The organism is Nonomuraea sp. B5E05, assembly GCF_039880665.1.
GTDB lineage: Bacteria > Actinomycetota > Actinomycetes > Streptosporangiales > Streptosporangiaceae > Nonomuraea.
This window is the reverse complement of record NZ_JBDPMJ010000006.1, coordinates 228,092-283,995: the sequence shown is the minus strand read 5'-3', so window position 1 is coordinate 283,995 and position 55,904 is coordinate 228,092. Positions and strand designations below refer to the sequence as shown.

General features: G+C 70.7%; 52 protein-coding genes (2 of these 52 running past the window's edge). 22 read left to right on the top strand and 30 right to left on the bottom strand.

Going from position 1 to position 55,904, the window contains the following annotated elements:
* Positions 1 to 162, top strand: partial view of a hypothetical protein gene (locus tag ABGB01_RS14170; RefSeq protein WP_347773740.1) — the 3' portion only. Its footprint begins 102 nt before the window's first position; the window shows 162 of its 264 coding nt (coding positions 103–264); its start codon lies beyond the left edge, outside the window; it ends in the stop codon at positions 160 to 162.
* 220 nt (positions 163 to 382) lie between these two features.
* Here the strand turns inward: ABGB01_RS14170 and ABGB01_RS14165 are convergent, their stop codons facing one another.
* Positions 383 to 976 (bottom strand): C40 family peptidase, encoded by a 594-nt coding sequence (locus ABGB01_RS14165; RefSeq protein ID WP_347773739.1) that lies wholly within the window; start codon positions 974 to 976, stop codon positions 383 to 385.
* A gap of 360 nt (positions 977 to 1,336) precedes the next feature.
* Here ABGB01_RS14165 and ABGB01_RS14160 point away from each other — a divergent pair, with 360 nt between their 5' ends.
* Positions 1,337 to 1,597 carry a hypothetical protein gene (locus tag ABGB01_RS14160; RefSeq protein WP_347773738.1) on the top strand — a complete coding sequence of 87 codons (261 nt, stop codon included), beginning with the start codon at positions 1,337 to 1,339 and terminating at the stop codon, positions 1,595 to 1,597.
* Positions 1,598 to 1,970: 373 nt separating this feature from the next.
* Positions 1,971 to 2,312 (top strand): STAS domain-containing protein, encoded by a 342-nt coding sequence (locus ABGB01_RS14155; protein ID WP_347773737.1) that lies wholly within the window; start codon positions 1,971 to 1,973, stop codon positions 2,310 to 2,312.
* On the opposite strand, the gene ABGB01_RS14150 is transcribed toward ABGB01_RS14155, so the two are convergent.
* From ABGB01_RS14150 to ABGB01_RS14130, 5 genes are read right to left on the bottom strand one after another with little or no spacing between them, the layout of a single operon-like run.
* A complete protein-coding gene (locus ABGB01_RS14150; protein WP_347773736.1) occupies positions 2,309 to 4,486 on the bottom strand; it encodes a terpene synthase family protein in 2,178 nt (725 codons plus the stop codon). The two genes, ABGB01_RS14155 and ABGB01_RS14150, sit on opposite strands and share 4 nt — an antisense overlap.
* 13 nt (positions 4,487 to 4,499) lie before the next feature.
* Entirely contained in the window at positions 4,500 to 5,861 is a 1,362-nt protein-coding gene (locus ABGB01_RS14145) for a family 2B encapsulin nanocompartment shell protein (RefSeq protein WP_347773832.1), read from the bottom strand.
* 35 nt (positions 5,862 to 5,896) lie between these two features.
* Positions 5,897 to 7,306, bottom strand: coding sequence for a family 2B encapsulin nanocompartment shell protein (locus ABGB01_RS14140; RefSeq protein WP_347773735.1), 1,410 nt, complete (start codon positions 7,304 to 7,306; stop codon positions 5,897 to 5,899).
* A 19-nt stretch (positions 7,307 to 7,325) separates the two neighbouring features.
* Positions 7,326 to 8,264, bottom strand: a complete 939-nt coding sequence (locus tag ABGB01_RS14135) for a 4-hydroxy-3-methylbut-2-enyl diphosphate reductase (RefSeq protein WP_347773734.1) — start codon at positions 8,262 to 8,264, stop codon at positions 7,326 to 7,328.
* Positions 8,265 to 8,284: 20 nt separating this feature from the next.
* Positions 8,285 to 9,334: a polyprenyl synthetase family protein gene (locus tag ABGB01_RS14130; RefSeq protein ID WP_347773733.1), complete on the bottom strand. Its 1,050-nt coding sequence runs from the start codon at positions 9,332 to 9,334 to the stop codon at positions 8,285 to 8,287.
* Positions 9,335 to 9,566: 232 nt separating this feature from the next.
* On the opposite strand from ABGB01_RS14130, the gene ABGB01_RS14125 reads away from it, so the two are divergent.
* From ABGB01_RS14125 to ABGB01_RS14110, 4 genes are all read left to right on the top strand, one after another.
* The gene (locus ABGB01_RS14125) at positions 9,567 to 10,616 is read left to right on the top strand and encodes an NAD-dependent epimerase/dehydratase family protein (protein ID WP_347773732.1); all 1,050 of its coding nucleotides are present in this window, start codon (positions 9,567 to 9,569) and stop codon (positions 10,614 to 10,616) included.
* A gap of 102 nt (positions 10,617 to 10,718) precedes the next feature.
* Positions 10,719 to 11,180: an ATP-binding protein gene (locus ABGB01_RS14120; RefSeq protein WP_347773731.1), complete on the top strand. Its 462-nt coding sequence runs from the start codon at positions 10,719 to 10,721 to the stop codon at positions 11,178 to 11,180.
* Positions 11,181 to 11,254: 74 nt separating this feature from the next.
* Positions 11,255 to 12,154 (top strand): dihydropteroate synthase, encoded by a 900-nt coding sequence (gene folP / locus ABGB01_RS14115; protein ID WP_347773730.1) that lies wholly within the window; start codon positions 11,255 to 11,257, stop codon positions 12,152 to 12,154.
* A gap of 12 nt (positions 12,155 to 12,166) precedes the next feature.
* Positions 12,167 to 12,574 (top strand): DUF1992 domain-containing protein, encoded by a 408-nt coding sequence (locus ABGB01_RS14110; protein ID WP_347773729.1) that lies wholly within the window; start codon positions 12,167 to 12,169, stop codon positions 12,572 to 12,574.
* A 102-nt stretch (positions 12,575 to 12,676) separates the two neighbouring features.
* On the opposite strand, the gene ABGB01_RS14105 is transcribed toward ABGB01_RS14110, so the two are convergent.
* Positions 12,677 to 15,001, bottom strand: a complete 2,325-nt coding sequence (locus tag ABGB01_RS14105; protein WP_347773728.1) for a glycoside hydrolase family 6 protein — start codon at positions 14,999 to 15,001, stop codon at positions 12,677 to 12,679.
* A gap of 319 nt (positions 15,002 to 15,320) precedes the next feature.
* Here ABGB01_RS14105 and ABGB01_RS14100 point away from each other — a divergent pair, with 319 nt between their 5' ends.
* Complete coding sequence (locus ABGB01_RS14100) at positions 15,321 to 18,254, top strand: glycoside hydrolase family 48 protein (protein WP_347773727.1); 2,934 nt, start codon at positions 15,321 to 15,323, stop codon at positions 18,252 to 18,254.
* A 14-nt stretch (positions 18,255 to 18,268) separates the two neighbouring features.
* Positions 18,269 to 20,755 (top strand): glycoside hydrolase family 9 protein, encoded by a 2,487-nt coding sequence (locus ABGB01_RS14095; RefSeq protein ID WP_347773831.1) that lies wholly within the window; start codon positions 18,269 to 18,271, stop codon positions 20,753 to 20,755.
* A gap of 147 nt (positions 20,756 to 20,902) precedes the next feature.
* Here the strand turns inward: ABGB01_RS14095 and ABGB01_RS14090 are convergent, their stop codons facing one another.
* The 5 genes from ABGB01_RS14090 to ABGB01_RS14070 all read right to left on the bottom strand — a co-directional run bounded on the left by ABGB01_RS14090 (position 20,903) and on the right by ABGB01_RS14070 (position 27,371).
* Positions 20,903 to 21,424 carry a hypothetical protein gene (locus ABGB01_RS14090; protein WP_347773726.1) on the bottom strand — a complete coding sequence of 174 codons (522 nt, stop codon included), beginning with the start codon at positions 21,422 to 21,424 and terminating at the stop codon, positions 20,903 to 20,905.
* Entirely contained in the window at positions 21,421 to 22,491 is a 1,071-nt protein-coding gene (locus ABGB01_RS14085) for a lytic polysaccharide monooxygenase (protein ID WP_347773725.1), read from the bottom strand. The genes ABGB01_RS14090 and ABGB01_RS14085 overlap by 4 nt, the downstream gene beginning before the upstream one ends.
* A gap of 327 nt (positions 22,492 to 22,818) precedes the next feature.
* Positions 22,819 to 24,039, bottom strand: coding sequence for a serine/threonine-protein kinase (locus ABGB01_RS14080; RefSeq protein ID WP_347773724.1), 1,221 nt, complete (start codon positions 24,037 to 24,039; stop codon positions 22,819 to 22,821).
* A gap of 10 nt (positions 24,040 to 24,049) precedes the next feature.
* Positions 24,050 to 25,021: a LacI family DNA-binding transcriptional regulator gene (locus ABGB01_RS14075; protein WP_347773723.1), complete on the bottom strand. Its 972-nt coding sequence runs from the start codon at positions 25,019 to 25,021 to the stop codon at positions 24,050 to 24,052.
* Positions 25,022 to 25,223: 202 nt separating this feature from the next.
* Positions 25,224 to 27,371 carry a transglycosylase domain-containing protein gene (locus ABGB01_RS14070; protein ID WP_347773722.1) on the bottom strand — a complete coding sequence of 716 codons (2,148 nt, stop codon included), beginning with the start codon at positions 27,369 to 27,371 and terminating at the stop codon, positions 25,224 to 25,226.
* 318 nt (positions 27,372 to 27,689) lie between these two features.
* Between ABGB01_RS14070 and ABGB01_RS14065 the strand changes: the two genes are divergently transcribed.
* The 3 genes from ABGB01_RS14065 to ABGB01_RS14055 all read left to right on the top strand — a co-directional run bounded on the left by ABGB01_RS14065 (position 27,690) and on the right by ABGB01_RS14055 (position 30,406).
* Positions 27,690 to 28,901 (top strand): hypothetical protein, encoded by a 1,212-nt coding sequence (locus tag ABGB01_RS14065; RefSeq protein WP_347773721.1) that lies wholly within the window; start codon positions 27,690 to 27,692, stop codon positions 28,899 to 28,901.
* Complete coding sequence (locus ABGB01_RS14060) at positions 28,898 to 29,905, top strand: hypothetical protein (protein WP_347773720.1); 1,008 nt, start codon at positions 28,898 to 28,900, stop codon at positions 29,903 to 29,905. The genes ABGB01_RS14065 and ABGB01_RS14060 overlap by 4 nt, the downstream gene beginning before the upstream one ends.
* Positions 29,906 to 29,968: 63 nt before the next feature.
* Complete coding sequence (locus ABGB01_RS14055; protein WP_347773719.1) at positions 29,969 to 30,406, top strand: STAS domain-containing protein; 438 nt, start codon at positions 29,969 to 29,971, stop codon at positions 30,404 to 30,406.
* A gap of 42 nt (positions 30,407 to 30,448) precedes the next feature.
* Here the strand turns inward: ABGB01_RS14055 and ABGB01_RS14050 are convergent, their stop codons facing one another.
* From ABGB01_RS14050 to ABGB01_RS14035, 4 genes are read right to left on the bottom strand one after another with little or no spacing between them, the layout of a single operon-like run.
* On the bottom strand, positions 30,449 to 31,855 hold the full coding sequence (locus tag ABGB01_RS14050) for an NAD(P)/FAD-dependent oxidoreductase (RefSeq protein ID WP_347773718.1): 1,407 nt from the start codon (positions 31,853 to 31,855) through the stop codon (positions 30,449 to 30,451).
* Positions 31,856 to 31,912: 57 nt separating this feature from the next.
* Positions 31,913 to 33,550 (bottom strand): IucA/IucC family protein, encoded by a 1,638-nt coding sequence (locus tag ABGB01_RS14045; RefSeq protein WP_347773717.1) that lies wholly within the window; start codon positions 33,548 to 33,550, stop codon positions 31,913 to 31,915.
* A 6-nt stretch (positions 33,551 to 33,556) separates the two neighbouring features.
* Entirely contained in the window at positions 33,557 to 33,835 is a 279-nt protein-coding gene (locus ABGB01_RS14040) for a hypothetical protein (protein ID WP_347773716.1), read from the bottom strand.
* Entirely contained in the window at positions 33,828 to 34,898 is a 1,071-nt protein-coding gene (locus ABGB01_RS14035) for a glycosyltransferase family 9 protein (RefSeq protein ID WP_347773715.1), read from the bottom strand. The genes ABGB01_RS14040 and ABGB01_RS14035 overlap by 8 nt, the downstream gene beginning before the upstream one ends.
* A gap of 145 nt (positions 34,899 to 35,043) precedes the next feature.
* On the opposite strand from ABGB01_RS14035, the gene rfaE2 reads away from it, so the two are divergent.
* Both rfaE2 and ABGB01_RS14025 read left to right on the top strand, forming a co-directional pair.
* Positions 35,044 to 36,459, top strand: a complete 1,416-nt coding sequence (gene rfaE2 / locus ABGB01_RS14030; RefSeq protein WP_347773714.1) for a D-glycero-beta-D-manno-heptose 1-phosphate adenylyltransferase — start codon at positions 35,044 to 35,046, stop codon at positions 36,457 to 36,459.
* A 36-nt stretch (positions 36,460 to 36,495) separates the two neighbouring features.
* Positions 36,496 to 37,011: a hypothetical protein gene (locus tag ABGB01_RS14025; RefSeq protein WP_347773713.1), complete on the top strand. Its 516-nt coding sequence runs from the start codon at positions 36,496 to 36,498 to the stop codon at positions 37,009 to 37,011.
* Here the strand turns inward: ABGB01_RS14025 and ABGB01_RS14020 are convergent.
* Positions 37,002 to 37,865, bottom strand: a complete 864-nt coding sequence (locus ABGB01_RS14020) for an alpha/beta hydrolase (RefSeq protein WP_347773712.1) — start codon at positions 37,863 to 37,865, stop codon at positions 37,002 to 37,004. The two genes, ABGB01_RS14025 and ABGB01_RS14020, sit on opposite strands and share 10 nt — an antisense overlap.
* 55 nt (positions 37,866 to 37,920) lie before the next feature.
* Complete coding sequence (locus ABGB01_RS14015) at positions 37,921 to 39,501, bottom strand: IucA/IucC family protein (protein ID WP_347773711.1); 1,581 nt, start codon at positions 39,499 to 39,501, stop codon at positions 37,921 to 37,923.
* Positions 39,502 to 39,659: 158 nt separating this feature from the next.
* Here ABGB01_RS14015 and ABGB01_RS14010 point away from each other — a divergent pair, with 158 nt between their 5' ends.
* Both ABGB01_RS14010 and ABGB01_RS14005 read left to right on the top strand, forming a co-directional pair.
* Complete coding sequence (locus ABGB01_RS14010) at positions 39,660 to 40,241, top strand: TetR family transcriptional regulator (RefSeq protein ID WP_347773710.1); 582 nt, start codon at positions 39,660 to 39,662, stop codon at positions 40,239 to 40,241.
* Positions 40,242 to 40,260: 19 nt separating this feature from the next.
* Positions 40,261 to 41,022: an SDR family oxidoreductase gene (locus ABGB01_RS14005; RefSeq protein ID WP_347773709.1), complete on the top strand. Its 762-nt coding sequence runs from the start codon at positions 40,261 to 40,263 to the stop codon at positions 41,020 to 41,022.
* A 5-nt stretch (positions 41,023 to 41,027) separates the two neighbouring features.
* On the opposite strand, the gene ABGB01_RS14000 is transcribed toward ABGB01_RS14005, so the two are convergent.
* The 6 genes from ABGB01_RS14000 to ABGB01_RS13975 form a co-directional block, all read right to left on the bottom strand.
* A complete protein-coding gene (locus tag ABGB01_RS14000; RefSeq protein ID WP_347773708.1) occupies positions 41,028 to 41,969 on the bottom strand; it encodes a D-ribose ABC transporter substrate-binding protein in 942 nt (313 codons plus the stop codon).
* Between the two features lie 12 nt (positions 41,970 to 41,981).
* A complete protein-coding gene (locus ABGB01_RS13995; protein WP_347773707.1) occupies positions 41,982 to 42,944 on the bottom strand; it encodes an ABC transporter permease in 963 nt (320 codons plus the stop codon).
* Positions 42,934 to 44,442, bottom strand: a complete 1,509-nt coding sequence (locus ABGB01_RS13990; protein WP_347773706.1) for a sugar ABC transporter ATP-binding protein — start codon at positions 44,440 to 44,442, stop codon at positions 42,934 to 42,936. The genes ABGB01_RS13995 and ABGB01_RS13990 overlap by 11 nt, the downstream gene beginning before the upstream one ends.
* A 68-nt stretch (positions 44,443 to 44,510) precedes the next feature.
* Complete coding sequence (locus ABGB01_RS13985) at positions 44,511 to 44,753, bottom strand: DUF2283 domain-containing protein (protein WP_347773705.1); 243 nt, start codon at positions 44,751 to 44,753, stop codon at positions 44,511 to 44,513.
* 5 nt (positions 44,754 to 44,758) lie between these two features.
* On the bottom strand, positions 44,759 to 45,688 hold the full coding sequence (locus ABGB01_RS13980) for a DUF4258 domain-containing protein (protein WP_347773704.1): 930 nt from the start codon (positions 45,686 to 45,688) through the stop codon (positions 44,759 to 44,761).
* Positions 45,679 to 45,999: a hypothetical protein gene (locus ABGB01_RS13975; RefSeq protein ID WP_347773703.1), complete on the bottom strand. Its 321-nt coding sequence runs from the start codon at positions 45,997 to 45,999 to the stop codon at positions 45,679 to 45,681. The genes ABGB01_RS13980 and ABGB01_RS13975 overlap by 10 nt, the downstream gene beginning before the upstream one ends.
* A gap of 466 nt (positions 46,000 to 46,465) precedes the next feature.
* On the opposite strand from ABGB01_RS13975, the gene ABGB01_RS13970 reads away from it, so the two are divergent.
* Positions 46,466 to 46,858 (top strand): YbaB/EbfC family nucleoid-associated protein, encoded by a 393-nt coding sequence (locus ABGB01_RS13970; RefSeq protein WP_347773702.1) that lies wholly within the window; start codon positions 46,466 to 46,468, stop codon positions 46,856 to 46,858.
* The gene (locus tag ABGB01_RS13965; RefSeq protein ID WP_347773701.1) at positions 46,855 to 47,244 is read left to right on the top strand and encodes a YbaB/EbfC family nucleoid-associated protein; all 390 of its coding nucleotides are present in this window, start codon (positions 46,855 to 46,857) and stop codon (positions 47,242 to 47,244) included. The genes ABGB01_RS13970 and ABGB01_RS13965 overlap by 4 nt, the downstream gene beginning before the upstream one ends.
* 43 nt (positions 47,245 to 47,287) lie before the next feature.
* Here ABGB01_RS13965 and ABGB01_RS13960 read toward each other — a convergent pair whose 3' ends face one another.
* Together ABGB01_RS13960 and ABGB01_RS13955 are read right to left on the bottom strand one after the other, a co-directional pair.
* Complete coding sequence (locus tag ABGB01_RS13960; RefSeq protein WP_347773700.1) at positions 47,288 to 48,448, bottom strand: histidine kinase; 1,161 nt, start codon at positions 48,446 to 48,448, stop codon at positions 47,288 to 47,290.
* 54 nt (positions 48,449 to 48,502) lie between these two features.
* Positions 48,503 to 50,458, bottom strand: coding sequence for a family 10 glycosylhydrolase (locus ABGB01_RS13955; protein WP_347773699.1), 1,956 nt, complete (start codon positions 50,456 to 50,458; stop codon positions 48,503 to 48,505).
* 184 nt (positions 50,459 to 50,642) lie between these two features.
* On the opposite strand from ABGB01_RS13955, the gene ABGB01_RS13950 reads away from it, so the two are divergent.
* Positions 50,643 to 52,157 (top strand): N-acetylmuramoyl-L-alanine amidase, encoded by a 1,515-nt coding sequence (locus tag ABGB01_RS13950; protein WP_347773698.1) that lies wholly within the window; start codon positions 50,643 to 50,645, stop codon positions 52,155 to 52,157.
* A gap of 143 nt (positions 52,158 to 52,300) precedes the next feature.
* On the opposite strand, the gene ABGB01_RS13945 is transcribed toward ABGB01_RS13950, so the two are convergent.
* Positions 52,301 to 53,275: an ABC transporter substrate-binding protein gene (locus tag ABGB01_RS13945; protein WP_347773697.1), complete on the bottom strand. Its 975-nt coding sequence runs from the start codon at positions 53,273 to 53,275 to the stop codon at positions 52,301 to 52,303.
* 86 nt (positions 53,276 to 53,361) lie between these two features.
* Between ABGB01_RS13945 and ABGB01_RS13940 the strand changes: the two genes are divergently transcribed.
* The gene (locus tag ABGB01_RS13940) at positions 53,362 to 53,778 is read left to right on the top strand and encodes a helix-turn-helix transcriptional regulator (RefSeq protein WP_347773696.1); all 417 of its coding nucleotides are present in this window, start codon (positions 53,362 to 53,364) and stop codon (positions 53,776 to 53,778) included.
* Positions 53,779 to 54,008: 230 nt separating this feature from the next.
* Here the strand turns inward: ABGB01_RS13940 and ABGB01_RS13935 are convergent, their stop codons facing one another.
* Complete coding sequence (locus ABGB01_RS13935; protein WP_347773695.1) at positions 54,009 to 54,221, bottom strand: DUF397 domain-containing protein; 213 nt, start codon at positions 54,219 to 54,221, stop codon at positions 54,009 to 54,011.
* Positions 54,208 to 55,035, bottom strand: a complete 828-nt coding sequence (locus ABGB01_RS13930; RefSeq protein WP_347773694.1) for a helix-turn-helix transcriptional regulator — start codon at positions 55,033 to 55,035, stop codon at positions 54,208 to 54,210. The genes ABGB01_RS13935 and ABGB01_RS13930 overlap by 14 nt, the downstream gene beginning before the upstream one ends.
* Positions 55,036 to 55,253: 218 nt before the next feature.
* Between ABGB01_RS13930 and ABGB01_RS13925 the strand changes: the two genes are divergently transcribed.
* Both ABGB01_RS13925 and ABGB01_RS13920 read left to right on the top strand, forming a co-directional pair.
* Entirely contained in the window at positions 55,254 to 55,649 is a 396-nt protein-coding gene (locus ABGB01_RS13925; RefSeq protein ID WP_347773693.1) for an ATP-binding protein, read from the top strand.
* Entirely contained in the window at positions 55,649 to 55,873 is a 225-nt protein-coding gene (locus ABGB01_RS13920; protein ID WP_347773692.1) for a hypothetical protein, read from the top strand. The genes ABGB01_RS13925 and ABGB01_RS13920 overlap by 1 nt, the downstream gene beginning before the upstream one ends.
* Before the next feature lie 9 nt (positions 55,874 to 55,882).
* Here ABGB01_RS13920 and ABGB01_RS13915 read toward each other — a convergent pair whose 3' ends face one another.
* Positions 55,883 to 55,904: the end of an aspartate aminotransferase family protein gene (locus ABGB01_RS13915; RefSeq protein ID WP_347773691.1), read on the bottom strand. The gene runs 1,400 nt beyond the window's last position; only the last 22 of its 1,422 coding nucleotides appear in the window; its start codon lies off the right edge, out of view; the stop codon is at positions 55,883 to 55,885.

The following is a 55,904-nucleotide window of genomic DNA, read 5'->3' as shown; positions in this document are numbered from 1 at the left end:
CAGAACATTCTCAGCCAGCTGAGCGCCCTCGACGACCTGACCGCGCTGAACGACGTGCTCAACGACTCGGTCAAGTACATCGACGTCCTCACCCTGCTCCACCTGAACGACATCGACGCCAGCGTCCTGAGCAACCAGAAGAACGTCGGCGACGACAACTGACGGCTCCTCACGTGCGTGGGCAGGAAGCCGATCGGCGACTCCCGTTCCGCATAGGGGAGCCCGCCCTGGCCAAGGTCGTCTTCCTGATGCCTTGAGGTGAACCGGAGAACGGGTCGTGGATATTCGCGAGTCCACGGCACGCGCTTGGTGGCCACCAGGCTCTCAGCGCCGCGCGGCCCTGGTCGATCACTGCAGGACGACCGGGGCCGCGCGGCAGCGCCTACGCGCGTTCTCCGCCGGCGACGTTGGCCGCGCTCTCGCTCGGCCGTACGATTCCGCGGAAGGTGCGCCGGTCGAGCGGATCGATCCGTACGAGAGCGCCGGTGTACGGCGCGTGCACCATCCGCGTCGCGTCCACCGCCACGGCCACGTGATCGGGCCCGGAACCGCTCCGGTCACTGTCGTAGAAGACCAGGTCGCCGGGTTGCACGTCTTCTCTGGCGATCCGCACGCCCGACCGCCACTGCTCGTGCGTCGTCGTGCCGATCAGCACGCCGGCCCGTGCCCACGCGTACTCGGTGAGGCCCGAGCAGTCGAATCCCCTGATCCTGGCCCCTCTTCCGACTCCGTAGCCCGGCCCGTTCACCCCGCCGCCGCCCCACGAGTACGGGACGCCGATCATCTCGATCGCCGCCCGAACGGCGATGGCGCCGGCCGGTGAACGCGCTGCATCGAGGGCCCTTTCCGCCGCCATCCTGCAATGGTCCGGCGAATGTGCGCCGCATCTGTGGGCGGCCAGCGCGGGCGTGGAATTCATGGCGCCCAGAATGGTCAGGGCCAGCGCGGTCGCCAGCGGCGGCTGTGTTCTTTTCATGGCATATTCAGCGCTCCCGTGACTCGTCGGCGGCACACCAGGATGTTCCGTCGGGAGCATTCCGCCATTCCTGTCGGGATGAAACACGTTTGGGGCATGCGGGGTGCGCGTATGGCGATAAGATGAAAAATGGCGCACGTCTCACTCCGTATAAATCGGGATAAGGCAGGATCCGCCCGAACCGGCCGTGAAGGGCGGCCAAGGAAATGGGGCGCGCATTTGACTTCGACTTAGCTAAGCCCGGTTGCGGCGTGCCGGTGGGCACGAGATTGTTATCCACGAAAATCTCGCGACCCTGTGCGAGCGAATCCCAAGACGCGCATTCCGCGCCGATTCCGAAGAAGGAGAAGTAGAGAAATGATGCGTCGCATTCTTGCCGGTGCAGCCATCGCGGGCTTCATGCTGGGCTTCTCGGCCACGAGCGCCTCGGCCGACGTTCCCAACCCCTACAACAAGGGCAAGCAGATCCTGAGCCAGCTGAGCGCCGCCGACGACCTCACCCTGCTCAACGACGTCGGCAACGACTCCGTGAAGTACATCGACGTCCTCACCGCGGGTCACCTGCAGGACATCGACCTCAGCCTCCTCAGCAACCAGAAGAACGTCGGCGACGACAACTGAGCCGTCCGAGGCGGCGGCGGCTTCCCGCGCGCGCCTGACATGAGGGCAGACCGGTAGCCACGAAGCCGTGGCGGCACCTTACCGGCAAAGCCCCTGGTCGGCACGGCGCGAGAGGGAGCCCCGCCCACCTCGTCGCCTCCGGACAGGCCGGTCCGTCATGCCCGCAGCCGGCGCGGGCACGCCCGTCCTGTCCGGAAAGCGTTAGCCGTCATAATTTCCCCGTGATTCGGTATTTTTACAGCGAAATTTACATAGCCCCACAAACCTCGTGTAACCTTAGATCTGGTTAACCGCCAGACGCCCTGGCGGTCATACCTCGCAGGGAGCATTTCGGCATACAACCCCCGAGTTCGTGTTGGGGGGTGCGGGGAGCGTGAGCGGCGTCGAAGAGCTGCTGCTTTATCAGGACGAGCAGCTGAGCATCGTGGTGCGTGCGGCGCCAGGAGCGCCGGACGTCTCGCTGGTCGGCGAGATCGACGCCACCAACAGCCCCGCCGTGGCCAGCGCCCTGACCCGCTGCCGCCGGGGTCCTTACGTCGTCGTCGACACCGGCGAGCTCACCTTCATCGACGTCTCAGGCCTGCGCGTGCTCCTCATGCCCACCGTGCCGCCCTCGCAACGGTGGATCCGCCTGCACAACGTCACGCCGTACCAGCAGCGGCTGATGCGCATGATGGGGTGGTATTACCAGCCGCGCATCCACGCTCCCACCTAGCCCCGGGCGGCGGTGACGACGGCCGCCGAGGTGCCCAGCCCTGTGGGACCGCCGAGCCGCCACCGCGGCGGCGCCTTGTGCCGGCGCAGCGACTTCTCGTCGTAGCGGAAACACCCGCGGTGCCAGTTGAGAATGGCGGCCAGCCAGTCGCGCAGCTCGGCCACGAACCCGTCGAGATCCCGCCTGGCCTCCGCGTCGAGGCCGAAGTCATCGCAGACGATCGGCAGCTCGTGCTCCACGATGTGCTCGAACTGCCGCACCCGCGACGCCATCAGGTCGCTCACGATGGCCACCGCCGCCGGGTAGTCGCAGTCGAAGAAGTTCTGGACCACCAGGACGCAGTTGTGCACCTCGCCCTCGAACTCGATCTCCTTCTGGTAGGAGAAGACGTCGTTGAGCAGGCAGCCCGCGTCCATCATGGCGTTGGCCAGCGCCACCATCGGCCCGCTGGCATAGACCTCCTCCGGGATGCCCTTGGTGTGCCGCAGCCGGCACAGGCTCATCGTCAGGTCGGAGCCGAAGGTCAGCCTGCGCATCTCGATGTAGTCGACCGGGTCGGGGATGTGGTGGGCCAGCTCGTTGGCCAGCTCCCACAACCAGCCGTCGCACATGTCCTCGATCGCCTTACGCAGTTTGCGGCGGTCGTCGAGCGGCATCGGCCCCGCCGTGCGCATCCACAGGTCGGCCAGCGAACGCTCCAGCGCGCTCGCGGGCAACGTCGCGGGCACGCCGTCGAGCGGCATGAACTCCCCGAACCTGGCCACCGCCACCCGGGCGGCCGCGAGATTGCCCGACCTGCCGAAGACGACGGGGAAGTAGTCGTCGCCGTACGTGCCCCAGGCCAGCCAGCACGCGGCCAGGTCCAGCTCTTCGAGCGAGGCGTCGGGATGCAGGCCCGCCGCGCAGAGCGGCAGGTCGTAGTCGACCAGCTTCTCCTTGTCCCACACCGCCGAGCCCACCACGCCAGGCTGGGCCTCCAGCATGCCCATCTCCGCGCACCACGCCACGGTGTTGCGGCGGGAGGCGTCGAGGTGCGGCGACAACCGCAGCTCGAACGGCACGTAGAGCTCGGGCACGATCGACGGCCCCACCTTCTGGTGCGGCACGTGCGCGAAGTTCCGCAGCCGCTTGGCGCCCAGCAGGTCGACGAGCGACGACATGCCCAGCGGCCGGCTCGCCGTCGCCCGCTTGTTCATGTACCTGCTGGAGCGCATGTGCCACTCGTGCCCGCCCGACTGCCAGTCCTGCAGCCCCTTGACGTACGCCAGCACGCCCGCCGCGCTCAGCGGGTCGATGGCGTGCTCCACGAACAGCGGCCCGAGCTCGGTGCACGTGGTGTGCTCGAACTGGTGCAGCCGCGAGGTCAGCAGGTCGTTGACCGCGTCGGCGGCCTCCTGCGTGGTGCAGCCGAGGAACGTCTCCAGCACCAGCACCCCGTTGCTCAACTCGCCTTCGTCCCTGACCTCCCGCTCGTACGAGAACAGGTCGTTGCGCAGGTGGACGGCGTCGGAGAAGGCGTCGCGCAGCACCCGCATCGGCCGCGACGCGGCGATCCGCGCCGGCACCTCGGCCCCGACCGCGTGCTCGACCAGCCCGGCCGACCAGGGCGCGCCGCCGACCTTGCGCCGCATCTCGATGTACTCGACCGGGTTGGCCACCCGGCCCTTGTTGATGTTGGCCAGCTCCCACAACGACTCGTTGAGCAGGTTGCGCGTGCTCTCGGCGAACCGGGACCGCCAGTCGGCGGACATGCCGGGCACCGTACGGACCCACAGGTCGGCCAGCCCCGCCTCGACCGGGTTGGCCGGCTCGGGCATGGACAGGTCGGCGCCCATCGGCATGAAAAGCGGCAACCGGTCGAGATAGGCCCGGCCGCCCGCCAGGTCGCCGGTGCGTTTGAACACCTCGAGGAAGTGGTCGTCGAAGAAGAAGACCCACACGTACCAGTCGGTGATCAGGCAGAGCTCGGTGCCGTCGCAGTCAGGGTGGGTGTAGGCGCACATCAGCGGATAGTCGTGGGCGTCGAGGTCGGCCTCCTCCCAGACGCCCGAGCCTTCGAGCATGCCCATGTCGCGCGCCCACCGTGTGGAGTGGTCGCGCGCCTGCTCAAGATGCTGGTTGAGCCGGGCGGGATACGGCATGTAGAAGTCCGGCAGTTCGAACGGCTGGCTCATGGTCACTCCTTCATCAACGGGCCACCTCGACGTTCTCCAGCACGCCGAGCGCGTCGGGCACCAGGACCGCCGCCGAGTAGTAGGCGCTGACCAGGTAGGAGGCGACGGCCCGCGCGTCGATGCCGGTGCACCGCACGCTGAGCCCCGGCTCGCGCTCGTCGGGGACGCAGCTCGGGCGCAGGCCGACGACTCCCTGGTCCTCCTCGCCGGTGCGCATCACGAGGATCGAGGTGGTGCCCGCCGGGCTGATCGGGATCTTGTCGCACGGCAGGATGGGCACGCCGCGCCACACGGTCAGCCGGGCACCCTCCAGCTCGGTGCTGCCGGGGTAGAGGCCTGCGGCGGTGCATTCGCGGTGGAAGGCGGCGATGGCCCTCGGGTGGGCGAGGAAATAGCGGGACTTCTTCCTGCGGCAGAGCAGCTCATCCAGGTCGTCGGGCCCCGGAGGGCCGGTGCGGGTGTGGATGCGCTGGCCCGGGTCGGCGTTGTGCAGCAGGCCGAAGTCGCGGTTGTTGACCAGCTGGTGCTCCTGCGACTCGCGTACGGCCTCGACCGTCAGCCGCAGTTGTTCCTCGGTCTGGTCCATCGGCTGGTTGAACAGGTCGGCGACCCGGGTGTGCACGCGCAGCACGGTCTGCGACACGCTGAGCTCGTATTCGCGCGGGCCCGGGTCGTAGTCGGCGAACGTGCCGGGCAGCGCGGGCTCGCCCCGGTGGCCGGCGGCGACGGCGATCTCGGCCTCGCCCTGCTTGTTCTGCGGTCTGGCCAGGCTGATCCGGTGGCGGGCGAGTTGCGCGCTCACCGCCGGTGACCGGTCGGCCAGCGCGCGCAGCTCGGTCCAGGGGAGGGCGAGCACCGTGCACGCCGTCGCCGCCTCCAGCGTGAACCCCCACGGCCCGCCCTCGCTCCCGGCGTGCTCGCCGCCCGCCAGCGTGCCGAGCGCGACCGGGTCGCCGTACGGGCCCGTGCCGACCTTCGCCGCCTTGCCGTACGCGATCAGCAGCAGCTCGTCGGCCGGTCGCCCGGCGCGTACGATCGTCTCGCCCTGCGCGTATTCCCGCTGCTCGAAGCGGCCCGCGAGCTCGTCGAGCGCGGGGTCGTCCGCGAGCCCGCGCAGGAGCGGCAGCTCTGCCAGGCTCGGCGGGACGACGCGGAAGCGGGTGCCCGCGGTGACGAAGCCGACCCGGCCGCCCCCGACCGCGTACGTCAGCCGCCGGTTCACCCGATAGACGCCGGCCGCGACGTCCACCCACGGGAGCACCCGCAGCAGCCAGCGCGGAGAGATCTCCCGCGTCTGCGGAGGCGTCTTGGTCGTCGTCGCGAGCGTGCGGGCCGCCGCCGTGTCGAGGCTCAGCCGCTGGTCGGTCTCCGTCAACACGATCACCACCAATCACTGGGACCCGGAGCGGGTCAGCCGTTCCTGCCGAGCTCGACGTCCTCCAGGAGGCCGAGCGCGTCCGGCACCAGCACGGCGGCCGAGTAGTAGACGCTGACCAGGTAGGAGATGACGGCCTTCTCGTTGATGTTCATGAAGCGCACCGACAGGCTGGGCTGGTATTCGTCGGGGATGCCGGTCTGGTGCAGGCCGACGACGCCCTGGTTCTCCTGACCGGTGCGCATGAGCATGATCGACGTGGTGCGGGCGCCGGTGACGGGGATCTTGTTGCACGGGAAGATCGGCACGCCTCGCCAGGCCGGCACCCGGTGCCCGTTGACCTCGCTCGCCTGCGGGTAGACGCCGCGCTTGCTGCACTCCCTGCCGAAGGCGGCGATGGCCTGCGGGTGGGCCAGGAAGAACGCGGGCTCCTTCCACACGACGGCCAGCAGGTCGTCGAGGTCGTCGGGGGTGGGCGGGCCTGAGCGGGTGCGGATGCGCTGGCCGAAGTCGGCGTTGTGGAGCAGGCCGAAGTCGCGGTTGTTGACCAGCTCGTGCTCCTGGCGCTCGCGCAGCGCCTCGATCGTCAGGCGGAGCTGCTGGTCGAGCTGGCTCATCGGCTGGTTGTACAGGTCGGAGACCCGGCTGTGCACGCGCAGGACCGTCTGCGCCACGCTCAGCTCGTATTCGCGCGGGCTCTGCTCGTAGTCGACGAAGGTGCCGGGCAGCACGGCCTCGCCGGTGTGGCCGGCCGACATGTCGATCGCGGCCTCGCCGTAGTCGTTCTGGGCGCGGTCGACGCTGGTGCGCCGGCTCTCCACGTGGGCGCGCAGCTCGGGCGAGCCTTCGAGGACCTGCTCGAAGTCCTGGCGGGAAAGCGTCAGCACGGTGGTGGCGGTCTTGGCCCTGGCGGTGAACTCGAACTCGCCGCCCCCCGTCAGGGCCTGCTCGCCGAGGTGGTCGCCGTCGGCCAGCACGCCGAGGTTCTGCTCGTCGCCGTAGGCGCCGCGGCTGACCTTGCCCACCCGGCCGTGGGCGATCAGCACGAGCCGGTCGATCTGGGCGCCCTCGGTCACGATCTTCTCGCCGGCCTCGACCTCCTGTTGCGCGAAGCGATCGGCCAGCGCTTGGAGCACCTCCATGTCGTCGAAACCGCGTAGCACGGGCAATTCGGTGAGCTCGGCCGGGATGACCCGGACGTTGGATCCGGTCGTGCTGAACGTGATGCGGCCGTCTCCGAGGGTGTAGGTCAGCCGCCGGTTGACCCGGAACACGCCCCCGGAGCACTGCACCCATGGCAGCAGCCGCAGCAGCCACCGCGAGGTGATCTCCTGCATCTGCGGAGGCGTCTTGGTCGTGGTGGAGAGCTGCCGTGCGGCGTCGGTGCTGAGGCTGAGCTGCCCGGCGCCGTCCTCCGGGGCGTGGGACTGGGTCGTTTCTGTCATCTTTGCACCACCAATCTCGTTAGGGTTCGCGGGCGGATCTGAGCTCGGGCGGAAGCGAGAACGTGAGGGTCTCCTCCGTCAAGGTCACCTGCTCGACGTCGGCGTATCCGCGGGCGGCGAGCCAGCCGAGTAACTCCTCGACCAGCCCCTCCGGCACGGACGCGCCGGAGCTGACCCCGACGGTCCGCACGCCCGCCAGCCACCGCTCGTCGGCGTCGCACGCCCGGTCGACCAGGTAGGCCGCGCCGGCGCCCGCGTTGACGGCGACCTCCACCAGCCGGCGGGAGTTGGAGGAATTGGCCGAGCCGACGACGATGACCAGGTCGCACCTGGCGGCGATGCTGGTGACGGCCTCCTGGCGGTTCTGGCTGGCGTAGCAGATGTCGTCGCTGGGCGGGTCGGCCAGGCCGGGGAAACGCTCGCGCAGCTCGGCGACGGCGCGCATGGTCTCGTCGACGGCCAGCGTGGTCTGCGAAAGCCAGCCCACCGGCGCCGAGCCGTCGGCGGTCACGTCGTCGGTGCGTGCCGGGTCGACGACGTGGATGCGGCCGGGCGCCTCGCCGACCGTGCCCTCGACCTCCTCGTGCTCGGCGTGGCCGATGAGCACGATCTCGTAGCCCGCCTCGGCCATCCGAATGGCCTCCTTGTGCACCTTCGTGACCAGCGGGCACGTCGCGTCGATCGTCGCCAGCCCGCGCAGCCGCGCCTCCTGCTTGACCGCGGGCGCGACGCCGTGGGCGGAGAAGACGACGAGCGCGCCGTCGGGGACCTCGTCGAGTTCGTCGACGAAGACCGCGCCGCGCCCGGTGAGGTCGTGGATCACGGACGTGTTGTGCACGATCTGCTTGCGCACGTAAACGGGTGGTCCGAAGCGATCAAGCGCCTCTTCGACGGTGGTGATCGCGCGTTCGACGCCCGCGCAGAAGCCGCGCGGGGCAGCAAGAAGTACCCGTCCCATCGGGATGCCCCTTCAAATCGTCATTTGGTACGGTGTGCGAGCTGATCCGCCAGGACGGTCAGCGCCTGCGCCGCCTCCGGCTTGATCTGCGCCGCCGTCAGCGCCGCCATGGCCAGGTCCACGCGCTCCTCGATCATCGACTCGACCTTGGCCGGCGCCCCCGTGTCGGCCAGGATCTGGCGTAGCTCCGCCGCGCGCTCCTCGGACAGCTCCGGGTCGCCGTGCCAGCGCCTGAGATGGGCGAGCTGCGCCGGTGAGGCGTGCTGCACGGCGTGCGCGTACATCACCGTGTGCTTGCCCTCGCGCAGGTCGTCGAGCGCCGACTTGCCCGTCTCCGACGACGTGCCGAACGTGCCCAGCATGTCGTCGCGCAACTGGAACGCCTCGCCCAGCGGCAGCCCGAAGGCGGAGTAGGAGTCGAGCAGCTCCAGCGAGGCGCCGGCCAGGGCGCCGCCGATCTGCAGCGGCCGCTCGACGGTGTATTTGGCGGTCTTGTAGCGGATCATGGTGAGCGCCTCGTCCACGCTCGCCCCCGAGCGGAGCTGGCCGAGGATGTCGAGATATTGGCCGCTGATCACCTCGGTGCGCATGGCGTCGAACAGGTGGTGCGCGGCGCGCAACCGCGGCGGCTCGGCCCCGCACGACGACAGCAGCGCGTCGGACCACGCCAGGCTGAGCGTGCCCAGCAGGATGCCGCCCGCCTGCCCGAACGCCTCCGCGCCCGGGCCCCTGTGCAGCTCCGCCAGGTTTCTGTGCACGGTCGCCCGGCCCCGGCGCAGCTGGCTGCCGTCCATGATGTCGTCGTGGATGAGCAGGCCCGCGTGGCACAACTCCAGGGCCGCGCCGGCGCTGATGATCTCGTCGCAGTCGTCGCCCCCCGCGCCGCGCCAGCCCCAGTAACACAGCTGCGGCCTGATGCGCTTGCCGCCGCTCAGGATGAAGTCGGCCAGCAGCCCGTAGGCCGCCTCCACCCCCGGGTCGGAGACGGGAGCCCGCCAGACGTCAAGGAAGGCGGCCAACCTGCGATCAATGCGTGCAGCGAGGTGGTGCTGGGTGAAGCTCACCGGCATGCGAACGGCTCCTTATCGCTCCGACCGAGTCGCTACCAATAGTTAGTCACCCAATACAGAGAGTGTAAAGTGTCTTTTGGTACTGGCGTTGCGATCGACCATGTCTCTACCGGTCGCTGACGCGCAGCCCACTCCGCCGGGACCCCAGGTGACCGGCCCGCCCGGCGGGGCCGGCCCTCCGGCGGGCGGTTCAGGCGGGTTTCGCGCTCCCGGCGTGGGGCAGCGAGGTCGCATGAGAGTCGTGGTGGTGGGAGCCACAGGAAACGTCGGCACCAGCGTGGTCCGCGCGCTCGTCGCGGACAGCGGCGTGACCTCGATCGTCGGGGTCGCCCGCCGGCTGCCCGGGTGGCGGATCGACCGCACCGACTGGCGGCAGGCCGACGTGGCGAGCGACGACCTGGTGCGGATCTTCGACGGCGCCGACGCGGTGGTGCACCTCGCGTGGTTGTTCCAGCCGACCAGGGATCCGGCGACGACCTGGCGGGCCAACGTGCTGGGCAGCATGCGGGTGTTCAGGGCGGTGGCGGAGGCCGGGGTGCCCGCGCTGGTCCACGCCTCCTCCGTGGGGGCGTACTCACCGGGGCCCAAGGACCGGCCGGTGGACGAGAGCTGGCCCACGCACGGCTGGCCGGGCGCGGCGTACGGGCGGGAGAAGGCCTACGTCGAGCGGGTGCTCGACGTCTTCGAGCACGACCATCCCGGCATCCGCGTGGTGCGGATGCGGCCCGGCTTCATCTTCCAGCGGGCTGCCGCGACCGAGCAGCGCAGGTTGTTCGGCGGGCCGTTCGTGCCCCGGCGGCTGATCAGGCCGGGGCTGATCCCCTTCGTGCCGGACATCCCCGGGCTGCGGCTGCAGGTGCTGCACGCACGGGACGCGGCGGAGGCCTACCGGCTGGCCGTCACCAAGGAGGTGCGCGGCCCGTTCAACCTCGCCGCCGAGCCCGTGCTCGACCCGCACGACCTCGCCGAGATGCTCGGCACCCGCACCGTGCGGGTGGCGCCGCAGGTGGCCAGGGCGGTCGTCGCGGCAGGCTGGCGGCTGCGGCTCGTGCCCGCGGCGCCGGGCCTGCTGGAGCTCGCCCTCCGCATCCCGGTCATGAACGTGCGGCGTGCCAGGGAAGTGCTGGGCTGGACGCCGGAGTACTCATCGCAGGAGGCCATGCGGGAGTTGTTCCGCGGGCTGCGTGAGGGCGCCGGCATGGACACCGGACCGTTCGCCCCCGATCGCGGGCCGGCTCGCCGGATGCGCGAGCTCGCCACCGGCGTAGGAGGACGCAGCTGAAAACGATGACCCGTACGGACCACATCAGAACAGACCGTCAGCGAAACGTCGTGCCCCCCATCACTTTGCGCGTCGGCGACCAGGCGAGGTGGGAGGCCTGCCATGCGCATCCTGTTGACCCAGCCCTTCACGCTCGACGACGTGCCCGAGCTGCGCCGGTCCGTGGCCCGCTGCGCGGAGCACTCGGGGCTGAGCGGCTCCCGGCTGGCGGACTTCGTGCTGGCCGTGCATGAGAGCGTGGTCAACGCCGTCGAGCACGCGGGCGGGCACGGGCACTTCAGGCTGTGGACGGTCGACGGCTTCATCCTCGCGGAGACCACCGACGGGGGCACGGGCATCCCCGGCCGCTACTTCGACGGCCACCGCCTGCCGGCGGACTTCGCCGCGACGGGCAGGGGGATCTTCCTGATCCGCGAGCTGTGCGACGAGGCCGACTTCCGTACCGGCCCGTGCGGCACCACCGTCCGGCTCACCATGCGGTTAAGGCCGCAGGTTCGCGAAGCCAGGGAGCGGTTCCAGATCACGGTCCCGGATCAGCCGTGGTCCGGCCGCTTCCGCGCCTGACCACGTGGTGATCCCGGGCCGTCTGACCTGGCGGGGGGCCGGGTAGGCTCGGGGAGACGGAAAGGGACCACCACGTGAGCGCCGACACACCCAAGCTCGGGATCATCTCCCCGGTCCGGCGCATCGGGCGGCGGGAGTTCGACTTCGAGCGCCAGGTCGCCATCATGGCCATCGTCAACAGGACACCCAACTCCTTTCACGACCGGGGCCGCACCTACGCGCTCGACAGCGCCGTCGCGGCGGCGCGCAAGGCCGTCGCGGACGGGGCCGACTGGGTCGACGTCGGCGGGTTCGCCTTCAGCGCCGACCAGGAGCAAATTCCGGCCGAGGAGGAGATCGAGCGGGTCGTTCCCGTGATCGCCCAGGTCAGGGCCGTCACCGACGCCGTGATCTCCGTCGACACGCACAGGGCCCAGGTGGCGCGGGCGGCCGTCAAGGCCGGCGCCGACGTCATCAACGACACCAACGGCCTGCGCGAGCCGGGCATCGCGGAGACCGCGGCGGCGACCGGCGCCAGCGTGGTGGTCACCCACAGCCTCGGCGGGCCCGGCCGGCGGATCGCCCGGCCCAGCTACGCCGACGTCGTCAGGGAGGTGGCCGGCTTCCTGCGCGAGCGGGTCGAGTTCGCGCTGAAGGCGGGCATCCCGGCCGACCGGATCATCATCGATCCCGGTCACGACCTGAACAAGAACACCTACCACTCGCTGGAGCTCACGCGCAGGCTCGGCGAGATCACCTCGATGGGCTACCCCACGCTGGTGGCGCTGTCCAACAAGGACTTCATCGGCGAGACCCTCGACCGGCCGCAGGGCGAGCGCACCGAGGGCACGATCGCGGCCAACGTCGTCGCGATCCTCAAAGGCGCCCGCATCCTGCGCGTGCACGACGTGGCCGCGACGGTCGCGTCCGTACGCATGACCGAGGCCGTGCTCGGCTGGCGCGGCCCGATCGCGCCCGCCCACAACCTGACGTGAGGAGACTCGTACGTGACCGAGCGCAAGCCACCGGGGATGCCTTACGAGAGCTGGATCGACCGGCAGATCCGTGAGGCGGAGGCGCGCGGCGAGTTCGACGACCTGCCCGGCAAGGGCAAGCCGCTGCCCGGCCTCGACCGTGATCCCGGCGACATGTGGTGGATCAAGCAGAAGGTGGAGAGCGAGGGCCTGTCGATGCCCCTGCCGCCCACGCTGGCGCTGCGCAAGGACGCCGAGCAGGCGCTGGCCGAGGCTCGAGGCGCGCGCACCGAGGCCGAGGCCAGGAGCATCATCGAGGACGTCAACGGCCGCATCCGCGAGGCGATCAGGACGGGGCTGTCGGGCCCGCCGCTCAACCTGATGCCCTACGACGTCGACGAGATCGTGTCCGAGTGGCGCAGGGCACGGGGCGTGACCTGAGCGGATGACGATCAAGGGCCCGGGCCGCACTCGCGTGCGCCCGGGCCCCGTCAGGCGGGCGGAGGGATCCGGGTCAGGCGGGTCCCACCGTCCTGCCAGGCATCAGTTGATCGGCGGGTAGGCGTTGGCCAGCAGCTCGCGGAACTGCGCCGAGAACCACCGACCCGAGATCGGCGCGTTCGCCAGCGCGCCCGTCAGGTTGTTGCCGTTGAGGTCGTTGCCGGTGTAGGTCGGGTCGCACATCCGGTCGAACCTCTTGCCCTCGTCGTTGTCGATCTCCTCGCTGGAGCCGTCGGACTCGCCAGGAGGCTTGACCCAGACGTAGGCGTCCAGGCCGCTCGCCGGGCTGGCGGTCGGCCGCTCGCCCATGCCGGCGCCGCTCTGGTTGCACCAGTTGCCGGCGTGGATGCGCCGGTCGGCCCGCGACTCGTCGACGAACTGGTTGACGTTGGTCGAGGAGCTCGGGCCGCCCGGGCGGTCGGAGCCGCCCCAGCCGTTGCGCGAGGTGTCGATCAGCATGCCGAGCCCGCTCTTGAAGCCCTTGGCGATCAGGCGGTCGCGCAGGGCTTGGGCGAAGGTGAGCTCGTCGATGTAGTAGTTCCAGTCCACCCAGTCCGACTGGCGCACGGAGGTGCCGTTCACGTTCGTGTTGATGGTGAAGTGGGGTTCCGTGGTGATCGAGTAGTTGGCGGTGTTGACGATGAAGCCGTCCACGCTGTCCACGCCGGCCTCGGCGCCCGCGACGGTCTCGTAGAACAGGTCGACCGCCGGCTGGAAGTTCGAATCCCAGCCCAGCCAGGCGTGGTGGGCGGCGTCGACGTAGGTGTAGACGTTGGAGATGGCGTGCAGCTGGTCGAGCGCGTAGCGGACGCCGTCGCGATAGCCGCCGGGGCCGTCCGCTTCGCGGCAGTCCTCGAAGCTGTCGGTGTTGGTGATCAGGTTCGGCAGCGAGTCGGGCTCGATGATCGTGACGATGCGCAGATTGGCGTACTGCGGGTCGTCGAGGATGTCGGCGATCGGGTTGATGTACTCGTTCTTGTAGCGGTTGAACCCGTCCTCCGAGATGCGCAGCTCACCGTTGGAGGCCAGCGCCGAGCAGTCGCGGTTGGGCAGGTTGTAGATGACGACCTGGATGGTCAGCGGCGCGGAGCCGTTGGCGGCGTCCTGGCTGACGGCCTCGTCGAGGTGCTCGCGCAGGCTCATGGCGTCGGCGGAGCCGCCGATGGCGGCGATCCTGTCCATCCACACGGCGGTCGAGATGTCGGCCACCGCGGATCCGCCGGGCTCGGCCGCGGCCTTGGCCGACCAGTTGGGGTTCACGTAGCCGGTGGCGCCGGCGTACGGGTTCTCGACGTGCGGGCCGGGGTCGGTGCCGCCGTCGTCGTCGGCCTCGGTGGCGGTGACCGTCCTGGAGGTCAGGCCGGCGGAGGCGACGGTGAAGGTACGGGTGCCGTTGGCGGTGTCGGAGTCCTGGGCCGCGGCCAGGGTCACGGTCTGCGGGGTGTTCCAGTTCGAGGTGGTGAAGGTGCGGCTGGCGCCGGAGGAGACGGTCAGGTCGGCGTCGCCGCTGCCCGCCGTCGAGGTGACGGTGACGCTCGACGAGGGCTGCTCGGCCAGGCGCACCGTGTACGTGCCGGTGGAGCCCTCGGGCACGGTCACCGACGTCGGCGAGACGATGATCGACTGCTCCGTGGCGGCGTCGTCGTCGACCTCGGTCGCGGTGACCGTGGCGCCGGTGACGCCGGTGCCGGTGACGCTGAAGGACGCCGTGCCCGCCGCGGTGTCGCTGTCCTGGGCCGCGGCCAGGGTCACGGTCTGCGGCGTGTTCCAGTTGGACGGGGTGAAGGTCAGCGAGCCGCCCGAGCTCACGCTCAGGTCGGAGTCACCGTTGGTGCGGGTGGTGGCGACGGTCACGTTGGAGCTGGGGGCCGCGGAGAGCCGGGCCGTGAACGTGGCCGTGCCGCCCTCGTTCACGGCGACCGCGCTGGACGAGGTGACCACCGACGGATTGCGCCTCGTCGGGGTCGTGCCGCCGCAGGTGGTGCCGTTGACGGTGAACGACGTCGGGTCGGGGTTGCTGCCCGTCCAGGTGCCGTTGAAGCCGACGGAGACGGAAGCGCCGCCGGCCAGGCTGCCGTTGTAGGACATGTTGGTGCCGGTGACGCGGGTGCCCGACTGGCTCCATTGGGCGCCCCACCCGCTCGGGGTGTACTTCTGGCCCGTGGTCGGATAGTCGAACGCCAGCGTCCACGAGCTGAGCGCGTCGCCGGTGTTCTTCAGCGTGATGTTCGCGGTGAAACCGCCCTGGCCAGGGCTGCTCGTCCATTGGTTGGCCGTATAGGTGACGTCACAGGCCACGGCCGCCTGGGCGGGTGCGGCGGCCACGGCCGCGGTCGCGCTCGCCACGAGGACGAGGGTCGTGGCCACGGCCAGTCGCCTCGATAAGCGCGTCAGGATGAGAGGAGGTCTGTACTTCACGGGGTCTCCATGGGAGTAGGGGGTGTGGGAGCGCTCCCACGATGGATTGTGGATGCACCCCGGCGTATGTCAACGGAATGGCTTCCGGGTAACCCCCGTGTTTCCTCTCACCAGGCTGCCCGGGATGAAAGTTTCATCCTCATTCCATGGTATTCGGCGAGCATGCGGGGCGGCAATGAGGTCGGCGGAAGCGCCCCTCTGTACACGGCTGCGAGTCCGGCTCACCATGGGAGCGCTCCCAGCCACCTAGCACTGGAGATGATCGCTCGTGAGACTCCAACGCGGCCTCCGCAAATGGGCCGTGACCATGACCGCCGTGAGCGCCGCGGCCTTAGGACTCGTCGTCGGCCAGAGCACGGCCGCGAGCGCCGCGGTCGCCTGCGACGTGACCTACTCTGCCAATTCGTGGACGAGCAGCCCAGGTCAGGGCGGTTTCACCGCGAACATCACGCTGAAGAACACCGGCGACGCGCTCAGCTCGTGGACGCTGGCGTTCGACTATCCGACCACGGGCCAGAAGTACACCCCGAGCGGGTGGGGCGCCCAATGGAGCCAGTCGGGCACCCGCGTCACCGGCACCAACATGTCCTACAACGGCAGCCTGGCCGGCGGCGCTTCCGTCTCCGTCGGCTTCAACGGCACCTGGACGGGCAGCAACCCCGACCCGACGTCGTTCACCGTCAACGGCACCACCTGCGGCGGCGAGGGCTCCAACGAGGCGCCCACCGTGTCGCTGACCTCCCCCTCGGCCGGCCAGACCTACACCGCCCCGGCGAGCGTGGCCATCGCGGCCAACGCGGCCGACTCCGACGGCACGATCTCGAAGGTCGACTTCTACCAGGGCTCCACCCTGCTCGGCACCGACACCTCGGCGCCGTACGCCTACAACTGGACCGGCGTGGCGGCCGGCAGCTATTCGATCACCGCCAGGGCCACCGACAACGGCGGTGCGACCACGACCTCGTCGCCCGTCGGGATCACGGTCTCGCAGAACACCGGCCCCGCGCTCGTCGTCAGCCCCACCAGCCTGTCCGTGCCCGAAGGAGGCACCGCGAGCTTCGGCGTGAAACTGTCGCAGGCGCCCTCGTCCAACGTGAGCGTCTCCGTCGCCCGCGCGAGCGGTGACGCCGACCTCACCGTCTCCAGCGGCGCCACCAGGACGTTCACGCCGTCCAACTGGAACACCGAGCAGAACGTCACGCTGGCCGCGGCCGACGACTCCGACACGACGAGCGGCTCGGCCGTCTTCCGGGTCAGCGCCACCGGCTACGACCCCGTCGACGTCACCGCCAACGAGGCGGACGACGACGTCGGCGGCGGCAACGAGTACGTCCAGCGCTTCGTCGAGCTCTACAACGAGCTCCACGACCCGGACAACGGCTACTTCTCTCCCGAAGGGGTGCCGTACCACTCGATCGAGACGTTCATGGTCGAGGCGCCGGACCACGGGCACGAGACCACGTCCGAGGCCTACAGCTACTACCTGTGGCTGGAGGCGGTCTACGGGCAGGTCACCGGCGACTGGTCGAAGTTCAACGACGCGTGGACCTCGCTGGAGACGTACATCATCCCGTCCACGGAGGACCAGCCGACGAACTCCTTCTACGACCCGTCCAAGCCGGCCACGTACGCGGCCGAGCACCTGGAGATCAGCAACTACCCGACCGCGATGGAGACCGGCGTCTCCGTGGGCACCGACCCGCTGGCCAACGAGCTGCAGAGCGCGTACGGCACCCGCGACATCTACGGCATGCACTGGCTGCTCGACGTCGACAACACCTACGGCTTCGGCCGCTGCGGCGACGGCACGACCAGGCCCGCCTACATCAACACCTACCAGCGCGGCCCGGAGGAGTCGGTCTTCGAGACGATCCCGCAGCCGTCCTGCGACACGTTCGAGCACGGCGGCCCGAACGGCTACCTCGACCTGTTCATCGAGGACAGCGCCTACGCCAAGCAGTGGAAGTACACCAACGCCCCCGACGCCGACGCGCGGGCCGTGCAGGCGGCGTACTGGGCGCTGACCTGGGCCAAGGAGCAGGACAAGGAGTCGGAGATCTCCGCGACGGTGGCCAAGGCCGCCAAGATGGGCGACTACCTGCGCTACGCGATGTACGACAAGTACTTCAAGCAGCCCGGCTGCACCAGCCCCTCGTGCCCGGCGGGCTCCGGCAAGAACTCCGCCGCGTACCTGCTGAACTGGTACTACGCCTGGGGCGGCGCGACCGACTCCAACGCGGGATGGGCCTGGCGCATCGGCTCCAGCCACAACCACGCCGGCTACCAGAACCCGTTCGCGGCCTGGGCGCTGGCCAACGTGGCCGAGCTCAAGCCCAAGAGCGCGACCGGCTCCTCCGACTGGAGCACCAGCCTGACCCGCCAGTTGCAGTTCTACACCTGGCTGCAGTCGGACGAGGGCGCGATCGCCGGCGGCGCGACCAACAGCTGGGAGGGCCACTACGACACCCCGCCGAGCGACCTGCCGAAGTTCCACGGCATGACCTACGACTGGCAGCCGGTCTACCATGACCCGCCGTCGAACCAGTGGTTCGGCTTCCAGGCGTGGACGATGGAGCGGGTGGCCGAGCTCTACAACGTCACCGGCAACGCCGACGCCAAGGAGCTGCTCGACAAGTGGGTGGAGTGGGCGCTCGACAACACCACGGTCAACGCCGACGGCAGCTACGAGATCCCGTCGACGCTGCGGTGGAGCGGCGCGCCCGCGGGTGACTTCTCCGCCACGTCCGGCATGCCGCCCGCCAACCCGGACCTGCACGTGACCGTCCTGGACCACACGCAGGACGTGGGCGTCGCCGGATCGTACGCCAAGGTGCTGATGTACTACGCGGCCAGGGCGAACCACGCCGAGGCGCGTGACACGGCCAAGGCACTGCTCGACGGCGTCTGGGCGAACCGCGACGAGGCGGGCGTGTCGGTGCCGGAGACCAAGTCCGACTACCGCCGCGTCACCGACCCGGTGTACGTGCCGCCGGGCTGGAGCGGCGAGATGCCCAACGGCGACCCGATCAACGAGGACTCCACGTTCCTGTCGATCAGGTCCTTCTACGAGGACGACCCCGACTGGCCGAAGGTCGAGGCCTTCCTGAACGGCGGGGAGGCGCCGGTCTTCAACTACCACCGGTTCTGGGCGCAGGTGGACGTCGCCGTCGCGCTCGCCGAGTACGGGCGGCTCTTCCCGTGAGGAGGACGACTCTGATAGCGGCGGTGTCGCTGGTCCTGCCCCTGGTGACAGGGGCAGGGCCGGCGGCCCGTGCCGCCGAGCCCGCCTTCGCCTACGGCGAGGCGCTGCAGAAGTCCCTGTGGTTCTACGAGGCCCAGCAGTCGGGCGAGCTGCCCGACTGGAACCGCGTCTCCTGGCGCGGTGACTCGGCCGTGGACGACGGCGACGACGTGGGGACGGATCTCACGGGCGGCTGGTACGACGCGGGTGACCACGTCAAGTTCGGCTTCCCGATGGCGTTCTCCGCCACCATGCTGGCCTGGGGCGCGGTCGAGTACCGCGACGCCTACGCGGACTCCGGCCAGCTCTCCCACCTGCTGAACAACCTCAAGTTCGTCAACGACTACTTCATCAAGGCCCACCCGTCGCCGAACGTGCTCTACGGGCAGGTCGGCAACGGCGGCACGGACCACGCGTGGTGGGGTCCGGCCGAGGCGATGGGGATGGAGCGGCCGGCGTACAAGATCGATGCTTCGTGCGGCGGGTCGGATCTGGCGGGGGAGACGGCGGCGGCGATGGCGGCCTCCTCGATCGTCTTCCGCCCGACAAATCCGGAATATGCCGACACGCTGGTGACGCACGCCGAACAGCTGTACTCCTTCGCCGACACGGTCAGGAAGAAGTACACCGAGTGCATCACCGACGCCTCCAGCTACTACAACTCCTGGAGCGGCTACAACGACGAGCTGGTGTGGGGCGCGATCTGGCTCTACCGGGCCACGGACGACGCCTCCTACCTGGCCAAGGCCGAAGCCGGCTACGACAACCTCGGCAACGAGCCGCAGACCAGCACCAAGTCGTACAAGTGGACGATCGCCTGGGACGACAAGTCCTACGGCGCGTACGTGCTGCTGCACAAGCTCACCGGCAAGCAGCGCTACCTCGACGACGCCAACCGCTGGCTGGACTGGTGGACGGTCGGCGTCAACGGGTCGAAGGTGGCCTACTCGCCGGGCGGCCAGGCCGTGCTCGACCGGTGGGGCTCGCTGAGGTACGCGGCCAACACGGCGTTCGCGGCGCTCGTGCACAGCGACTCGATCACCGACGCGACCCGCAAGGCCCGCTACCACGACTTCGCGGTCAGCCAGATCGACTACGCGCTCGGCGACAACCCGCGGGACTCGTCGTACGTGATCGGGTTCGGCGACAACCCGCCGAAGAACCCGCACCACCGCACGGCGCACGGCTCGTGGACCGACCAGATCACCAACCCCGAGCAGACCCGCCACACGCTGTACGGGGCGCTCGTCGGCGGCCCGCCCGACCCGAACGACGCCTACACCGACGAGCGGGACGACTACGTCATGAACGAGGTCGCCACCGACTACAACGCCGGCTTCACCAGCGCGCTGGCCCGGCTCTACCAGGAGTACGGGGGCGCTCCCGCGGCGAACTTCCCGCAGGAGGAGACCCCGGACGGGCCCGAGATCTTCGTCGAGGCCGGCGTGAACGCGTCGGGCTCGACCTTCACGGAGATCAAGGCCATCGTCCGCAACCGGTCGGCCTGGCCCGCCAGGGTGCTGTCCGACGGCTCGTTCCGCTACTACTTCACCCTCGACGGCTCGACGACGGCCTCGCAGATCAGCGTGTCGTCGGCCTACACGCAGTGCGCGGCGCCCACGCTTCACCCCACGGGCGGCACCACGTACTACGTGCGCATCGACTGCTCGGGCGAGGACATCGCCCCGGCGGGACAGTCGCAGCACCGCAGGGAGGTGCAGTTCAGGATCTCCAGCGCGGGCACGTGGGACCCGGCCAACGACTGGTCGTACCAGGGCATCCCCACCACGCCCGGCACGACGCCGGAGAGAACCGAACGCATCGCCCTCTACAGCGGCGACTCCAAGATCTGGGGTGAGCCCCCGGGTCCGGACGTGGAGGACGACACTGCGCCCAGCAAGCCCGGCACGCCCGCGGTCTCCGCGATCACGGGTTCGAGCGCCAGGCTCGGCTGGACGTCCTCCACGGACAACGTGGGAGTGGCCGGCTATGACGTCTACCTGGGGTCCACCAAGGTAGGCACGGCCACGACCACGTCCTACGACCTGACCGGGCTCACCCCTTCCACCGAGTACACCGCCCACGTGGTGGCCAGGGACGCGGCGGGCAACACCTCGCCGCCGTCGGACGCCACGACGTTCACCACCTCCGACACGCCCGCGCCCGCCGACGGGTGCGTGGCGGAGTTCGAGGTGACGAACGCGTGGGGCGGCGCCTACCAGGCCGAGGTGACGGTGCGCAACGGCGGCACGGAGGCGATCGGCGGCTGGACGGTCGCCTGGACGTCGCAGAGCTCGATCACGCAGCTCTGGGGCGGCAGGCACACGGTCTCCGGCTCCGCCGTCACCGTCGCGAACGAGGCGTGGAACGGCTCGCTCGCCCCCGGCGCCACCACCACGTTCGGCTTCATCGCGAACGGCACGCCGGCCACGCCCGACCCGATCACCTGCACCGCCACCTGACCCCGGGTCGAACCCGTCGGCCCCTTGCTGCGTATGAGGAGGTGAGGCGAAGCAACACTCCTGCCTTGTGACACATCCCGCCCGGATGGGACGGACGCGGCCCGATACCTCCAGTCGGCGCCGCGTCCGTTCGTGTCCGTCACCGGTTCATCTGGCTGTGGTGGCCTGCGCGAAGCGCTGCTTGGCCGCCTCGATGGCGGAGTCGTCCGAGAAGTCCGCGAACGCCTGCTCGTGGTAGCGCGGGGGGATGAGCCGCCTGACCCGCTCCGGATAACCCGCGCCCGCCTCCGGCACCTTGACGAGGGGCGGGATGCCGAGGCGTACGGCGATGGGCCCCGAGGCGCGCACGGAGACCGGCCATTCGCTGCTCTCGCCGGTGATGGCGCAGAGGTGACGGGCGTAGACCCACTTCACCTCGACGAGGGAGGACGCGCCGGCCGGTTCGGTCCCGAACGGCTCCACGGCGCACACGACGTCCGACTCGAAGGTGTGGCCGTGTGCATGGTGCTCGCCGGTCGACGCCCGTTCCAGGATCATGGTGACCTGGGCGGCGAGCTCCTCGTTCAGCTGGGCGGAGGGCTGCCTGCCCGCGAAGAACATCACCCCGGCCAGGGTCAGGCCGGCCAGGGTGACGCTCGCCGCGACAAGCCCGCGACGCGTTCTGATCACGAGCTGGTGCAGCTCAGGGTGGGTGCTGGGTTGGGGATGGAGCCGGTCGCGTTGAAGCCGAACGAGGTGGTCGCGTTCGGCGCGAGCTGGCCGTTGTAGGAGGCGTTCTTGACGGTCACGTTGGGCGGTTGCCCGGACAGGACGCCGTTCCACGGCGAGCCGTCGAAGGCCTGGCCGCCGCCGTAGGTCCAGGAGACCGTCCAGCCGTTCAGCGCGCTGTCGCCCGTGTTGCGCACGGTCACCTCACCCTGGAAGTGGCCGGCCCAGCCGGTGTCGGTGGCCTTCCATGTCGCGGTGCAGCCGCTGTCGCCGGGCGGCGGGTCGGTCGGCGTGACCGTGGGGTCGGGGTCGGGGTCCGGCGTGCCGCCGCCGGGGCCGACTCCGGTCACTTCGCCGTTGCCGCCGTCGAAGACGACGTCGGAGCAGCTGTAGAAGTTCTCGTTGCTGTCCGAGCGGATCCAGTGGGTGAAGATGATGTGCCGCCCGCTCTTGCCGGACGGGAGCTGGGCGTTCCAGTAGTAGTAGCCGAGCCCGCCGGGGCCGCCGTTCTTGGGCGGGTTGGTGACGGTGCCGAACGGCTCGAGGTCGGACCACTTGAGCGGGCCGTTGGGGTTCCAGCCGTTCTTGGTGATGTAGTAGTCGAAGTCGCCCGGGTGCTCGGCCCAGTTGCTGTGCCGCATCTGAATGTTGGCGCCCGCGGTCAAGTGGGTCAGCGGCCAGTCGTTGCGGACCGCGTTGTAGGCCGAGAAGTCGTAGGGCCCGCCGGTGCCTCCGCTGCAGATCTGCCCGTCGGGGATGAATCCGGTGGTCCGGCCCGCGCCGTCGGAGCGCAGCACGGCGAACCAGTTGTACAGAGGGGTCGTGCCGCTCTGCGCGACCGCGTCGGCGCAGGCGGGGTTGTAGGGCTGGATCTGGCCGTTGTCCCGGAGGCCGTCCTGCCAGCACAGGAACGTGCGGCTGCCGGGGAACATCGTCACGCCGTGGGCCTGTGCCGGTGAGGGCACCATCAGGACACTCGTGATCAGAACCATGACGGCGGTGAGCGCCGCCGACTTGAACAATCTCATGGGGGATTCCCTTGCGCTGACGACAGAGGAAAGCCTGCCCATGACCAGCCCGCCCGGCCAGCGCATTGAATCATGGGACCGGCCGATCCGACAACGCGCCGTGAAACTTTCAGCCGATCTTGGTCATGGTTCCGCTGGTCGCCGCCGCCGGGGTGCTTCGCGTACATCGGGGCTGCCGGGAGGCTGCCATATTGGGAGCGCTCCCAGTACACTTCCTCACCAGGACGGGAGCACATGCCATCAGGCTCGCGCGGCCGTGCTTTGCGAGGGGCGCGGCCGCGCGTTGGAGGGGTACGGCTGGTGCTGCCGTACCCCTCATCAACGCCGTCAGTTCGGGCCGAGTGCGGTCTCGATGTCGTCGAGCCTGGCCTCCAGCTCGCTCAGGCAGGCCGGCGCCAGCCGGCCCTCCCGCATGCGGTCGGAGAGCTTGCCGCGCAGGCGCTCGGTCCCGCTCGACGCCGCGGGGCCGTGCGGCGCGACGAGGCCGTTCAGCACCTGGTTGAGGTCGAGCACGACGTCGGCGTCCGTAGCGCCGCACGGAGTCCTGTCCTCCAGCGTGGTCCTGAAGCCGGCCACCGCCTGCTCGACGGTGATCGCCGAGGACGGCGAGCTCTCGACCAGCGGAGACGTGGGGGACGGCCGCGGCTGCGCGGCCTGCTCCGGCACGTGGAGCTCCGACTGCTGGAACCAGAGCAGGATCGACAGCGCGACCGTCGCGGAGCCCGCGACCGTGAGCGCGCGCCTGACATGCCGGCCCAGGGTGGCCGCGCCCAGCGCGCCGGTCAGCGCCGCGACGATCTCCGCCGCGCCCGGCCGCTCCTCCGGCCGGTGCGCCAGGCAGCGCTGGCACAGCGTGGCGACGGCGTAGGGCACGCCGGGCACCCGGGGAGGCGGCGCCGTCCTCCTGGCCGCCTCGATCTCCTCCCACGTCGTCTCCGGGTACGGGGTACGCCCGGTGAGCATGGTGTGCAGCAACACGCCCAGGGCGTACACGTCGACCGCGGGATGGGTGGGCGCGCCGTGCAGCCGCTCGGGTGCGACGTAGGGCGGGGTGCCGCGGTCGTCGTCGGGGTCGCCCGCCCAGGCCGCGATGCCGAAGTCGAGCAGCTTCGGTCCGTCGGCGGTGAGCAGCACGTTCTCGGCCGTGACGTCCCTGTGGACCAGGCCGCGGGCGTGCCCGGCCATCAGCACCCTGGCCAGCCGCAGCGCGATCGCGGCGGCCTCGGTCCACGGCAGCGGGCCCTGCTCGACGCGCTCGGCCAGCGGCGTGCCGTCGAGCAGTGGCATCACCACGAACGCCGCGACGCCCCCGCCCGTGGTGACGGTCTCGCCGTAGTCGTAGATCTCGATGGAGTCGGGGTGGATGAACCTGGCCGCGGCGCGTGCCTCGCTGCGTACGCTGACGCGCTCGCCGTGGTCGGCGTGGAGTGACGAGGTGAGCACCTTGACCGCGACCATCCGGTGCAGGGACTGGTCGAAGGCGCGCCAGATGACCGACATGCCCCCGCGGGCCAGCGGATCCAGCAGCAGATACCGGCGGGCCAGCACATCCCCAGGCTCAAGCCGACTCACGGACGACCAGTTCCGTGGGGAGAACGGGGTCGATGCCCGCGGCGCCCGTCAGGAGCAGCCGGGTGGCGACCGTGGCGAGCTCCTCGACGGGCTGGCGGACGGTGGTCAGCGTGGGGACGGTGTGCCTGGCGACCGGGGCGTCGTCGAATCCGATCACCGCCACGTCGGTCGGCACCTTGCGCCCGGCCCTGCGCAGCGCCTGGATCGCGCCCGCCGCCATCAGGTCGGAGGCCACGAAGACGGCGTCGAGGCCCGGGGCGTGGCGTAACAACCACTGCATGGCGTGGGTGCCGGAGGCGGCGGTGAAGTCACCGTAGGCCACGGGCACGTCGGGTGCGCCCGCCGCCCGCAGGGTGCGCACCAGGCCGTCTAATCGGTCACGCGCGGCGGGCAACGAGGGCGGCCCGCCGATGGCGGCGACGTTGCGGCGGCCGGTCAGCAGGAAGTGCTCCGCCGCCTGGCGGCCGCCGTCGATGTTGTCGACGTCGACGTAGGGGAGTTTGAGGTCGTGGGGCGGGCGGCCGATGTTGCGCACCGGGATGCCCGCGGTGGACAACTTGATCGCCAGCGGATGGCGCTCTCTCGCGCCCACGATGAGCACCGCACCGGACAGGGCGGGCAGCGTGGACGACGTGGGGGTGACGGTGGTCACCATGAGATGGGTGCCGTGCTCGGCGATCACGCTGCCGGCCGCGGACAGGAGCCTGGCGTAGTAGGGCTCGGAGAAGAGCCGGGGAAGGTGGTCACAGATCACCGCTGTGACACCGTCGGCCATGGTTTTGGCGGCCGTTCCCCGTGGTGCGCGTTGCCGTACGTAGCCCATTCGGGAGACGGCGTCGTAGACTTGGCGGCGGGTCGAAGTGCTGACCCGCACCGAGCCGGTGAGGACTCGTGATGCGGTCGCGGGGGAAACCCCTGCAGCGGCCGCCACCTGTGCCAGTGTGGGCTGCTCGGTCATGGAGCACCTCGCGGAAAGATCCTGGGAGCGCTCCCACGTTACCAATGTTTCGCCGTTGTTAATAGGGCCTTTGCAAGGAGTGCGTCCTGCTGTACGGACGCATTCCGGATTGCTCAGCCAGGCATGCCGGTAGTCGGGGAAACTTTCCGGGCCGCCGGATTTCGGGCGGCCCGGTTAGACATTTCCGGACTTTCTTAGGGGGTCACCCGAGGCCGACATCCGCGTCGTCCAGCTCCGGATCGGTGGCCTCGTCGCCGGAGTCCGGCTCCGACCGGTCCGACCGCGAGGGCTGGCAGCTCGAACCGCAGCCGCCGAAACGCGAGGTGTCCATCGGGTGGAATTCGGTCTCCGGCACGCCCTTCAGCGCCAGGAGCATGGTGTCCTTCCAGATCGGCCCCGGAATCGAGGCGCCGAACACCGAGCTGTAGTAGCGGCCGCCGATGGTGACGCCGTTGAGCTTGTGCTTCTGCGCGCCCCGCGTGTCACCGATGCTGACCGCCCCCGCCAGATCCGGGGTGAACCCGGCGAACCAGGCGGCGGCCTGGTCGTCCGTGGTGCCGGTCTTGCCGCCCGCCGGGCGGCCGATGCCGCCGACGCCGCGCATCGTGCCCTTGGTGAAGACCCCCTCCAGGATGTACGACGCGGCGTCCGCGACCTCGGGATCCAACGCCTGCTTGCACTCGGGCTCGTACGTCTTCGTCTTGCCGTACCGGTCGGTGATCTTGCTGATGGCCATGGGCTTGCAGTATTTGCCCCGGGCGCCGATCGCCGCGTAGGCGGTGGCCACGGTCACCGGGTCCATCTCGTTGGTGCCGAGCGTGAACGTCTCGAACTCCGTCAGCGGCAACCCGTCGGAGCGCTTGATGCCCAGCGACTTGGCCGTCTTGACCGTGTCGCACAGCCCGACCTTCTGCTCCAGCGCCACGAAGAAGGTGTTCACCGAGCCCCAGGTGCCGGTGGCCAGCGACTTGAAGCCGCCGCCGCCTCCCTCGGCGTTGGTGACGGTGTGGGAGGGGTCGCCGATGTTCTCGCCCTTGCAGTTCTTGAACGACGAATAGTAGGGCGCGCGGTAACCGCTGCCGGTGGAGACCCCGTCGTGGATCTTCATGCCCTCCTTGAGCGCGGTGAGCAGCGTGAAGACCTTGAACGTCGAGCCCGCCTGGAAGCCGGTGCCGCCGCCGTGCACCGCGTCGGCGACCACGTTGTACGACATCTCGTTCTTGCGCTTGTTGTCGCCGTACTTACGGCTGGCGGCCATCGCCTTGATCGCGCCCGTGCCCGGCTCCACCAGGGCTTCGGAGGCGACCGCCTTGTCCGACGCGTACACGTGCTTCCTGATGGCCCGGTCGGCGGCCTTCTGCATCTTCGGGTCGAGCGTCGTCTGGATCGTCAGGCCGCCCCGGTTGAGGAACTGGGTCCTGGCCTTCTTCGTCGCACCGAAGATCTTGTTGCTGAGGATCTCGTTGCGCACGTACATGCAGAAGTAGGGATAGGCGCTGGCACCGCAGCCGCCGGGCAGCGGCTGGCCCTTGTCGAAGCCGAGCTTCTCGGCCTTGGCCTCCTTGGCCTGCGCGGGCGTGATCTTGCCCAGCTCGGCCATCCTGTCGAGCACCACGTTGCGCCGGTGCAGCAGCCGCTCGCGCTGCTCCCTGCCGAGGTTGGGGTCGGTCGCGTTGGGATCCTGCACCGCGCCGGCCAGGGTCGCGGACTGCACCAGGTTCAGGCCGGCCGCGTCGACCCCGAAGAAGCGCTTGGCCGCTGCCTCGACGCCGTAGGCGCCGGCCCCGAAGTAGGCGATGTTGAGATATTTCTCGAGAATCTGGTCCTTGGTGTACTTCTTCTCGACCGCCATCGCGTAGCGCAGCTCCCTGAGCTTGCGCGCGTAGCTGGCCTCGAGCGCCGCGTTCTTCTCTTTCTCGGTGGTCGCCGAGTTGAGCAGCACCTGCTTGACGTACTGCTGGGTGATGGACGAGCCGCCCTGGGCGATGCCGCCGGAGCTGAGGTTCTTGGCCAGGGCACGCAGGGTGCCCTCGATGTCGATGGCGCCGTGCTCGTAGAAGCGGAAGTCCTCGATCGAGATGATGGCCGTCTTCATGATCTCGGCCACGTCGGCGAGCTTGACGTTCTCGCGATATTCCTCGTAGAACTGCGCGATCTGGTTGCCCTTGGCGTCGAGCACCGTCGTCTTCTCCGCGAGCGGGGGCTCCTTGAGCTCCTCGGGTTTGATGCCGAGCTCCTCCGATGCCGAGACGAACATCGCTCCCGTGCCTCCGACCGCCGGCAGCGCGATGGCCGCGGTCACCACACCTGCAGCCACCGCCGCACCGGTCAGGCGCGCGATACCCGACATACGGGACATTCTGGCAATACCTCCCCCTCTTGGCATTCGGGTGCATCCTAAACCCAGCCATGACGTGTTCTATGTAAAAACTTGGACCCTGTGAGACGGGAGTTTGTTCGTGCGGCGCGGCCTGTTTTCCCGTGTCTGTAGGCATATCTGACGTTCGTGCTGCATGGGCCCCCTGTGCGGGCTGTGGCGATCTTTCTCCTCGTGATCGGCCGATTTCCCCCAGCCGAGGGCAAAGAAGCGTGTTGTCTGGCGGGTCCCCGGCCACCCGTCTGGCAACGTCGGCCAGGGCGTTTCCTGCTGGCCTTGGTGGAGGGTCTTATGCGTGGTGTCGGACATAGCGCGGACTTCGACCGTCTGCTCTCGGCCGCCAGGTCATATTGGGGGGACATTCCCGGCGGTGACGGCTGCGTCGTGGCGGAGGCGTACGACGACGACATCCGGGTCGTGACGCGCACGCTGCTGGTCGCCAGGGCCGTGTGCGACCTGATCTCGGCGCGGCTGGTCGTGCTGACCGGCCCCGAATGGCGGCGCCTCGCGGAGGCGTTCGGCGCCGCCGGCGACGTCCAGCCGGAGCTGCCGCCCCTCGCGCTCGTCACCAGCCGCGCGGACCGCTCGGTGACCAGGGAGATCCCGGTCGTGCACGTCCACGGCACCGGCTCGCTGAAGGCGTACACGATGTTCCCCGACCAGGGCCCGTGCTCCTTCTTCGACGAGCTGCCCGCCAGGGTCGGCGCGTTCTTCGAGCGGCACGTGTGGCCGCACAGGAAGACGATCAGGCCCGGGGCCGAGCGGGTCGCCTGGCGGGCGAAGAGCGGATACCAGCTCCGTACGGACACCGAGCGCCGCCAGCTCCGCTACTACGGCTGCGCCCGCCTGGGCATCGACGCCGACCGGCCGACGATCGCCGTGTTCGGCCACACCCCGGGACAGGACACCGAGCTGTACGACGCGACGGCGGAGTTCGCCGCGTCCGACGAGTCCGCTAACTGGCTGTTCCTCGACCCCGTCGCGAACGGTCATTCCCGGATGAAGTGCGTGACCGGCGCCCTGTCCACCAACATCCTGTGGAGCGTGACGGACGTGGGCGTCACCTTCAGGGACAGCGACCTGCCCGCCTTCGGCATCCCCGTCATCCAGGCCGGCTGGTCGGAGGGCAGCGCCTGCGGCGCCACCTACCTCGCCCGCTCGCCCGCGGGCCACCGCGGCCTGCTGGAGGAGGCCATCGGCAGGCACGCCAAGGGCGAGTCGTTCCTCGGTCCAGAGCAGCGCGAGCGCGCCCGCCTGTGGCTCTGGCTGCGCCGCTGCGGCTCCGACGTCCCCACCCAGCTCCTGCCGCACTGGGAGCACGGCGCGGAGGACTACGCCCGAGCCCTCGCCGTCAACCTCCGCTACGTCGAGCGCGACGGCGACCCCCTCTACCGTGCCGTCGCCCGCATGTGGGACCGGCGCGAGCCCGTGCTCACCCGTTTCGACTTCCACGACCCGGCAGCGCTGGCCACCACCATCACCCCCGAGAGGAGCATCCGATGACCAGCAGCACAGGATCCGACACCGACACCGACCTCGACCAGGTGATCCTGCCCGCGATACCACCCGTGCACCTGCTCAGCGGGCAGGTCCCCTCGCTTCAGGTGACCGACCGGCTGCACAGGGGCAGCCACATCGTCGGCAGATTCGAGACCTCGGGGCTGGCCGGTTTCAAGGTGGCCGCGCAGGGACGCCCGCTGCGGGTGTTGCTGACGTTGTCGGCCGACGACCGGTCGGTGAGCGGCTGGCACACCGGAAAACCCGTGCCAGGCGGCCCGCTCACGCGGCTCGTGCAGATCCGCTCCCAGGGGCGGCTGCGCCAGTGCGTCCTGCTGAAAGGCCGGCGGTCGCACGCCAAGGTGGCCTTCGACCTCGCGGCCGAGGAGATCCCCGACGACGGCCTCGTCTGCATCGAGGCGCTCGACATCATGGAGGGCGACGGCGTCGGCGAGGAGGTGCGCCGCATCGTGTCCGGGCGCGTCGCCCCCGACGGGGTGGCCGGCGTGCGCCTCGACAAGGTCGTGCTGGACGAGCCGCCGGAGGTGGACTTCGACCCGGACACGCTCGACGGCTCCCGCTGCGAGCTGTCGACCCTGATCAGCGCCGGCGGGCTCGCCAACCTCAACCGGCAGGGCGTACGCGTGCTGCGGTCGGGCATGTTCGTCGTCAACCCCGTGCTGAAGGACACCTTCGGCGCGACCGGCCGCGTCACGCTGAGACTCGGTACCAAGGCCGAGCCGGCCAGCCTCATCCCCGCGTCGTGGCGGCGGGTGAACAGCGAGTTGCGCTGGCTGCGGCACGCCACCAAGAAGCTGCTCGGCTCGGCGGCGCCCAGGGTGGAGCGGGTGCTCAGCGTCAGGGACGGCGAGCCGGTCGAGTTCGAGCAGCGGCCCTGCGGCAACGTGACGGAGCTGGAACTGGCCAGCCCGACGACCTCACCGCTGCTGGTCTTCGTCGCCTCCGGCCGCGGCGTGCTGGCGACCCTGGAGTCAGGCACCTCGCACTGACCGGATCAACGGGAAATTCCGCGATCATCCGTGAAAACGCCGTGCTGAGGGCAGTCTTTATGGATGACCGAGCACGGATTGCGAATCGAAGCCACACGACACGTGCACTGCACGGTCATACGCGCCGGCGGTGAGCTCGACCACGACGGCAGGGTCAGGTTCAGCGCCTGCATCACGTCCGTGTGGGACTGGTCGCAGGGGCCTGTGCTCGTGCTCGACCTGCACGACCTGGACTTCTACGACTCGTCGGTCATCGGGGTGCTGGCGATGGCCATGCAGCGGATGGAGGAGGAGCGCAGCGGTGGCCGGATCATCCTCGTCCAGCCGGACCAGCACCTGCTGTCGGTGCTGCGGCTGACGGACCTGCTGTCGCACGTGGAGCTGGCCGACAGCGTCGATCAGGTCGTGGCGGAGCTGATGGTGCGGGCGCAGGACGGGTCGCCAGGGCGGACTTCGCCGAACGTGATCAGCAGAGGCGGCGAGCAAGATGATCACTGCTGAGCGGCTCCGCGCGGACGGCGGAGCCCGCCTCAGAGGTCACGTTCAGAGCCCGTACGCCTCCAGGAGCCGCAGCCACACCTCGCTGACCGTCGGGAAGGACGGCACCGCGTGCCACAGCCGGTCGAGCGGCACCTCGGCGGTGACGGCGATCGTGGCGGCATGCAGCAACTCGGCCGCCCCCGGCCCGACGAACGTGACGCCGAGCAGCACCTTCCTGTCCTCGTCGACGACGGCCCTGGCCCGGCCGCGGTAGCCGTCGCCCAGGAGGTAGGCACCGGTGACCGAGCCCATGTCGTAGTCGACGACGCGCACCCGGAAACCGTCCGCGCGGGCCACGGCCTCGGTACGGCCGACCGCGCAGATCTGCGGATCGGTGAACACCACCTGCGGCGCGCCGTAACCGCCCGCCAGGTCGCGCATCGCGGGCAACTCCTCACCGCGGGCCCGCGCGGCGATCACGTCGCCGCAGACCCTGGCCTGGTATTTGCCCATGTGCGTGAGCAGCGCGCGCCCGTTGACGTCGCCCACGGCGTACAGCCAGCCATCGGAGACCCCGGTCGCCCGCATGCTGTCGTCGACCTCGATCGGGACGTTGTCGGGCAGGCCCACCGTGCCGAGCCCCACATCGCGGACGGCGGGCCGGCGTCCCGTGGCCACCAGCAGCTCGTCCGCCTCCAGCACGGGCCCCTCGGGCAGGTGAACCGTCACCTTCCCGCCCGGCTCCGGCCGCTCGACCCGGCTGACCTGGGTGCCGGTGCGCACGGTGATCCCCGCGTCCGCGAAGGACCGGGCGAGCAGCTCCCCGGCGAACGGCTCCATCCTGCCCAGCAGCCCCTCGCCGCGTACCAGCAGGGTGGTCTGCCGGGTGCCCAGGCCGTGCATGGCCTGCGCCATCTCGCAGGCCACGACCCCGCCGCCGAGAACCACGAGCCGCTCGGGGATCACGCTGGTCGCGGTCACCTCGTGGCTGGTCCACGCATTCGCTTCGGCCAGCCCCGGCACGGGAGGCACGGCCGGAGTGCTGCCCGTCGCCACCACGACGGCCTGGTGGGCCGTCAGCAGCCGCTCGCCTCCGTCCGCCAAGGCGACGCGCACCCGCCTCGGACCGTCGAGCCTGCCGCGCCCGCGGACGAACTCGGCCGGCACGCCCTCGATCCATCCCACCTGGCCGGAGTCGTCGAGATGGCCGACGGTCTCGTCACGACGGGCCAGCACCGCCGCCACGTCGATGGGCCCGAGCTCCAGGCCGGGCACCCGCGCCACCTCGCCCGCCAGATCGACCGGCCGCAGCAGCGCCTTGCTCGGCACGCACGCCCAGTAGGAGCACTCCCCGCCGGCCAGCCGCTCCTCGACGATCGCGGCCGTCAGACCGCCGCGCACGGCCCGGTCCACGACGTTCTCACCGGCGGGACCGGCGCCGATCACGACGACGTCGAACTCGTCAGCCACCTTGCCTCCCAAGCACTCGTACGGACGTGAGAAAACTCTTTCACGTCCGTGCGCCTATTACCGGGAACCTCCCGACCCGTCGCCGGGGTGAGAGGCCAGCGGGTTGGGCAGCGTGGTCCACCGGTCGCCGGGCGGCGCGTCGTCGAGCTGGGCGAGCAGGTGGGCCTTCACCGTGATGTGCGTACCGAACACGGCGTCGCGGTCGGCGCGCGCGTCCGGCGTGCCGGGCAGCTCGTCGAACGCCTCGCGTGCGGCGGCGGCCACGACGTTCCACAACGTCGCCTCCGTAGCGCGGTCACGTCGTCCGAGCAGCGCGACCAGGCTGCCGAACGTGGTGCCGACGAGCGAGCCGAGCAGCTTGCCGTGCAGCACGTCCGGGTCGTCGGTGAGCAGCCTGGGGCTGACGGGCGGGGTCTCGATCCCGTTGCGGGCGAGCCGGGCGGGGCAGATCCTGACGTCGGCCAGGTCCCGGTAGACCAGCCGGTACGGCAGGCCGTCACGGTCGAGCGCGACGAGCAGGTTCTGGCCGTGCGCCTCCAGCGCGACGCCCAGGGCGAGCATGCCGAGCATGTCCTCCAGCGCCAGGCGGGCGAACGCCGCCAGCCACGAGGCGGGGTCGCGGACCATCTCGCGGGTGATCGCCGCCACGGGCAGCACGGTCTCCGCGCCGGCGCGCGGTGTGGGCTCCCGCAGCATGGCCGACACGTCCGCGCTGTGCTCGCCGTCGACCCTGGCGGCGGCCCCCGCGAGGTAGCCGGCGACGGCGGGACGGCCGCCCCGCCGTCCTGACAGAGTGGCGAGCAGGCGCGACAGCGGGACGCAGTCGCGCACGGAACCGGGGGAGATGTCCCTGACGCTGGAGGTCATCCGGGTGCTGAACGCCGTCTTCACGTGCGGGCCGCCGTCCACGGGGGCGAGGGTGCGTACGGACGTCAACGGCCGGGCCGGGATCGCCCCCGTGGCGTACGGGCGCAGGCCCAGGCCGGGCAGGACATGGCGGGTCTGCCAGGGGTGCAGGGGGAGCAGGAGCCGGTCGCCGTCCATGAGCGAGGCCGGCCAGGGCCCCGTCACCAGGCACGCGGCGGCGGGCAGCGCGACCAGGTCGAGGGCGACGGTGGTGCGGTGCTCCGGCATGTACGCGAGCTGCTCGGCCACGGAGACGCCGGGGCGGTTGCGGCAACCCGGATGGTAAGGATGCCCGTCGACCACGCTCTGCTCGTAGTCCTCCGGGGTGTTCAGGCCGTCAGGGCCGGCCCGGGCGGTGGCGGCGCGGGACAGGGCCAGCGAGGCGACGCTGTTGTCCAGGTCGTGCACCAGCCGGGTGGTGCCGGGCAGGGCGAGCGCGGCCAGGAGTTCGGCGGGGTGCGTGTACGGCCGGCCGTCCAGCCAGAGGGCCGGCTCGCCTTCGAGGTCGTACGGCAGCCGCGCCCGCCCCCGCAACCGCCGCCCGTCCACCAGCGCCACGCACACCTGCCCGTCCTGGCGCTCGTCCGCGATGCCCGCAGGCCCGTCCGTCTGTCCGGCTGATCGTGCGAGGCCGGGCAGGGGTTCGTACAGCAGGCTGCGCCACAGGCGGCCCAGCACGGCGGCTCGGGCGCCCGGCAGGGCGGCGGCGTAGCCCGCGGAGAGCTCCGGACGCACGAGAGCCAGCTCCGACTCGAACGCGGCCTCCGCCTTCAACGCGTTTCGCGTCATGTCCTCCTAGCTACCCGCGCCAGGTTCCGCCCCGGTGGGCACGTCGAGGAGCCCGAGGCTGTCCTGCTCACCCCTGCGCGTGATGACCTCGTTGATGGCCCGGGCGAGCCCCTGCCTGCTGTAGTCGCCCTCGGGCAGCTCGTTGAGGTGGGTGAGCAGGTCGGCGGGCAGGTTCACGTGCTCGGACACCGCCGAGTACACCTCCCGCATCGCCACCCGGTCCCGGCCGCGGAACGCCTCGTCGATGGCCTGCTGCAGTTCGTCGAGCACGGCGTGGTCAGTCATCGGTGTCATCTCCTGTAGGTCCGGCGAGCAGATCCTCCGCCTGTTCCATCACCATCTCGACCGAGACGTCGCACACCCACGACCGGTCGTGCGGGCAGCGCTCCGCGGCCGGGTCCACGCCGCTCGCGCCGCATTGCGGGCAGGCCGTGGTCCAGGAGATCAGCGGGCGGTGCCGGGTCCTGCTCAGCGGCCCGGCGTTGATGAGGTTGCCGCACCAGTAGACGCCGACGGTGGGCGTGCCGACGGCGGCGGCCAGGTGGCGCGGGCCCGTGTCGTTGGACACCAGCAGGTCGCAGCGCTCGTACAGCGCGGCCAGCCCGCCGATGCCGAGCGCGCCGACGACGGCGACGGCGGGCCGCCGCATCGCCTCGAGCACGCCCAGCACCAGGTCCTCCTCCTCGCGGGTGCCCGTCACCACGACCGGCCTGCCCAGCCGGTCGGCGACCTCGGCGAAGCGCTCCACGGGCCAGCGCCGCCGCGGGTCGCGCGCGCCCGGATGCACGGCCACCAGCCCCGGCGGCGGCTCGCCGAGCAGCTCCGTCGCCTCGGCGCGGTCGGCCGCGGTGAGCGCCAGCCGCGGCTCCAGCTCGCCCGCGACCCCGCCGACCAGCGCGGCGACCTGCAGGAAGCGCAGCGTCTCGTGGTGGTAGTCGGTGTACGGCACCCAGCGGTCCAGCCGCTCGGCGCCGGGGGCGCGCATCCCCGCGGTCACCCTGGCGTCCAGCCCGCGGACGAACGGGTTGGAGTAGCGGCCGCCGCCGTGGATCTGCACCGCCAGGTCGAACCGGCGCCTGCGCAACCGCTCGCACAACTTGTCGGGCGCGGCGTGCCCCGGCTCGGCCGTGGACACGCCCGAGATCGGTGGCAGCGCCACCACGTCGTCCACGGGCCCCGGCCGGCCCGCCAGGAACGCGGCGTGCCACGGCATGCCCAGCAGCGTCAGGTGCGCGCCGGGGTAGGCCCGCTTGAGCGCCTCCAGCGCCGGCACGGCCAGCAGGAAGTCGCCGAGGGCGTTGGCCCGCAGCACCGCGATTCGTTCCACCCCGCCGACCAGCGCCGTCATGGCGCCTCCGGTACGGAGGCTGCCGGGCGCGTGATGTGAAGGGTGGTGCATAGCCGCCTGGCTACCCCGAGACGTCATGCCCGTAACACCCGGCCAAATACTCCATCGCGGGTTTGACCTGGCCTTTTGCTGGTATGCGCCTCTCATGGGCACAGAGCGGGTCATCAGCGCCGCGGTGGTCGGCGACGTCATGCTCGACTCGTGGCTGTACGGCTCGGCCAAGCGCCTGGCACAGGAGGCGCCGGTGCCCGTGATGAGCCTGGAGACCACCGTGGTCGCGCCGGGCGGCGCCGCCAACACCGCCGCCAACCTGGTGGCGCTGGGCGCCCGCGTCCGGCTCGTCGGCGTCGTGGGCGACGACGAGTGCGGCGAGACCCTGGTGCGCTCGCTCCAGCTGCGCGGCGTCGGGACGGACCTGCAGACGGTGCCGGGGCGGCGTACCGCGCACAAGCGGCGGCTGGTCACCAGCGGCCAGCTCACCGCGCGCTACGACGAGGAGGACCTCGACGGCATCCCCGGCCACGCGGAGCGGCGGCTGCTCGGGCGGCTGGCCGGCGCCGTGGCGGGGGCCGACGTGGTCGTCGCGTGCGACTACGGGGGCGGCGTGTTCAGCCCCGCCGTGCGCCGGGCGCTCGCCGGGACACCCCTGCTGGTGGTGGACGCGCACGCGGTGGCGGCGTGGCGGGAGTGCGCTCCGGCCGCGGTGCTCCCCAACTTCGCCGAGGTCGTACGCCTGCTCGACGACGGTGTGGAGCCCCGCGACCGGCCGGCGTACCTGGCGGCCCGGTCGGAGCGGCTGCTGGAGCTGACCAGGGCCGGGGTCGTGGTGACCACGCTGGACGGGGAGGGCACGCTGCTGCACAGGCGCGGCCTGCCGCCGTACCGGACCTACGCCAGGCCCGCGCCGCAGCACATGGCGACGGGCGCGGGCGACACCTACACCGCGGCGTTCGCGCTCTGGCTGGCGGGCGGGGCCTCGCCCGAGGAGGCCGCGGAGGCGGGCCAGGCGGCGGCCGGCGTCGTCGTACGGCGCCAGGGGACCGCCGTCTGCACCCGTCACGAGCTGATGCGCGCGCTGCGCCGCCACGAGGGGACGATCCAGACGGCGGAGGGCCTCGCCCAGCTGCTGGACGAGCACCGGCGCAGGGGCGAGCGGGTGGTGTTCACCAACGGCTGCTTCGACGTGCTGCACCGGGGGCACGTGACCTACCTGGAGGAGGCGGGGCGGCTCGGCGACGTGCTCGTGGTGGCCGTCAACAGCGACGCCGGGGTGGCCCGGCTGAAGGGCCCTGGACGCCCGGTCAACCCGTGCGAGGACCGCATGGCGGTGCTGGCGGCGCTGAACGACGTCGACTACGTGACAGAGTTCGACGAGGACACGCCGGAGCGGCTGCTCAGGATGATCCGGCCCGAGATCTACGTCAAGGGCGGCGACTACACCCCCGAGATGCTCACGGAGGCCCCGCTGGTGCGCTCGCTGGGCGGCGAGGTGCGCGTGCTCGGGTACGTCCGCGACCGGTCGTCCACCGCCATCATCGGCCGCATGCGGGCGATGCCCTGAGGTTTGACGGGCCCGCCGTTCGGTAGACGGCAGCTCATGGCACAGACCCTTCCGGCCCGCCCCGACCTGCGTACGGGCGCCGAGCCCCGGCGCAGGCCCGAGCCCCGGCGCAGGCCGGTCAGGCGGGCCGCCGCCCGCGGCGCGATCGCGTCCATGGCGATGTCGGGCACCAGGCAGTTCACCACCGCACTCGGGCTGGTCGCGAAGACGCCGCCGGAGTCGGTGATCGAGCGGACCGCTCCCCGGATGTTCCACGAGATCCCGGTCGCGCGCCGTCCGGCCCTGGTGGAGGCGGTGCACTGGACGTACGGGGCGGTCGGCGGGGCGGTCTTCGGCCTGCTGCCGCGCGCCGTGCGCCGCCGCAAGTGGGCGGGCCCCGTCTACGGGATGCTGGTCTGGGCCGCGTTCGAGACGGCCATCGCGCCCGCCCTCGGCCTGCCCCGCAGGAAGGGCACCGCCGTGGAGCGGATCGCGCTGATGGCCGACCACCTGTTGTACGGGACGGTGGTGGGCGCCTCACCGTGGCCGTACCAGGACACGCCTCAGAGCTGAACCGAGAGCGCCCCGGCCAGCCACGGGCGCAGGATCGGCAGCACGGTCGCCGAGTGCATGGCGGACATGTGGTCGAGCCCGTCGAGCACCTGGACGTCCCAGCCGAGGGCTTCGAGCTCGGCCCGGTGGCGGGCCAGCGTGCCGCCGATGCTGACGTGCGTGCCGCCCCACCGCTCGTCGTAGTGGATCTCGTCGGCCGAGCCGGCGAAGCAGAGCCGCGGGCAGGAGAGCCGGACGGCCCGGTCGTCGAACCCCTGCAACTCCTCGTAGAGGGTGACGAACTGCCGGGTCTGCTCCTCGGACGTGGACACCTCGGCCGACGACCAGTCGTACGCGTCGCCCGTGTCGGCCTTCTCCGGCTTCTCTGGCTTCTCGGGCTGGGGCGCCTGCCCGGTGGCCATCTCGTACGTCGCGTTCGTCACCCGCAACATCTCGGCGTACGGCGCCCCGTACGCGGGGAAGCCGCCCATGACGAGCGCCGAGAGCCGGTTGGTCCTGATCGCCAGCTGCAACCCGCTCACCGCCAGCCACGAGTAGCCGTAGTACGCGAAGCGCTCGGCTCCCGCCGCGTCGGCCACGGCCACCAGGTCGGCCGCGATGGCGGCGGGCGTGAGCGTGGCGGGTTTGGGCGTGGCCATGACGTGGCCCTGGTAGTCGAAGGCGATGACCTGGAAGGCGTCGCCGAGGCCGTCGATGAGCGAGCGCCCGAGCGCCGGGTCGGCGCCCCACTTCCGCATCTCGTCGGCCTGCTCGCCCTCGACGGGGCGCGGGTCGACGGGCAGCAGCAGGGCCGGGCCCGAGCCGTGCACCTCCACGTCGATCGTGTTTCCGTCGTGCAACGTCGCCTTGGCCATCGGGGGCTCCTCGCTGATTCGATACGCCGTAAAGTGTTGTCTCGGCGAGAATAGCTTATGGCGTAAAGAGTCTCAACGGGTTGGGGACGGGCACGCACCTCATGTCGCCGCCGTCGGCGCCCAGCCAGCGCAGCGTGAGATTGGCCTTGGCCGGCACGTACGAAGCCGACAGCAGGTCGCGCAGCTCCCCGGGATCGTCGTGGTCCTTGCCCGCGGCGGCGAACACGGCCCTGGCCCGCTCCCACAGCTCGGCGCGCAGCCTCGGATGGCGGGCCGCGACCGAGCCGGCGATCTCCCGCAGGTGGTTGGTCACCAGGCAGTACACCAGCCGCTCCCAGGCGTAGGAACGGCTCACCAGCGGCGCGTCCCGGAGCGCGGGATGCCGGTCCGCGACCAGCTTGACGCCCTCGTGGTCGCGGAAGACGGCCTGCGCGGGCATGCCCTGCCCGTCCACCGCGATCAGCACGTTCTGCAGGTGGCATTCGAGCACCACGCCGTGGCGCAGGTAGGCGTGCAGGAGCGGGGGCACCACGTGGTCGAGATAGGCGCCCCACCAGGCCAACGCCTGCTCCGCGCCCAGCCCGTCGAGCGGGTCGCCGGGGAAGCCTTCGGCGATCGCCGCCGACAGCAGTGGCGTCAGCCCGGGACGAACGTGCTCGCGCAGCCCGTCGCGGACGATCACGGCCAGCCCCTCGCCGCCGTCCGAGCCCAGCCGGGCGCTGCGGTAGCCCCGGTCGCGCAGTACGGCCGGGCGCGGCAGGTGGCAGGGCAGGTCGTCGAAGGCCAGGTCCAGCGCGTCGGCCACCACGGGCAGGCGGCGCAGATCGCGCAGCCACAGCCGGCGGACGTCGTTCGTGATCCGCACGTCCAGGCTGAACTTGCAGAACAGGTCCGCCTCCGGCAGGTACACCGTGCGGATCGACGCGGTCGGCACGGCCACGGCCGCCGTGACCCCTAGGTGGCGCAGCCGCCCGCCGCGCAGGCCGCCCAGCAAGTCCACCTGCCAGGGGTGAGCGGGCAACGCCACCAGCCCGCCGGGGCCGGCGGGCGAGAACCCGAGGAGGTCGAGGCCGGTGGTGTCACCTTCCTCCACCAGGTCCTCGGCGGGGACGCCGAGCAGCGGCAGGGCGAAGCTCGCGTGCGCCTCCGGCGAGTACCGCAGCCACGCCTCCGGTCCCGACCCGCCGCGCGCCTTGGGCGCGGGATGGTAGCGGTGGCCCGCCACCAGGGCCTGCTCCGAGCGCAGGTACGGGTCCGCCGGCGGCACGGCGCTCCGCCTGGCGGCCAGCAGCGCGGCCGTGACGTCCCGGCTGTGCAGGATCTCGGCGGGCAGCGCGTCGTTGCCCACCCCCGTGCCGGCGCGCAGCTCGGCGGAGGCCAGCGCGACCAGCTCGGCCAGCGTCAGCTCGCGCCAGCCGCCGGGCGTGCGCAGGGCGGGCCTGCCGGGGTGGCGTCCGTTCCGGACCCGCAGGACGCGGCCGGTCGCGGGGAGCAGGTACGCCCCGGGTTGCGGGCCGTCGACCCTGGCCACCTCGCGCAGCAGGCAGTTGAGCAGCGCCGTCACCGCGAGGTCGTCGGCGTCCGCCCCTGCCTCGCCGTGCCCGGCCGGCGGGAGGAGGCCGTCAGTGATTGCCATGGCGAGCTTCTCCTACCGTTCATCCATCATCCCCCTGTCGCCCCCGGAACCCGGGGACCGCCCCAGGCACCTGCCCCGGCGGCGGGGTCTCACGACCGGCTATCAGCCTCACCTCACTTATTTGAACCAATCGTTCTTGAATGTGCTAGCTTGGAGGCATGGCGAGGAGCAAGGAGTTCGACCCGGACGTCGCGTTGCAGAAGGCGCTCGACCTCTTCTGGGAACGCGGCTACGAGGCGACGTCGATGGCCGACCTCGTCGAGCACCTGGGCGTCGCGCGGGCGAGCATCTATGCCACGTTCGGCGGCAAGCGGGAGCTCTACCTGCGGGCGCTGGAGCGCTACCTGGCGCAGCGCGACGTCGTCGGGCCGCTGGCCCAGCCGGGGCCCGCGCTGCCCGCGATCCGGGCGTTCCTCGACGCCTACGTCGCCGAATGCCTGGCCGACGAGCTGCGAAGAGGCTGCATGGTGGTGAACACGGCCGTGGAGTTCGCCGCGCGCGACGCGGCCATGTCGGCGAAGGTGGCGGCGAGCTGGGCGGAGCTGGAGACCGCGATCGCCGCCGCCCTCGTCAGGGCGCGGGCCCAGGGCGAGATCCCCGCGGAGAAGGACCCGCACGCGCTGGCCAGGTTCCTGCTCGTGCTGCTGCAGGGCGTCAGGGTGCTCGGCAGGGCCGACCCCGATCCGCACCGGCGGCTGCGTGACGCGGTCGATCAGGCGATGAACGCCATCCACATTTAAGAACGATTGGTATGGAATAATGGCAGAACGTTTCGCAGGAAAGGTCGCGCTCGTCACGGGCGCGAGCGGGGTCGTCGGCCGTGCGGCCGCGCTGGCGTACGCGAGGGAGGGCGCGGCGGTGTTGCTCGCGGGCCGCGACCCCGGGCGGCTGGCCGAGGTCGTGCGGCAGATCGAGGCGGATGGGGGGCGGGCCGGGGCGTTCACGCTCGATGTCACCAGGTCCGCCGAGGTCGCCGCCATGGTGGAGGCGGCCGTCACGCGGTTCGGGCGGCTCGACGTGGCGTTCAACGCGGCCGGGATCTTCGGCACGCTGGCGCCGGTGGCCGGCTATGACGAGGACGTCTGGGACGACGTGCTGGCGGTCAATCTCAAGGGCGTGTTCCTGTCGATGAAGCACGAGATCGCTCACATGCGCGCGCACGGCGGTGGCGTCATCGTCAACGTCGCCTCCAACCTCGGCGCCCACTGGCGGTTGCCCGGGGCCGGCGCTTATGTCGCGTCGAAGGCGGCCGTGAGCCACCTGACGCGCACGGCGGCCCTCGAATACATCGCGGAGGGCGTACGCATCAACGCCCTCAGTCCCGGCCCCATCGACTCGCCCATGTCCGCGCGGCCCGGCGAGACCCCCGAGGAGCGAGACATCCGCATGAAGGACGCGCTGCCGATCGGCCGGGTCGCGGCCCCCGAGGAGATCGCCGCCGCGGCGCTGTGGTTGTCGTCGCCCGAGTCGTCGTTCGTCGTGGGCCACGACCACGTGATCGACGGTGGCGCCACGGCCTGACCTGCTCAGGAGGTCTGGAAGTCCGCCACGTTCTCCTTCGTCACCACCTTCACCGGCACCGCCACCGTCTTCTGCACCGTCTCGCCCTTGGTGACCTGCACGGCGGCCTCCACCGCCTGCCGGCCGAGCAGCTTGGGCTGCTGTGCGACGGTGGCGGCCATGGTGCCGGCCTGCACGGCCTTCAGCGCGTCCGGCGTGCCGTCGAAGCCGACCACCTTGACCTGCTGCCCGGCCTTGGCCCCCAGCGCCTTGATCGCGCCCAGCGCCATCTCGTCGTTCTCCGCGAACACGCCGGTGATGCCAGGATGCGACTGGATCAGGTTGGTCATGACGTCCAGCCCCTTGGTCCTGTCGAAGTCGGCCGGCTGCTTGGCGACGACCTTGATGTTGGGGTACGCCGCGATGCCCTGCGTGAACCCCTGGCCGCGGTCGCGCGAGGCGGACGTGCCCGGCGTGCCCTGGAGCACGGCCACCTCGCCCTTCTCGCCGAGCTGCTTGGCCAGCTCCTGCGCGGCCATCTTGCCGCCCGCCACGTTGTCGGAGGCCACCGTCTGCGCCACCTCGGCGCCGTTGACGCCGCGGTCGGCCGCGACGACCGGAATGTTGACCCGCTCCGCCGCCTTCACCGCCGGGGCGGCCGCGTCGGAGTCGACCGGGTTGATGATGATCGCCTTCATGTTCTGGCTGGTGAAGTTCTGGACCTGGTTCACCTGCTGGGACGCGTCGTTCTGGGCGTCGGTGACGGTGAGCGTGGCCCCGAGCCTCTTCGCCTCGGCCTGCGCGCCGTCGCGCAGCTGGACGAAGTACGGGTTGTTCAGCGTCGACACCGACATGCCGAGCTTCAGCTCGCCCTCCTGGGTGCCGCCGCCGCTTCCGCCCCCGCCCCCCGAGCCGCACGCGGCCAGCCCGAGCACGGCCGCGGCCATGATGATCGCGGGACTGCGCATGATGTATCCCCCCTAGTTGGTTCCTCTGCGCCGCAGGGTGTCGACGAGGACCGCGAGCGCGATCACCACGCCGATCACGACCTGCTGCCAGAACGCCGAAACCGACAGCAGGTTCAGTCCGTTGCGCAACACGGCCAGGATGAGCGCCCCGACGAGCGTGCCGAGCGCCCTGCCCTTCCCGCCGGACAGACTCGCGCCGCCGATCACCACGGCCGCGATCGCGTCGAGCTCGTAGCCCGCCGCCGCCTGCGGCTGCGCCGAGGCCAGGCGGCTGGCCAGCACGATCCCGGCCACCGCGGCGAAAGCCCCGGACAGTGCGTACGTGATGAGCAGCTGCCGGCCCACCTTGATCCCCGACAGCCGCGCGGCCTCCTCGTTGCCGCCGATGGCGTACATGGCGCGGCCCGTATAGGTCCTATTGAGGATCACCGCCGCGATCACGCCCATGACGACCATCACGATCAGGGGAATCGGCAGGTAGGTCCCGATCGTGCCGCCCAGCTCCGACACGGCGTCGGGCATCGCGATCGGGCTGCCCTCCGAGACGACCAGGGCCAGGCCGCGGGCGATGCCGAGCATGGCCAGCGTGGCGATGAACGGCGGCAGCTTGCCGTACGCGATGAGAGCCGCGCTGACCAGCCCGCACGCGACGCCGACCGCGAGCGACACCAGCGTGGCCAGCGGCCACGGCAGCCCGGCCGAGGTGGCGGTCCAGGCGAGGGAGATCGCCGACAGCGCCGCGACGGACCCGACGGACAGGTCGATGCCGCCCGTCACGATCACGAACGTCGACCCGAACGCCAGGATCGCCGTGACGGCGGCCTGGACGCCGACGTTGAGCAGGTTCGTCAGGCTCAGGAAGTCGGCCGACAGCAGCGACAGCGCCACGACCAGCACCACGAGCGCGACCACGGCGCCGTTCTCGGCCAGCCACGCGGCGGCCGCCGAGCGGCGGGGGAGCACGTCAGCGGACATGGGAGGCCTCCATGGTCGCGAGCGCCATCACGTCGTCCTGCGTCGCCTCGGTGGCGCGCAGCTCGCCCACGAGCCGCCCCCGCGCCATGACGAGGATCCGGTCGCTCATCCCGAGCACCTCCGGCAGGTCACTGGAGATCATGAGCACCGCGTCGCCGGCGGCGGTGAGCGCGTTGACCAGCTGGTAGATCTCGACCTTGGCCCCGACGTCGACGCCGCGCGTCGGCTCGTCGAGGATGAGCACCTTCGCGTTCGCCGCCAGCCACTTGCCGATGACCACCTTCTGCTGGTTGCCGCCGGAGAGCGTGCGCACCTCCTGGCTCAGCCCGGTCATCCGGATGCCGAGCTGCTCGGCCACCCTGGCGGCGGTCCTGCGCAGGCCCGGCCGGTCCACGAACCCGGCCCGCGTGGCGTCGCGCATGGTGACCAGGCCCAGGTTCTCGGCGACGTCCGCGCCGAGCACCAGGCCCTGGGCCTTGCGGTCCTCGGGGACCAGGCCGAGCCCGGCCTCCATGGCGGCGTGCACGTCGCCGGGCGGCAGCCGCCGGCCGCGTACGAACACCTGGCCCGCGTCGTAACGGTCGGCGCCGAACACCGCCCGCGCCACCTCCGTGCGGCCCGCCCCCACGAGCCCCGCCATACCGACCACCTCGCCGGCCCGCACCTCGAACGACACGCCGTCGAACACGCCCCGCCGGGTCAGCCCGCGCACCTCCAGCAGCGGCTCCCCCCGCTCGGCCGGCCGATCCGGAGCGGAGCGCGGGTACTGCTGGTCGATCGGCCGCCCGACCATCAGACCGACCAGCTCGTCCCGCCGGGTGTTCGCCGGAACCTCGGCCACGGACCTGCCGTCACGCAGCACGGTCACCCGGTCGCCGATGTCGGCGATCTCCTCCAGGTGGTGCGTGATGAACACGACGGCCACGCCCTCGTCACGCAGTTGCCTGACGATCGCGAACAGCCTTGCCACCTCGCTCGTGGTGAGCACCGCGGTCGGCTCGTCCATGATCAGGACACGGGCGTCCAGCGCCAGCGCCTTGGCGATCTCCACCATCTGCATGCGCGCGATGCCCAGCCTGGCGGTCGGCGTGCGCGGGTCCACGTCCACGCCGACCCGTTCGAGCAGCGTGCCGGCCTGCTGCTCCATACGCCTGACGTCGACGAACCCGAACCTGCGCGGCGGGCGGCCGAGCGCCAGGTTCTCCGCCACCGTGAGCTGCGGGACGAGGTTGAACTCCTGGTAGATGGTCGCGATGCCGAGCCGCTGCGCGTCGCCCGCCGAGCGGATGTGCACCTGCCTGCCGTCCATGAGCACCCGGCCGCCGTCCGGATGGTAGGCCCCGGACAGGATCTTGATCAGCGTGCTCTTGCCCGCGCCGTTCTCGCCCAGCAGGACGCGCACCTCACCGGTGCGCAGGCTCAGGTCGACGCCGTCGAGCGCGACCACGCCCGGGAACGTCTTCCGCAGCCCCTCGGCCCTGAGAATCTCGTGGCTCACACAGGAGCCCTTTCCGCTCAGGAGAGCGACGAACCCAGGAAGGCGGGGCGGGCCTCGGCCCCGCGACCTCAGGTCAGGTCCTGGCCCGTCCCGTCGTTCTGCGCCGCCGAGAGGGTCGCGGGGCGCAGGATGCGGGAGGCGCCGACGATCTCGATCCCCAGCAGGGCGCCCTCCTTGTCCAGGTCGAGGATGACGTATCCCGGGATCTCGTCGGCCTCCACCGGGATCTGGGTCGCCGACTCGCCGGCGTTAATGCGGTCGACGAGGTAGATGTAGGCGACGTCGTTCTCGTCGTTGTATTCGATCCGCAAGCCTGCTACTTCTTTCTTCTCCAGAAGGTAGTGATGACCTTGAAGTTGTTATCACTACGGATCACCACCAGCCCGTCATCCCTCTCGTACTCGGACGTGCCGGGGTTCTTCGGGTTGGGCCTCTTGGTTCCCTTCGACAGGGTCTCATTGATGTCCTGCTGGGAGACGTTGCGCTCTTCCTGGCGCTGCCTTGCGTGGCGGGAGAAGAAACCTCCGTTGTTGTCGCCACCCGAGTTGCCCCTGCCCCTGCCGCTCCTGCGGCCCATCTGGGCCATGCCGTCCTGGACGGAGCGGGGGCCGGACGGCGAGCGCAGTCCTGCCGGGCGCATCGGGAGGCTGCGGCCGCCCGTGCCCGCCAGCGCGGGCGTTCCGCGGGGGCCGTTGAGGCGGTTGAGATCGTCCAGGATGCGGCGGCCCGGTTCGGTGACCCGGCGGCGCAGCAACTGGCCGAGCACGTTGCCCGTGCCCTGCACGCCCTCTTTCCTGATCATCCGGTTGCGGGCCCTGGCCAGGAGGATCCGCCTGACGGCGAACGCGGTGCCGCCGGCCGCGGCGCCCAGGGCCAGCAGCCGGGCGACGTCGACCGAGGCGTGCGCCGCCTGCATGATGGTCGCGACCTTCACCCCGGACACCACGTTGGCCGCGCCTTCGAGCCCCACGGGTGCCAGCCTCGCCGCGTTGGCGGCCTGCTCGAGGTGGCCGCCGCTGAGCCCGGTCCTGTCCCAGTGGGCCTGGAGGGCCGTGCCGGACTCGCCGCCGTAGTGCTGCCCGGCGCCGCGTACCGCTGTTTCTCCCTGCGCGGCCGCGGTGAGCCCCTGGGTGGACGTGGCGCTGGCGGCGGCGCTCTCCGTCCGCATGTCGTCTTCGTCGATGGTGTACCAGTTGCTGACCATCGGCATCATGCCGCTGACCTCTGGGGGGACGGCTATGCCCATGAGGCACCGGCGTCTCTGAAGGCCTCGGCGTTCGCGGCCTCGGTGTCCGCGGCGTTCCTGACCGCAAGGTGCATGCCGTCGCCGGTGTCCTGCATCACCGTGGAAAGCCCCTGGTGCACGGCCATCGACACCTGACGGCTCTCGGCGTACGCGCCGATGAACATGCCGAACGTGCCGTCATCCCCGAAGGAGGAGACGCCGTCCCCGCGTTGCGCGAGGGGGTTGAGAGCGGCGTGGTGCTCCTCCGCGTGGGTCCTGACCAGGGAGGCATCTTGCCCCGTTCCTCCCAGGTCCATCTCCATTCCCGTCATATCAAATAATTGTACTGTGACTCTTTGGCGTAATTGAGTCACTTTTCATGACATTCGGCACATGGTGAAAAGCGCACCACGTGTCGCTAGACTGGGCCGCCGGTTCGCTCTCAGATACCTCCGAGGAACCCCCCGCCTTCAGGCGGGGGAGGAATCGGACTCCTGCGGAGCAGGACAGGGGTAGCCGATTCGCCGCCAGGCGAACCGGTGTCAAAACGCCGCACGACACCGCACGGTTCGGTAGTGTGTTCGACGGTGGCGATAACCAAGCCACCGGACGAACGATCAGAAGCACCCTCGCCGCAGGGCTTGCGGAGAGGTGAAACGCCTGTGGAGCTGGTGTAAGACCTCAACGAGAGTTCCCTCTCGGGCGGGCGACCGGCGGTGAAGCAGGAAGGCCGGCCGGCGACGGCTGGAATCCCGGTCCTTCAGGGCCGGGAGGATGTCAAGACCATCGGAGTGAGACATGCGCCCACCAGCACCGGAGGACGACGCCGAGTTCGTGGCCCGGTACGTCGAGAAGAGCCGGGAGGTCATCCGCGGCATCAGGGCCGCGCAGACCGCGATCGGTCAGGTGGAGAGCCGGGCGGAGAGCAGGGACGGGCTGATCGAGGCGGCCGCCGACGGCCACGGAAGGGTGACGCGCCTGCGCATCGACCCGCGGGCGCTGCGGCAGGGCGAACGGGCGCTCGGCGGGCAGGTGACCGCGGTGCTGCGCGCCGCGCAGGAGGAGGCCTCGCGACAGGCGCGGGAGATAGCGGACGAGGCATCGGAACGCGCCGACGCGCTGCCCAAGCCGCTCGACGAGACGTTCGTCCGCGACCGGGTCGAGCAGGCGGCCCGCGACCTTCTTTCGTGAACGGGAGGCGGAACGTGTACGGCTTCGACCAGCCCTTCGGCGACGAGGATGACGTCGACGCGCCCGTGCGGCAGGGCGATCAGCTCATGGCCCGGATGGAGGCGGCGCAGAACGACCTCGACAAGATCGTCGGCACCGGCAAGGGGCCGTCGAGACACGTGACGGCGTCGGTCGACCAGGAGGGCCGCATCCTCGACGTCACGTTCGACCCCCGCGCCATGCGGCTGGGCAGCAGAGACCTGGCCGACGAGGTGCTCGCGGCGATCGGTGCGGCGTGCGCCGACGCCGAGCGGCAGACCGACGAGGTGCTGCGCGAGGCCATCCCCGGCTACGACCCCGTGGCCGCCCGGGCCGAGCTCGAGCAGGCACTGGCCGGCTGGGACTGACGGGTCGCGGCCGGTGGTGCGGGGGACGGCCGGGCCTGACGGATCACGGTCGTGACGTGGGGAAGGACGCCTCGACGCGGAAGCCGCCGTCGGCGTCCTGGCCGATCTCCATGGTGCCGCCGGCCAGCTCCACGTGCCGACACAGGTCGAGCAGGCTCATGCCGGGGCCGCTGACGGTGACCCAGGCGTCCGGCCTGCCGGGGGTGTTGCGCACGCTCAGCCGTACCGCTCCCGGCCGGTAGCTCACCTGCACCCGCGCGTCCGCGCCGGGCGCGTGCTTGCGCACGTTCGTCAGGGCCTCCCGCACCAGCAGGTACGCCGCCCGCCCCACCACGCCCGGCACCGGCGCGGGCGTGCCGGTCACCGCCAGCTCGACGGGCACCCCCGCGCAGGCCGACTCGGTGATCAGCGGCCGCAGGTCGGGCAGCGGCAACCCCAGGTCGAAGCCCTCTCCCGACGTGCGCCGCAGCAGCGCCACCATGTGGCGCAGCTCGTCCAGCGCCTCGCAGCCCGTCGCCCGCAGCTCCTCGGCCGCCGTCCGCACCCGCTCGTCGGGCGCGCTCATGGCCAGCATCCCGGCCTGCAGCACCATCCGGCTCACGCGATAGGTGACCACGTCGTGCATCTCGCCCGCCAGCCGTTCGCGCTCGATCCGCTCGGCCCGTTCCGCCTGCCCGCGCCGGACCCGGGCCTGGGCGGCGGTGTACATCCCGTACATGGCCGCGAGCGCGATCACCGTCTCGGTACGCAGGACGAGGGACATCTGATGGGGCAGCGCCGGCACGGCGAGGGCCAGGACGATCACCGGCAACCACTGCGCGGCCCCGCGGTGCGGATCACCGGGCCGATCACCGGGCCGATCACCGGGCCGATCACCGGGCCGATCACCGGGCCGATCACCGGGCCGGTTCCTGGCGAACGCCATCGCGCCGTACGCGGCGAACGCGGCCGTGGGCGGCCAGAGCGGCACGCCCACGGGCGGGACCACGGCGGGCCCCGCGAACACGAGAAGCACGGGCAGGGCGAGCGCCGTGCCCGCGCTGATCCACGCGACCGTGAGCGGGGCTCTGCGCATCCAGAGCAGCGACAGCGCCGGCGCCATCAGGAGCGCCAGCGCCAGACCCTGGTAGCCGGTCGCCGCGGTCAGGCCTGCCGCGACGATGACCGCGATCGCGTCGATCGGCCGCGGGCGGACTCCGTCCACCGGCTCATCGTACGGTCGCGGGACTGGCCTGCCCACCCCTCAGCGCGCGACCGGTCACGCCCTGGTGATGCGGACCGCGTCGGCGATCACGTATCCCGTGGCGGACGTCCAGCGGCTCACGCCGACCACGTCATAGGTGCCGGCCGCCAGCGTGTACGTCCCGAGCGCCCGCCACTGCCCGCCCCCCGAGCGCTGGTCGACGACGACCGTCCGGTTGCCGCCCGAGGCCGCCACGATGTACGGGGCCGCGCTGTTGTAGCCGGGATCGGACGGATACCACACCTCGACCCGGTAGGTCCCCGCGCTGGGGATGGCCGCCCGGAACCAGGCGGGGTCGCTGGCCGCCACCGGGTCGGCGAAGCGGTAGTCGGTGCCGTGCAGCTGCCCGGAGTAGGAGGAGGTGCCCCAGTTCGTGCTGGCGGTGAAGCTGGAGCCGGCGTTGTCGACGACGACGCTGAACGTGCCGCCGCCCGCCTCCACGACCCGGCCCGCGCTCGGCGTGCTTTCCTGGTGGGTGCGGTTGAGCGCGCTCACGTAGTACGTGTAGGCCGACCCGCCTGCGGTCGTGTCCGTGAACGTGGTCTGCCGGGTCGTCGTGACCAGGTTGCGGGCGTCGGCGAAGAAGCACGGGTCGGCCGCGGACCGCGCCCCGTCCACCCGGTAGACCGCGTACGCGGTGCCCGAGCCCGTCCAGGCCAGCCGGACGCCGTCCGAGGCGCGCGCGGCGGAGGTGATCGACGGCGCGGCCGGCGCGCTGCCCGAGCCGCGCGCGGGCAGGAGCGCGGGCCTGGTGTAGTGGGCGTCGACGACCCGGGTGAACGCGCCGATCCTGTCGGCTTTGACGTCCTTGGCGCTGAAGAACACGTCGCCGACCACTTCGGGATGTTTCCTGTTGTCGTGCAGGTGGTCGCTCAGCTCGGCCGGGTCCTGCCAGGCGGCGGCCTCCCCGGACGCGCCCGCCCGGTAGGCGGCCTGGCCGACGACGAGCTGCACGCCGGTGTCGCGTACGACGTCCGACCACCAGGCCGTGAGCACCTCGTACGCGGCGGTGGAGAAGCCGATGTGCCAGTAGATCTGCGGCGAGATGTAGTCGACCCAGCCCTGCTTGACCCATTCGCGGCTGTCGGCGTAGATCGCGTCGTACGACTGCAGGCCCGAGGTGCGCGAGCCGAGCGGGTCGGTGCCGGCGTTGCGCCAGATGCCGAACGGGCTGATGCCGAACGAGACGTGCGGCTTGGCGGCGTGGATGCGCTGGTCGAGCTCGCGTACGAGGAGGTTGACGTTGTTGCGCCGCCAGTCGCCGACGGTGGCGAACCCGGCGCCGTACCTGTCGTACGTGGCGGCGTCGGGGATGGCCTGGCCGCTCACCGGATAGGGGTAGAAGTAGTCGTCGAGGTGCACGCCGTCCACGTCGTAGCGGGAGACGGCGTCCATGATCGCGTCCTCGATGAAGGCGCGGACCTCCGGGATGCCCGGGTTGTAGTAGAGCTTGCCGCCGTAGGCGAAGCGCCAGCCGGGGTTCCTGCGCGCGGGGTGCGTGGAGACCAGCCTGCTCGGGTCGTCGTGGTTGGCGATCCGGTACGGGTTGAACCAGGCGTGGAACTCCAGGTTGCGGGCGTGTGCCTCGTTCACCATGAACGCCAGCGGGTCGTAACCCGGGTCGCGGCCCTGGGTGCCGGTCAGCCACTGCGACCACGGCTCGTGGGGCGACGGCCAGAAGGCGTCGGCCGTCGGCCTGATCTGCACGATCACGGCGTTCATGCGCTTGCGTACGGCCAGGTCGAGCCAGGCCCGGAACTCCGCCTGCTGCGCCGACACGCTCAGCCCGGTGCGGCTCGGCCAGTCGATGTTCGCGACCGAGGAGATCCACATGGCCCTGAGCTGGCGCTTCGGGGTCGCGGGGTCGGTCGCGCAGGCGGCTGCCTGGGCCTCGGGGGTCGGAGCGGGGGCCACGATGCTGACGAGTGCGGCGGTGAGCGCCGCCAGGACGGTACGCAGGAGCGCGGTCACGAAAGGAAGTTTCAGCGCCACTCGGTGAAAGCGCAATAGTTTTCAGGGGCCCAATCTCACGAGCTCTTCGTCTCCCGGAAAGGTGGGGCGAAAAGTTTCACTTAACCGGGAAGTAATGTCAATTATCGACATTAGTCAGGAAGGTGTCGTACCGTGCCCCCGTCACCACCAACGAGGAGCACCCATGACTCTCGCCCGCACGCGATTAGCCGCCCTCGCCACCTCCCTCCTCGCCGTCCTGCTCATCGTCGCAGGTCAGCCCGCCGTCGCCACGGCCGAGGAGAACCCGCTCGCCGCCGCGTTCGACCGCGCCGCCGCCGAACACGACGTGCCCCGCGACCTGCTCGTCGCCCTCGCCTACGCCGAGACCCACCTCGACGGGCACGGCGGCGAGCCCAGCGCCAGCGGTGGCTACGGCGTGATGCACCTGGTCAGCAACCCCACCAACCACTCGCTCGAACAGGCCGCCGAGCTCACCAAGCTGCCGGTCGACAAGCTGCGCGCCGACGACGAGGCCAACATTCTCGGCGGCGCCGCCGTCCTGCGAGCCCACGCCGACAAGCTCGGCCTCGACGAGGCGGCCAGGAAGGACATCGGCCGCTGGTACCAGGCCGTGGCCGCGTACGGCAATGCGACCTCACCCGAGCTCGCCCGCCTGTACGCCGACGCCGTCTACGAAGGGCTGGGCCTCGGCATCGACATCCGTGGCGTGCAGGTCAAGCCGCAGGAGGTCACCGCCGACCGCGGCGACCTGGCCAACGCCCGCGACCTCAACGCGCGCGCCGTGGCCAGCACCGACTACCCGCCGGCCGCCTGGGTCGCGGCCAACTCCGGCAACTACACCGCCTCCAGCCGGGAATCGAGCTACAACATCGACCGGGTGGTCATCCACGTCACCCAGGGCTCGTACGCCGGCACCATCTCCTGGTTCCAGAACCCCAGCGCCAACGTCTCCGCCCACTACGTGGTCAAGTCGTCCAACGGCGCCATCACCCAGATGGTGCGCGACAAGGACGTCGCCTGGCACGCGGGCAACTGGACCTACAACACCCGTTCGATCGGCATCGAGCACGAAGGCTGGGTCGACGACGCCTCCTGGTTCACCGACGCCATGTACCGGGCCTCCGCCGCCTTGACGCGCCACCTCTGCGACAAGTACGGCATCCCCAAGACCCGGACCGGCATCATCGGGCACAACGAGGTGCCCGGCGCCACCCACACCGACCCGGGCAGGCACTGGAACTGGACCACGTACATGAACTACGTGACCGGTGGTGACGACCCGCCGTCGTGGACGACGACCGTCGACAACGCCACCTCCGGCCAGTTCACCGCCAGCGCCAACTGGGGCACCTCCACCTACTCCAGCCAGCGCCACGGCGCCGACTACCGCTTCGCCGACCCGGTCTCCTCCAGCGACCCGGCCTGGTACTCGGCCACCATCCCCAGCGCGGGCACGTACCACGTGGAGGTCTGGTATCCGTCCGACGCCGGATACAACAGCTCGGCGCCGTACATCGTGGCGACATCGAGCGGCAACCGGACCGTCTACGTCGACCAGAGATCCGGCGGCGGATCCTGGCGCAGCATCGGATCCTTCTCGCTCAACGCCGGCACCTACAACGTCGTGGGCGTGAGCCGGTGGACCTCGGGCACCGGCTACGTCATCGCCGACGCGGTACGGATCAGCCGGAGCTGAAAGCCGTGCGGCTCGTGCCCACTCTGGCGGGGGCACGAGCCGCACGCGGGGCCGGCCCGCTTCAACGGCGGGCCGGCCCCCACGACCCCCTTCACCCCGCCACGACCGGTCACCCGCTACGGTCGGGACGATCGCTGGGCCCGTTACGACCAGCGGGTGAGCGCGGCCCGATGCCCGACCTGCGCCCCGCTGTCCGGATCGACGCGAAAGGCCCCCAACAGCGTCGTGGTCTCCAAAGCGGTGGCAACGCCCCACAACGCCGCACGCCCGTTACTCCCGGCCAGCATGGCGCAGTGGGTCGCGACGACGGCAGCGGCCACCGCCTGCACGGCCGGATAGTCGGGCACCGTCCCGGCCCGCTCCCGGTAGGCGGCCACGAAGTCGCGCTCCGACACCCCGACCGCCGCCTCGCCACCGCCACCCGGGAACCACTGCCCGACCCCGTAAATCCCGTACGGATCGCCGACCACCTCCCCGAACGCCCGCACCCCGGCCGCCACGGCGCAGATCTTCCGTGCGCCGACGGCCCTCCCGATCACCGCGACATCCTCCTCGAAGGACCCGCAGCACAGCAGGTTCCACCACCCGCCGACGGGCAGCACGTCACCGGGCCCGGCCACGGTCACCGGGATGCCGCGCTCGTTCGCCGCCCGCTCGGCGCCCGCCGCCACCTGTCGCCCGAAACTCCCCCTGCCCGGCACGACCCACAACCGATCATGCTCGCCCTCCTCGGCCAGCCGCCGCACGAACGGCTCCGCGTACGCGCCGGCCGGCGCCGGGATCGACACGACATGACCGGGATACGCGGCCTGCACATCATCGCCCGCCCCGCCGTGATTCCACACCAGCAGGTCCAGCTCTGCCGCGACCCGCCCCGCCCTGCGCATGAGATGCGTGGAGTACGGCCCCAGCAGCAGATCGCACCGGCCCGCCAGCCCGCGCAACACCCGCTCCAGCACGTCGGGATCGCTGCGATCGTCCTCGACGACCAGTTCCACGCCGCCTGCGGCCGCCTGCCAGACCTCCAACCCGAGCCTGGCCTGCTCCCCGAACCGGGCGTACCTCCCTGACAGGGACAGCGGCACACCGAGCCAAAACCGTCGGTCGAAAGCCTCCATGGTTGCCAGCCCATCATGCAGGATCCCGGTCCGCGTCGATGACTTGTCGAGCGTGCCCGCATGCTTGCCTGACTGTTGTACGTGTCGTGCGAGCCATCGACGCGCTCGCCGATGGAGGGCCAGGTTCGGGGCGGCCGTTGGTCGATACGATCATCGCGTCACGGCTTCAAAATCTGGGGCAGATCATGAGTGGATACGTGCGTTGGAAGGACATTCGAGCCGAGCACATCGAACGTGCCGGTGGTGAGGAGGCTGTGGAAGCGGGCAAGCAGGAGCTTCTCGCCCAGGTGCAAGGACACCGGCTCGCCGAGGTCCGCCGCGGACGCGGGTTGACCCAGCAGGACATCGCCCAGCGCATGGGGGTTACCAAAGGGCGCGTCTCGCAGATCGAGCAAGGAAAGATTTCCGGGCAGGATGTACTTGCCCGGTATGCCACTGCGCTCGGCGGCCGGCTCCATCAGTCGATCTACTTCGACGACGGCGACATCGCTGCCATCGCCTGAATTCTGAGCGATGAGCGGCGGGTACGGAAGTTTGAGCCTGCGGGCGGCTTTGCTCGGCGCGCGGCCTCGCAGGAGCTGTTGCAGGCGTGCTGATCGTCGCACGCCTTGTGCTGGCTACCCTTGTTGATCGAGACAGGGATGACCATCGTTGGGTTCATGGTGCCTCGCGTGTCGTCGGCCTTCGCTGGGCTGGTGGTCGGCGCCACGCAGCCCAGGATTGCCTTCGGAGGCTAAAAGTCGAATTCGCCGAGCTTGGCGCCGCCTACGAAGGCGCGGAAGACGTCACCGCGCAGGACCATGGGCGGGACGTCAGGTTGTTCGGAGTCGCGGATGGCGTATCGGTCGCCGGTGAGCTTGGCTGCGTAGAGGCAGTCGCCGCCGTTTGAGCCTGAGAGAGTTGATTTGGTCCACTGGGCGGCCTTTAGCTCGTCACTGAAGTCCATACCCTGCCGCCACCTCACATACTTGTCGTCGGCTTACATGTGCAGGATGCGCCCATTTGTGAATCGCGTCATATCTGAGACTAACGTGCCGCACCGTCTCCTCGCGAGCGGAGACGGTGCCTTGTCCGGCGGAATCAAGATAGACATGGTCCGGCATGCCGTCGCTCTGGGCGAGAGCGAACCCTCCCAGCAGACCCGCTGTGGCCCCCACCTCCAGTGGCACGACCTGGATGGAGATGTTGGGGCGTTCGGCCATCGCCAGCAGGTGCTCCAACTGCTCCCGCATGACCTCTTTCCCGCCGACGGGCCGGAGGAGAACGCATTCGTCGAGCAACGCCCAATACATGGGCGGATCGTTGCGCTCGAACACGGACTGCCGCCGTAGCCGTGTCTCGACGGCCTCCTCGACCCACCGCTCGGTGGCTCCTGGTTCGGCGGCGAGGATGGCTCGGGCGTAGCGCGGAGTCTGGAGAAGGCCGGGAACCACGAGCGGTTGCCACGTGCGGATCGTGTGGGCGTTCTCTTCCACGGCCGGCCACTCGCTGAACCACTTCGGCACGGACATGACCCGGGTGTTGGGTAGGAGCCGGAAGAGTTCGCCGTTCAGCCCGAGGGCGGATTCGACCACGATGGTGAAGCTTTTGGTCGGTTTTCGTTGGCCGCGCTCGACCAGCCCGATGAGGCTTTCACTACACGAGAGAATGTTTCCCAGGGCCACTTGGGAGAGGCCGGCGGCGGTGCGTGCATTCTTCAGCACAACGCCGTAGGAGGGTGTTTCAGGGGGCGGGGGTTGGAGTTGCTCGTCCAAGGTCATGCCGGGCTCCTTTGAGAAGCATGCGCACAGACAATGGCTGCGCAGGTCTGTCCCAGCACGGACAGTCATGTGCTGATTACAACTTAGCGATCGGGGGTCACTCTGGGAAGGAGTTCAAGGACGCAAGAAAGGCATTCAGACTCATGCTCAAAATCTCGAAGGGATCAAAAAGCTACACACCGGAGAGACTGGACATATCCCTCTGGAGGGAGACGACGTTGCGTCGCGGGGACCGTACCTCGTGGCAGGCGCGCCAGGCGGTCGGACTGTGGCTGGCCGACGCTCCCGCCGCCGTGCGGGCCGATGCGCTCCAGATCGTCGCCGAGTTGGTGGCCAACGTCATCCAGCACGTGCCAGGAGGGCCGGGGCGCGACTGGGTGAGGCTGCGGTTGGGGTTCGGCGCCGGTTCCGTACGGCTGGAGGTGATCGACCCGGGCACCCTGGCGTCGGCGCCGCGCTTTGTGCCCCTCCAGGCGGCGTCCATGGAGGAGGCGGGTCGTGGGCTCGGCATCGTGGCCGGGCTCAGTGCCCGGTGCGGCACGTACGTCATCAGGGGTGGTCACCGCGTCGTCTGGGCCGACCTGGCGACTGCCGGTGCTGTGCCGGAGACCTGATGGAGAGGGCGTTCCAGGGTTGGACGATCATGGAAGGGGCCGGCGGCGGCTATATCGCCTTCCGCGCTGTCCTGGTGCCCCGGGACGGCGGGCTTTCCAACGTGCGGTGCGGTGCGACGCTGGCCGAGCTGTACGAGCACCTGGAGGAGGAGACCCGACCGCAGGCGATGCGCACGAGTCGGCGGTCGGGCAAGGATCGCCGGATCGGCGCCGGGTCCCCGTAGCCCGGCAGCCTACGAGCCGTAGATGACCGAC

Bases quoted from the DNA above. Each gene is read 5' to 3' on its own strand.
- ABGB01_RS14165 (WP_347773739.1), bottom strand. From the start codon at position 976: ATGAAAAGAACACAGCCGCCGCTGGCGACCGCGCTGGCCCTGACCATT.
- ABGB01_RS14160 (WP_347773738.1), top strand. From the start codon at position 1,337: ATGCGTCGCATTCTTGCCGGTGCAGCCATCGCGGGCTTCATGCTGGGC.
- ABGB01_RS14150 (WP_347773736.1), bottom strand. From the start codon at position 4,486: ATGAGCCAGCCGTTCGAACTGCCGGACTTCTACATGCCGTATCCCGCC.
- ABGB01_RS14140 (WP_347773735.1), bottom strand. From the start codon at position 7,306: ATGACAGAAACGACCCAGTCCCACGCCCCGGAGGACGGCGCCGGGCAG.
- ABGB01_RS14135 (WP_347773734.1), bottom strand. From the start codon at position 8,264: ATGGGACGGGTACTTCTTGCTGCCCCGCGCGGCTTCTGCGCGGGCGTC.
- ABGB01_RS14130 (WP_347773733.1), bottom strand. From the start codon at position 9,334: ATGCCGGTGAGCTTCACCCAGCACCACCTCGCTGCACGCATTGATCGC.
- ABGB01_RS14125 (WP_347773732.1), top strand. From the start codon at position 9,567: ATGAGAGTCGTGGTGGTGGGAGCCACAGGAAACGTCGGCACCAGCGTG.
- ABGB01_RS14120 (WP_347773731.1), top strand. From the start codon at position 10,719: ATGCGCATCCTGTTGACCCAGCCCTTCACGCTCGACGACGTGCCCGAG.
- ABGB01_RS14085 (WP_347773725.1), bottom strand. From the start codon at position 22,491: ATGAGATTGTTCAAGTCGGCGGCGCTCACCGCCGTCATGGTTCTGATC.
- ABGB01_RS14075 (WP_347773723.1), bottom strand. From the start codon at position 25,021: ATGACCGAGCAGCCCACACTGGCACAGGTGGCGGCCGCTGCAGGGGTT.
- ABGB01_RS14070 (WP_347773722.1), bottom strand. From the start codon at position 27,371: ATGTCGGGTATCGCGCGCCTGACCGGTGCGGCGGTGGCTGCAGGTGTG.
- ABGB01_RS14065 (WP_347773721.1), top strand. From the start codon at position 27,690: ATGCGTGGTGTCGGACATAGCGCGGACTTCGACCGTCTGCTCTCGGCC.
- ABGB01_RS14060 (WP_347773720.1), top strand. From the start codon at position 28,898: ATGACCAGCAGCACAGGATCCGACACCGACACCGACCTCGACCAGGTG.
- ABGB01_RS14055 (WP_347773719.1), top strand. From the start codon at position 29,969: ATGACCGAGCACGGATTGCGAATCGAAGCCACACGACACGTGCACTGC.
- ABGB01_RS14045 (WP_347773717.1), bottom strand. From the start codon at position 33,550: ATGACGCGAAACGCGTTGAAGGCGGAGGCCGCGTTCGAGTCGGAGCTG.
- ABGB01_RS14040 (WP_347773716.1), bottom strand. From the start codon at position 33,835: ATGACTGACCACGCCGTGCTCGACGAACTGCAGCAGGCCATCGACGAG.
- ABGB01_RS14035 (WP_347773715.1), bottom strand. From the start codon at position 34,898: ATGACGGCGCTGGTCGGCGGGGTGGAACGAATCGCGGTGCTGCGGGCC.
- rfaE2 (WP_347773714.1), top strand. From the start codon at position 35,044: ATGGGCACAGAGCGGGTCATCAGCGCCGCGGTGGTCGGCGACGTCATG.
- ABGB01_RS14025 (WP_347773713.1), top strand. From the start codon at position 36,496: ATGGCACAGACCCTTCCGGCCCGCCCCGACCTGCGTACGGGCGCCGAG.
- ABGB01_RS14020 (WP_347773712.1), bottom strand. From the start codon at position 37,865: ATGGCCAAGGCGACGTTGCACGACGGAAACACGATCGACGTGGAGGTG.
- ABGB01_RS14015 (WP_347773711.1), bottom strand. From the start codon at position 39,501: ATGGCAATCACTGACGGCCTCCTCCCGCCGGCCGGGCACGGCGAGGCA.
- ABGB01_RS14010 (WP_347773710.1), top strand. From the start codon at position 39,660: ATGGCGAGGAGCAAGGAGTTCGACCCGGACGTCGCGTTGCAGAAGGCG.
- ABGB01_RS14005 (WP_347773709.1), top strand. From the start codon at position 40,261: ATGGCAGAACGTTTCGCAGGAAAGGTCGCGCTCGTCACGGGCGCGAGC.
- ABGB01_RS14000 (WP_347773708.1), bottom strand. From the start codon at position 41,969: ATGCGCAGTCCCGCGATCATCATGGCCGCGGCCGTGCTCGGGCTGGCC.
- ABGB01_RS13995 (WP_347773707.1), bottom strand. From the start codon at position 42,944: ATGTCCGCTGACGTGCTCCCCCGCCGCTCGGCGGCCGCCGCGTGGCTG.
- ABGB01_RS13980 (WP_347773704.1), bottom strand. From the start codon at position 45,688: ATGGGCATAGCCGTCCCCCCAGAGGTCAGCGGCATGATGCCGATGGTC.
- ABGB01_RS13975 (WP_347773703.1), bottom strand. From the start codon at position 45,999: ATGACGGGAATGGAGATGGACCTGGGAGGAACGGGGCAAGATGCCTCC.
- ABGB01_RS13970 (WP_347773702.1), top strand. From the start codon at position 46,466: ATGCGCCCACCAGCACCGGAGGACGACGCCGAGTTCGTGGCCCGGTAC.
- ABGB01_RS13950 (WP_347773698.1), top strand. From the start codon at position 50,643: ATGACTCTCGCCCGCACGCGATTAGCCGCCCTCGCCACCTCCCTCCTC.
- ABGB01_RS13945 (WP_347773697.1), bottom strand. From the start codon at position 53,275: ATGGAGGCTTTCGACCGACGGTTTTGGCTCGGTGTGCCGCTGTCCCTG.
- ABGB01_RS13935 (WP_347773695.1), bottom strand. From the start codon at position 54,221: ATGGACTTCAGTGACGAGCTAAAGGCCGCCCAGTGGACCAAATCAACT.
- ABGB01_RS13930 (WP_347773694.1), bottom strand. From the start codon at position 55,035: ATGACCTTGGACGAGCAACTCCAACCCCCGCCCCCTGAAACACCCTCC.
- ABGB01_RS13920 (WP_347773692.1), top strand. From the start codon at position 55,649: ATGGAGAGGGCGTTCCAGGGTTGGACGATCATGGAAGGGGCCGGCGGC.